This is a genomic window from Nocardia sp. NPDC059229, assembly GCF_042754165.1.
Taxonomy (GTDB): Bacteria; Actinomycetota; Actinomycetes; order Mycobacteriales; family Mycobacteriaceae; genus Nocardia.
In genome coordinates this window covers 1-55655 of record NZ_JBHZAK010000027.1, presented here as the reverse complement: position 1 = coordinate 55655, position 55655 = coordinate 1, and the positions used below count along the sequence as shown (strand labels likewise).

The window sequence follows — 55655 nt, the reverse complement described above, 5'->3', positions numbered from 1 at the left end:
GCCAATGATGCGATTGCGCCACGTGACGAAGGTTGAAGGCTTTCGCTCCTGGTCGGTGCTGGGCGTAGTCATGCGCTCAGCGTATGTCCGAATTGTCGGCGCGCCCAGGAGCGACGCGTTGGGGGCTCAGCGCTGGCGCGGTGGGGGCTCAGCGCTCGCGCGGTGGAGGCTCAGCGCTGGCGCGGGAACCTGCTCAGCGCTGGCGCAGGAACTTCAATGCCTCGTCGGCGTGCACGTTCGCGCGCATCTCGCTGTTGATGACCTTGGCGACGGTCCGGTCCGGATCGATGACGAAGGTCGTCCGCTTCACCGGCACCAGCGCGCCCAGCAGGCCGCGCTTCACGCCGAACTCGGCGGCCACCTTGGCTCCGGGATCGGACAGCACCGGATAGCTCAGTCCCTGCTTCTCCGCGAACCCGGACTGCACCTCGACGGAATCCGCGCTGATTCCCACGCAGGTCGCCCCGGCGGCCTTGAATTCCGTTGCCAGATCCCGGAAGTGGCAGGCCTCGGCCGTGCACACCGGCGTGTTCGCCGCGGGATAGAAGAACAACACCACCGGTCCGTCCGCGAGCAGCGACTCGAGCGACCGCACGGTCCCCGACTGGTCCGGAAGTTCGAAATTGGGTGCGAGCTGACCAACCTTCATACCCGCACCCTACCCCCAATTCATCGTGCACGAGCTATCAGAGCCCCGGATGAAATCCTTTGCTGGGCTTCGGGCTTGGCGCCTCGCGAACCGGGCCCTCCACCGGTCCTCTGCCTGGGGGCCCGGGGAACAGCCCCCGGAGCCCCAACCACCCCCGGCACCGGGTGCCGGTCCTACCTCACACGCCGATGAGGGCGGCGACCTCCGGGTTCTTGATATCCATGACGTCCAGGATCCCGTGGGCGCGCAGGAACGGCTTGAGTTCCCTGATGCGGTCGCTGTGCTCGGCGTACTCGTCCGGGAAGTTGCGCGGATCGAGCGCTTCCAGGGCCTTCACATACGTGACGAACGAGGCGATGGCGGAGTACTTCCCGCGCTGGTTCATATGCATCATCCGCGGCGGGTGGCCGGGCAGTCCGCCCGGAGCCAGCTGCGGAGCGGTGTGGCGTGGACCCTCCGGTGCCATCGGTTGCGAGGGGTACATCTGTGTTGAACTCCTCTCGAAAATGGGGATAACCGCGTGCGACCTCTCGATCTTGCTGCCGGAGCAGTGACGATCCACCGCGTGTGGAGACCGCCGCGCGTGTAGTGATGACCGCTTCAGGTATTCGCCGCAGCCGCTCGCTCGGCTGGGCGGGGAGCGCGATTTAGATCGCGCCGGGCGGGCCTGGAATGATGGGTGAATGCACGGCGCGCATGGTTTGCCTCTGAACGTGGCTATCGATACCACCACCTCCCGGGAGCAGTTCCGGGCGCTCGCGGCCGACCACCGGGTGGTCCCGGTGGTCCGAAAGGTGTTGGCGGACTCCGAGACTCCGCTCTCGACCTACCGCAAACTGGCCGCGGACCGGCCCGGCACCTTCCTGCTGGAATCGGCGGAGACCGGCCGCTCCTGGTCGCGATGGTCGTTCATCGGCGCGGGCAGTCCCAGCGCGCTGACCGTGATCGACGGCGCGGCGGCCTGGCTCGGCCAGACTCCCGCCGACGCGCCGGTGGGCGGCGATCCGCTCGCCGCGCTGCGCGAGTCGCTGCAGGTGCTGCGCACCGAGCGGCTGCCCGGTCTGCCGCCGCTGACCGGCGGCCTGGTCGGCTACCTCGGCTACGACACCGTGCGCCGCCTCGAACGCCTGCCCAGCATCGCCACCGATGACCTGCAGGTCCCCGAGATGGTCCTGATGCTGGCCACCGACCTGGCCGCCTTCGACCACCACGAGGGCGCGATCACCCTCATCGCCAATGCCGTCAACTGGAACGGCACCGACGAGCACGTGGACGCCGCCTACGACGACGCGATGGCCCGCCTGGACCGCATGACCGAGGCCCTGGCCGCCCCCGCCGACTCCACCGTCTCGGTCTTCGACCGCCCCGAGCCCGACTACCGCCGGCAGCGCACCTCCGAGGAATTCGGCGCGGGCGTGCGCCGGCTGGTCAAGGAGATCGAGGCCGGCGAGGCGTTCCAGGTGGTGCTCTCGCAGCGCTTCGAGATGGACTACAACGGCACCCCGCTGGACCTCTACCGCATGCTGCGGGCCTCGAACCCGAGCCCGTACATGTACCTCATGCACATCCCGGACGGCTCCGGCGGCACCGCGTTCTCCATCGTCGGCTCCAGCCCCGAATCGCTGGTGACGGTGAAGGACGGCGTGGCCACCACCCACCCGATCGCGGGCACCCGCTGGCGTGGCGTCACCGAGGAGGACGATCTCCTGCTCGAGAAGGGCCTGCTCGCCGACGAGAAGGAGAACGCCGAGCACCTCATGCTCGTCGATCTGGGCCGCAACGATCTGGGCCGGGTCTGCGAGCCCGGTACCGTGCGCGTCACCGAGTACCGCCACGTCGAGCGCTACTCGCACGTCATGCACCTGGTCTCCACGGTCTCCGGCCGCCTGCGCGCCGGCAAGATCGCCCTCGACGCGGTCCAGGCCTGCTTCCCCGCGGGCACCCTCTCCGGTGCGCCCAAGGTCCGCGCCATGGAGTTGATCGAGGAGCTCGAGCCCACCCGCCGCGGTGTCTACGCGGGTGTGGTCGGCTACCTGGACTTCGCCGGTGACGCCGACACCGCGATCGCCATCCGCACCGCCCTGCTCAAGGGCGGCACCGCCTATGTCCAGGCCGGCGCCGGCATCGTCGCCGACTCCGACGCGGACTACGAGGACGTCGAATCCCGCAACAAGGCCATGGCCGTCCTCAAGGCCATCGCCGCCGCCGAGACCGTGCGCGCCTACCGCCCGAACGGCGCGGATCAATGAGCGATCAGGACCCGGACAGGGGCCCGGAACGGAAAGCGACACCCGAGGGCAGCGCAACACCGGAGAACAGCGCGGAGCGGGAAAACGGAGCGGCGCAAGCCGATTCGAAGCCCGCCGGGGGGGACACCGGGAAAACCGGTGCCGCCGCTTCCGATCCACACGCCGAGACCGACGCCGCGCGCACTGCCGAACGCGCGCAGGCGGCGGACCTGGCCGAGGCCGAGGCGAATGCCGCTGCGGCGGAAGCCGACACGAACGCCGCGGGGGCGCGGAAGCGGTCGCGGCCGATCGCCGCGGTGGCGCTGCTGGCGGTCGCGGCGGCGCTACTCTGGGGGTCGTCCCGCATGACGTGGGCCCGGCTCGAGATCACCAGCGACTACGGCCTGCCGCGCCATCGAGATCTCAACGGCGGTGTGTGGTTCGGGGCCCTGACGCCACTGGCGCTGGTCTTCCTGGCCACCATCGCGGCGGTGTTCGCCACTCACGGCTGGTGGCGGCGCGGCGTCGGCGTGGTGGTCGCGGTCCTGGCCGCGGTGTCCGCGGTACCCGCGTACGCCCTGCTCATGCACAAGGGGACCGCCGATCGCGCCACCCGACTGGCCGAACTGCACGGGGGTGACCACGCGGGCGCCGTGACGACCTCGACGCTGCCGGCCGTGGTGTGCCTGGCCGGTGCGGTGGCCGCGTTCGTGGCCGGTCTGCTCCTGGTCCGGCAGTCGTCCGGGACCTCCCGGATGTCCGGTAGGTACGACAGTCCGGCGGCGCGGAAGCTGTCGGCGGCCGAGCAGGTTGCCGCACATCAGGCCCGGGTCCAGGACCACGAATCCGGGACCCCGGGCGCCACTGATAAGCAGTTGTCGGGTCGCGTGCTGTGGGATGCCCTCGACGAGGGCGTCGACCCGACCGACGATGAAACCAATCACCCTGCCGCGCACGATGATCCGGGTAACGGGGCAGCGCGTGACAACCGCCCCTGAGCTGGGTGGGGGACCGGCAGCGCCGCCGGTACCCGCCCCGCTGTCAAGCACGGGAGCATAGCCATTTACTCTTTATCAGCATCGGTGAGACAGCGCCTGGGGGGATTCTCAGGCAGCAAGTCCGTCTCCCCAGAAAGGATTCGAGCCAGATGACGGTACTCGACTCGATTCTCGACGGGGTCCGCGCGGATGTGGCCGCTCGGGAAGCCCTTCTGGATTTCCAGGCGGTGAAGGCAGCCGCCGCGCAGGCCAAATCCCCGCGTGACGCCAAGGCCGCCCTGCACGCGGAGGGGATCGGAGTGATCGCCGAGGTGAAGCGGGCCAGCCCCTCCAAGGGTGCGATCGCGGACATCCCGAACCCCGCCGACCTGGCCCGGGCCTACGAGGACGGCGGCGCGCGCATCATCAGCGTGCTGACCGAGCAGCGCCGCTTCGGCGGTTCGCTCGCGGATCTCGACGCGGTCCGCGCGGCGGTGGACATTCCGATCCTGCGCAAGGACTTCATCGTCGGCCCGTACCAGATCCACGAGGCCCGTGCCCACGGCGCGGACGTGATCCTGCTGATCGTGGCCGCCCTGGAACAGGACGTGCTGTCCGCGCTCATCGACCGCACCGAATCGCTCGGCATGACCGCGCTGGTCGAGGTGCACACCGAGGAGGAGGCCGACCGCGCCCTCGAGGCCGGCGCCAGCGTGATCGGCGTGAACGCCCGCAACCTCAAGACCCTCGAGGTGGACCGGGATGTGTTCGCGCGCATCGCCCCCGGCCTGCCCAGTGAAGTGATCCGGGTGGCCGAGTCCGGCATTCGCGGCACCGCCGACCTGCTGGCCTACGCCGGGGCGGGCGCGGACGCCGTACTCGTCGGCGAGGGCCTGGTGACCAGTGGCGACCCGCGCGCCGCGGTGGCCGAGCTGGTGACCGCCGGAACCCACCCCTCGTGCCCGAAGCCGGTTCGCCGGGGACGGTGAAAGAGCCGATGACGCAAACTCACGGAGTTTCTTCCGAAATGGCCTCCGGCAAGAACGTTCTCGGCCTCCCGCAGGCCAGTGACGGCATCACGCACAAGAGCCACGAACCCGATCTGGGCGGGCACTTCGGCGTGTACGGCGGGCGGCACGTGCCCGAGGCGCTGATGGCCGTGATCGAAGAGGTCACCGCCGAATACGACAAGGCCCGGGTCGATCCCAACTTCCTCGACGAGCTGGATCGCCTGCAGCGCGACTACACCGGGCGCCCGTCGCCGGTGTTCGAGTGCCGGAACCTGGCGCAGCACGCCGGCGGCGCGCGCATCCTGCTGAAGCGGGAAGACCTGAACCACACCGGTTCTCACAAAATCAACAATGTGCTCGGTCAGGTGCTGCTGGCCAAGCGCATGAACAAGACCCGCGTCATCGCCGAGACCGGCGCGGGCCAGCACGGCGTCGCGACCGCCACCGCGTGCGCGCTGCTCGGCATCGAGTGCGTCATCTACATGGGCGCGGTCGACACCGTGCGCCAGCAGCTGAACGTGGCCCGCATGCGGCTGCTCGGCGCCGAAGTCATCAGTGTGACAACGGGTTCGCAGACCCTCAAGGACGCCATCAACGAGGCGCTGCGCGACTGGGTCACCAATGCCGAGCAGACCTACTACTGCTTCGGCACCGCCGCGGGCCCGCATCCGTTCCCGCTCATGGTGCGCGACTTCCAGCGCATCATCGGCCTGGAGGCGCGCCAGCAGGTGCAGGCCCTGACCGGCCGCCTGCCCGACGCCGTAACCGCCTGTGTCGGTGGCGGTTCCAATGCCATCGGCATCTTCCACGCCTTCATCGACGATCCGGGCGTGCGTCTGATCGGCTATGAGGCCGCGGGCGATGGTGTCGAAACCGGCCGTCACGCAGCGACTTTCACCGGTGGCACCCCGGGTGCGTTCCAGGGCGCATACTCCTACCTGCTCCAGGACGAAGACGGCCAGACCATCGAATCCCATTCGATTTCGGCCGGTCTGGACTACCCGGGCGTCGGCCCGGAGCACGCCTACCTCAAGGACATCGGCCGCGCCGAGTACTACCCGATCACCGATACCGAGGCCATGGACGCGCTGCTGCTGCTGAGCCGTGCCGAGGGCATCATTCCGGCCATCGAGTCCGCGCACGCGGTCGCGGGCGCGGTGAAACTCGGCAGGGAGCTCGGCGAGGGCGCGATCATCGTGGTGAACCTGTCCGGTCGCGGTGACAAGGACATGGACACCGCCGCCGAGTGGTTCGGGCTGTTCGACAAGGCCGAAGAGAACGCAGGGGAGAAGCAGTGAGCCAGCAGTCCCGCCTCGCGAACACCTTCGCAGCCGCCCGCGAGGAGAACCGCGCCGCGCTCATCGGCTACCTGCCCGCCGGTTACCCGGACCTCCAGGGTTCCATCGACGTGTGCAAGGCCATGGTCGAATCCGGTTGCGACATCATCGAAGTCGGCGTCGCCTACTCCGATCCGGTGATGGACGGCCCGACCATCCAGCATGCCGCCGAACAGGCGCTGGCCGGCGGCGTCCGGGTGCGCGACGTGTTCAAGGTCGTGGAGGCCATCTCCCAGGCGGGCGGCAAGGCAGTCGTCATGACCTACTGGAACCCGGTGCTCAAGTACGGCGTCGACAGCTTCTCCCGCGATCTGGCGGCGGCGGGCGGCCTCGGCCTGATCACGCCCAACCTGATTCCGGAGGAGGCCGACGACTGGTTCGTGGCGTCCTCGACCCACAACCTGGATCGCATCTTCCTGGTCGCGCCGTCGTCCACCGAGGAGCGCCTGGTCAAGACCCTCGAAGCCAGCAAGGGTTTCGTGTACGCGGCCTCGACCATGGGTGTGACCGGTGCGCGCGACGCGGTGTCCTCCATGGCCCCGGCCCTGTGCGCGCGGGTGCGCAGCCACTCCGATATTCCGATCGGCGTCGGCCTGGGTGTGCGCAGTGGCGCGCAGGCGGCCGAAATCGCCTCCTACGCCGACGGCGTCATCGTGGGCTCGGCCCTGGTGACCGCGGCGGCGCAGGGTCTGGACGCGGTCCGGACGCTGACGGCGGAGCTGGCGCAGGGCGTCCGCTCGGCGGCGGTTTCCTCGTAACCAAGGCAATACCCAAGGGTGCGTACCGAATTCGGTACGCGCCCTGGTGCGTTGTCCGGCGGTGCGGGGATGCGCGCCGCTTCGTATATCCGTTGCGTTACCGGGTGCCGGTGCCACCCCTGGCGGCGAATCCCACGGCGCGCGCTGACCTGAGACAGCACGCCGCAGGCCTGTTGGGCTACGGTGGGGACTCGTGACCATACGAGCCCTTGCCGAGAGCACCGGCGCCGATGTCCTGGCCTACATTCCCAGCCCGCCGCGCGGGGTCTGGAACATTGGGCCGTTCCCGCTGCGGGCGTACGCCATCTGCATCATCCTCGGCATCATCGCGGCCATCTGGCTGGGTGAGAAGCGGTGGGTGGCGCGCGGCGGCCAGACCGGCATGGTGCTCGACGTGGCCATGTTCGCGGTCCCGTTCGGCCTGATCGGCGGACGGCTCTACCACGTGGCCACCGACTGGCAGAAGTACTTCGGCGCCGGCGGTCACCCCATCAACGCGCTCAAGATCTGGGAGGGCGGCCTCGGCATCTGGGGCGCGGTGCTGCTCGGCGGCATCGGCGCCTGGATCGGCTGCCGGGTGTACCGGATTCCGTTGCCCGCCTTCGGCGACGCCATCGCTCCGGGCATCCTGCTGGCCCAGGCCATCGGCCGGCTCGGCAACTACTTCAACCAGGAGCTCTACGGCCGCGAGACCAAGGTGCCGTGGGGCCTGGAGATCTTCCTGCGCTACGACCACAGCGGCCAGCTGGACATGATGAACGGCACCGCCGCGGGCCCGGCGGAGAAGATCGTGCAGCCGACCTTCCTCTACGAGCTGATCTGGAACCTGCTCGGCGTGGCCGTGCTGCTCTACGTGGATCGCAAGTTCCGCATCGGCCACGGCCGCCTGTTCGCGCTCTACGTGGCGGTCTACTGCTTCGGCCGCTTCTTCGTGGAGCTGCTGCGCGACGACGAGGCCACCCACATCCTCGGCCTTCGCATCAACACCTTCACCTCGGCGATCGTATTCGTCTGCGCCGTGGCCTATTTCCTGTTCGCCACCAAGGGGCGTGAGACCGCCGACCAGCTGCGCGCCGGCGTCGAACGGCCCTGGCCGTGGCAGATCGGTGCGCTGCGGGCGTTCGGGGCGGCGGGTGCGGCGGCCGGAACCGGATCGGCGGCAGGGGATCCGAAGGCTGCGGTTACCGAGGTCGACGAGCCGACCGCCGAAAAATCCGCGGGTGACACCGGAACGGAATCCCCGGCCGCCGGCAACGAATCCGAGACCGCGCGCGATATCTCTTCCGAAACCGGCGATTCCGAGCCGGAGGCGACGGAGTCCACCGCGGTCGACCAGGCGAAGACGGTCGAGTCCGGCAAGAATGGCTCCTGACCGCGATCAGGAGGACGTGAGTGACCGACCCATTCGACAAGCCGCCGATGCAGGACGGGCCGCAGTACGGCGTTCCCGGCACCGGCCCGCAGTACGGGCAGCCCTACGGCCAGCAGCCGTACCCGGGCCAGCAGTCGTACGGCCAGCCGGGTCAGCCGTACGACCAGCCAGGTCAGCCGTACGGCCAGCCGATGCCGTATCCGATCCCGGGCCCGGCCGGGCCCTACGGCGGTGACCCGGAAGCCCCGTTCGGCCGTGACCAATTCGGAGTTCCGTTCTCGGACAAGAGCAAGCTCACCGCGGGCCTGCTGCAGATCTTCATCGGGCACTTCGGTGTCGGCCGGTTCTACCTGGGCTACACCACGATCGGCGTGCTGCAGCTGATCACCTGCGGCGGCTGCGGGATCTGGTCGCTGATCGACGGCATTCTCATGCTCACCGGCAAGGTCCCCGACCTGCAGGGACGTCCGCTGCGCGACTGACGGCGATACTTCCGCGTCCAACGGCCGCCACCCGACCGGGTGGCGGCCGTTCGCGCTTATCATCGAGCGCGATTTCGCACCAGGGTTTCGCGCATCATGATGGTTGCCGTGCCGCCCGGTCGGTCCGCGGCGTACCCTTTGTCGGTTGTTTTGTCGCGTGGTCACCCACGCCCGAGGAGAGGTCCCCGTCGTGCGCCGTAAGCTCGCCGCCGTCATGCTCGCCGTTGTCGCCGCCGCAGGGCTCGTTGCATGCAGCTCCAGCAAGGACGACGCGAACACGCTCAAAGTCGGCACCGAGGGCAACTACTCCCCGTTCACCTACCAGGACAACGGCACCCTGACCGGCTACGACGTCGACGTCATCAAGGCCGTCGGCGACAAGATCGGCAAGAAGGTGGAATTCACCACCGCCCCCTGGGACTCGCTGTTCGCCGCACTGGAATCCAAGCGCGTGGACCTCATCGCCAACCAGGTCACCATCAAACCCGAACGCGAGCAGAAGTATTCGCTCTCCCAGCCCTACACCGTCTCCGAGGGCGTCATCGTCACCAAGACCGGCAACGACGGCGTCCACGCCCTGGCCGATCTGAACGGCAAGACCTGCGCCCAGTCCGAGACCTCCAACTGGGCCGACACCGCCAAGGGCGCCGGCTGCAAGGTCGAGGCCATCCCCGGCTTCGTGGAGGCGGTGCAGCTGCTCAAGACCGGCCGTGCCGACGCCACCGTCAACGACACCCTCGCGGTGAACGCCTACACCAAGCAGCAGGGCACCGGCACCATCCAGGTGGTCGGCAAGACCGGTGAGGTCTCCAAGCAGGCCTTCGCCGCCCGCAAGGACTCGCAGGCGCTGACCGATCAGGTCAACAAGGCGCTCGACGAACTGCGCGCCGACGGAACGCTCGCCAAGATCTCCGACAAGTACTTCGGCACCGACGTCAGCAAGTAAGCGACACAGGGCAATTCGACGATGGACGACGCCACCTGGGCGCTGGTACGGCACAACCTCTGGCCCATGCTGGAGGCCACGGTCACCAAGACGCTGCCGCTGACCGCCATCAGCTTCGTGATCGGCCTGGCGATAGCGCTGTTCGTGGCGCTGGCCCGGATGTCGAGCGTGTGGCCGCTGCACGCGGCCGCGCGCTTCTACATCTCGATCATTCGCGGGACGCCGCTGCTGGTGCAGCTGTTCATCATCTTCTTCGGTCTGCCCGCCTTCAATATCGTGCTGGAGCCGTTTCCGGCGGCCATCATCGCGTTCAGCCTGAATGTCGGCGGCTATGCGGCGGAAATCATTCGGGCCGCGATCCTTTCGGTGGCCCAGGGCCAGTGGGAGGCGTCCTACTCGGTCGGCATGAACTATGCGCAGGCGCTGCGGCTGGTCATCCTGCCGCAGGCCTCCCGCATCGCGGTGCCCCCGCTGTCCAACACCCTCATCTCCCTGGTGAAGGACACGTCGCTCGCTTCCACCATTCTGGTGACCGAGTTGCTGCGCACCGCGCAAATGGCCGCCGCGCCCACCTTCGACTTCTTCGCGCTCTATGGCGTCGCGGCAATCTACTACTGGGTAATATGCCTGGTCCTCGGCTTCGGTCAGACTCGATTGGAAACCCGTCTGGCCCGGCACGTTGCGCGTTGATCGTGAGATAGCTGAACGGCTGCTTACGAGATCTGTATATGTGTGTGCCGGGGTCGGCATGAGGGTTGTCACAGGTCTAGGGTTGAACGCGTGATGCGACGAACGAAGATTGTGTGCACCCTCGGACCAGCAGTGTCATCCGAGGACCGGATTCGTGAGCTCGTCGAAAGTGGCATGGACGTTGCGCGCCTGAACTTCAGCCACGGCGAGCACTCCGATCATGCCGAGAACTACAAGAAGGTGCGCGCTGCCAGCGATACGGCCGGCCGCGCTGTCGGTATCCTCGCCGACCTGCAGGGCCCGAAGATCCGGCTGGGCCGGTTCGAGGGCGACGGCAAGACCGTCTGGAACACCGGCGAGGAAGTCCGTATCACCGTCGACGACATCGTAGGAACTCACGACCGGGTTTCCACCACCTACAAACACCTCGCCAAGGACGCCAAGCCCGGCGACCGGCTGCTCGTGGACGACGGCAAGGTCGGGCTGACCGTGCTGCGTGTCGAGGACAACGACGTCATCTGCCGGGTCACCGAGGGCGGCCCCGTCTCCAACAACAAGGGCGTCTCGCTGCCCGGCATGGACGTGTCCGTGCCCGCGCTGTCCGAAAAGGACATCGACGACCTGGAATTCGCCCTGAACCTGGGCGTGGACTTCATCGCGCTGTCCTTCGTGCGCTCGCCCTCCGATGTGGAGCTGGTGCACGACATCATGGATCGCGTGGGCCGCCGGGTGCCGGTCATCGGCAAGCTCGAAAAGCCCGAAGCCATCGACAATCTGGAAGCCATCGTGCTGGCCTTCGACGCCATCATGGTCGCGCGCGGCGACCTCGGCGTGGAGCTGCCGCTCGAGCAGGTGCCGCTGGTGCAGAAGCGCGCGGTGCAGATGGCGCGCGAGAACGCCAAGCCGGTCATCGTGGCCACCCAGATGCTGGAGTCCATGATCACCAACTCCCGCCCGACCCGCGCCGAGGCCTCCGACGTGGCCAACGCCGTGCTCGACGGCGCGGATGCGGTCATGCTCTCCGGCGAGACCTCGGTCGGCGACTACCCGATCGAGGCTGTCCGCACCATGGCCCGCATCGTGCACGCCGTGGAATCCGAGTCCTCGACCCGGGTGCCGCCGCTGACCCACGTGCCGCGGACCAAGCGCGGCGTCATCTCCTACGCCGCCCGCGACATCGGCGAGCGGTTGAATGCCAAAGCGCTGGTTGCCTTCACGCAGTCCGGTGACACGGTGCGCCGCCTGGCCCGCCTGCACACCCCGCTGCCGCTGCTGGCCTTCACCCCGCAGGCCGCGATTCGCAGTCAGCTCGCCTTGACGTGGGGCGTGGAAACGTTCATCGTTCCTCCGGTGGGCACGACCGACGAGATGATCCACCAGGTGGACAACGCGTTACTCTCGATCGGCCGGTACAAGAAGGGTGACCTCGTGGTCATCGTGGCCGGCTCGCCGCCGGGTACTGTCGGGTCCACCAACCTGATCCACGTGCATCGCATCGGCGAGGAGGACCACTAATTTGAGTGCGTCGCTGGACGAGACGTCTTCGGACGTCGTCGCGGACCCCGAGGGGACCGGTCTGTCCGACGATCTGCGGGAGCTGCTGCGCCTGCTCGATCTGGAGGAGAACGGCCCCGATATCTTCCTCGGACACCATCCCGAGAAGGTGTGGAGCCGCACGTTCGGCGGCCAGCTGGTCTCGCAGGCGATCATCGCCGCGGGACGGACGGTGGGTCCGGAGCGTCCGATCCACGCGGTCAACGCGCACTTCGTCCGTGGCGGTGACCCGAAGCAGCCGATCGAATACCACGTCGACCGGCATCGGGACGGCCGCTCCATCGCCAACCGCACGGTCACGGCGTACCAGGGCGGGCAGGAGCTGTTCGTCATGCTCGCCGCCTTCCAGGACTGGGGCAAGGGGCTCGAGCACGGCGCGCCCCTGCCCGACGTCCCGGGGCCGGACGACCTTCCGCGCGTGGAGGAATCGTTCGCGGGTCTGGAGGACAAGCTCCAGATGTTCGTCGACGCACCGCATCCCATCGAGATGCGCTACACCAACGACCCGGCCTGGATCCTCAAGGGCAAGGGCGAGAGCCTCGGCCACAACCGGGTCTGGATGCGCACCGACGGGCAGCTGCCCGACGACCCGCTGATTCACGTTGCGGCGCTGGCATATTCGTCCGACACCACGGTGCTGGACTCCATCATCACCACGCACGGGCTGTCCTGGGGGTGGGACCGCATCATCGCGGCCACGGTGAACCACTCCATCTGGTTCCACCGGCCCTTCCGCTTCGACGACTGGTCGCTCTACGCGACCGAGTCCCCGGTGGCGGCGGGTTCCCGCGGCCTGGCCCGCGGCCACTTCTACGCCCGGAACGGCGACCTGCTCGCGACGACCGTGCAGGAAGGCGTGATCCGCCACTTCCCAGCGCGCCGCTGACACGCGATCGCCCGGAGACGACGCATACATGACCGGGCCGTGCCCTGCGGGGTGCGGCCCGACGTGTGTCTCGGGGGTCCGGGGGCGGAGCCCCCGAAATCTCGAGGGGGTTCGGGGGCGAAGCCCCTGAGAGCTCTGAGAGTCAGATCAACTCGCGGTTCTCTTCGAGTTCGAAGTTCTCGCGCTGCAGGGCGTGCACGATGTAGGGGATCGGTTCGTCGGCGGACAGTTCCAGCACGAGGCGCTGCTCGAGCTTGGCGATGCCCGCCTTGGTTAGTTGACGGGCCTCGCCCACCAGGCTGAGCGCGATCTCGTAGGTGCGGCGGGCGCCCGGCTCCACGCCGGGATTGTCCAGCCGCCACTGGGTTTCGAGCACAGTGTGGGTGGGTTCGTCGCACTCCACCGGCAGGGTGAAGCGCCACGCGAAGATATCTCGATCGGCGACGTATTCATCGACCACCCGGCACACCGTCTCGGTGACGCGGTGCAGGGTCTGAGGTGTCACGTAAACATGGAGCGAAACATCCGAAATTCGCTTCGGCATGTCCTTGGTCCTGTTCTTGTGTCGAACCACCGGCAGTGGCGTTCGGCGGAACGGATAAGTGTTCCGCGCGAGAGTGTAATCCCTTACCGGACCGACCAGGCAGCAAGGTGCATTGACACGCGACGGTCCAGGGCCCGGATGTCGGATTTGCCTGCTATCCGGCGGATTCCGCCGCGTGCCGGGTCGGTTCGACTGCCGGCCCGGAGTATTCGGTCGGCCGCGGGTGCGCGGCTCGCCTGCCCTGCTCGCCCCGGCCGCCGTCTATCACCAGCAGCGGCGGCTGCCCGTCCCCGGCGCTGCGCGGGCGCAGTGTGGCCTGCGGATGCTGATGGGCGTGCAGGGCGAGCAGCAGTGGCACCAGCGCCTCGGCGATGCGGTCGCCGACATCGCAAAACTGTTGCGGCGACAGGCCGACCGGATCGGAGATGTTCTCCCGGCCGACGTACGCGAGATCGTTGCGGGCGGCGTGCAGTCCGACCACGGTGCGAGCGCCGCTGACCTTGGCGATCCGGTACGCCTCGAGCAGCGTGAAGGTACGGGGGAGCGCCTCGGGCACGAGTTCGCGCACCTGGTCGCGAATCTTCTCGGTCATGGCCAGCACCAGGTCGGCGCGGTGCACCATCTCTGCCTTGAGGCGGCGGGCCTTGAAATTGTCGGCATTGCCACCGAGGCCCACAATCGTCTGTGCGGCAAGGGGTTCCACGGGGAATCCGACCAGTGCGCGTACGCCGGCACTCTCGGCGGACAGCTCCTGTAGTCCGTGGTCAGCGGCCACCGCCAGGGTGAGGCGCTCGGCAATGACGGATCGGCAAACATTTCCGCTGCACACGAACAACACATGCATGCGGATAACTTATGCCCGCCGTTGTCGCTTCGAAACTGTTCCGTGACCGAATCACACGTATCAACCGCGATGTTCATCGCGCGGTCGAATGTCGCTCACCTGACGTTGGTTCTCGTTTACCGGAGTGTCCGTTTGGCAACAGGTCAACGCCCCTGGAATGTGAGCATGCCCGTTCGCGTCCGGCAAATCAATAGCCCAACAGCTATTGGTGTCCGCCGTGTCGTACAACGCGGATTCCGTTATCACGGGCGCGATTTCGGGCACGGCCCGATCTGCGGCCTGGACCCTCTCGCCGACCCGGCCACGCGTCGAGAACAACCGCCCTCGAGCAGGGACGGTTCGTGCGAACCGGACCAGCCCGGTGGCCGTGGACATATCGTCGTACACGGAATCGATTCCACCCCTGGCGAAATAGGCTTCGTGCCAGAATCCGGTGCCGCCGGAATCCCGCAGGAATTGCTGCCACCACTGCCGGTGCGGGTCCGACCGCGTCCACCGTTCCAGGCTCTCCAGATCCCGCCAGTACTGCCGTGCACCCCAGTGCGGCGGCCACAGCGACCACACCACATCCTCGTGTGACAGGAGCCCGTCCGGCATGTCGTGATGTGACCGGTACAGCTTGGGGCCGACGCCCAGCAGCCGCAGGATTCCACGCGGCTTGCGCACGCGCATTCCGAGCAGGATCACGACCAGATCCGGATATTCGGACAGGTCCGCGGTCATTCTCTCCACCCGCATTCGTGACCTCCGCACGTTTCGCTGATCTGTGCGGGACTACGGCGCCGCTGTGCTCGCGGTTCGAAAACGCTCTTTCCTCGTCCTGCCCGAAGTCTAGTCTGCCGTGCGGTGCGCGGCCGGAACGTGGGTGCGGCCCGGCGCGCCCCGCTAGGTGCTCAGCCGCAGTACGGCCGAATTGCCCTGGACGGCAACGATCTTCACGGTCAGGCCGTTCAGGAAGATGGTGCCGCCGACCCCGGTCGACCCGGAGACCGGCAATCCGAACACCGTCGTCGACGCGGTGACCGAGCCCGGGCTGATCTGCCCGATCCGGACACTGTTGATCCGGGAGAATCCGGGAACCGGAATCGTGGTCGGCCCGTCGACCCGGACCTCGCAATTGCCGTTGGAGCAGGCGCCGAGATCGGTCCCGTTCGAGGCCGTCGGCAGCCCGTCCGACGGCTGGTTCGATGCTTTCGAAGACGTAGCTTTGGCCACGGTCGTCTCTCCCGCCGTCGATCCGGTCCCGGCTGGTACCGCCGACCCGCCCGTTTCAGTCCCGCAGCCAGCGCACAACGCCACAACCGCCACTGCCAGGCCGACCCCGGCCGGCCCCACTTTCGCCACCGTGGATATCGGGATTCGCATGCAACCTCCACCATGCTCTCGGACCTACGGACACCGATGATGCGCGACGCGGCGGCCCGCCGTAGTGAAATCCGACTGTTCGCCCCGATTTATCCCCCGTACTGCCCATCCGAGCCGGGCCCGGTCCCCCTATCGGCCCGCGACGTAGTCGCGCAGCCGCTCGACGACCTCATCCGGCCCGGGCATCCGAGCGATCTCCGCCGCGACCGCCTCGGCCGCCTCGCGATAAGAATTGCCCCGTCGCGGCAGCAACCGCGCCGCCCGATCGGCGATCGTGTCCGCGTCGACCTCGCCCGCCCCGAGCTGAATCGCCGCACCCACCGCCTGCAGCGCATCCGCGTTGGCGAACTGGTCGGCCCCCTGCGGCAGGACCAGTTGCGGCACTCCGAAATTCAACGCACCGAGCGTGGTACCGCTGCCCCCGTGATGCACGACGAGATCGGCGTGGGGGAGTAGGCGGGACTGCGGCACCCAGCCGTGAACACTGACATTGCCCGGTAGCGCACCGAGCTCATCCGGATCCAGCCGCCCCGCAGCGACGATGACCTGGGCGTCGAGCCGAGAGAGCCCGGACAAGGCCTGCGTGAGCAGTCCCCGTGTGCCGAACACGGTGCCCAGCGTCAGGTAGATCAGTGGCCGAGACGACGGTATGCCCGGCAACGCGCCGAGTTCCCCCGTCTCCGGGTAAGGAACCGGCCGCAACTCGATCCGTTCCTCTTTCAGAAATTCCTTGTCCTGCAGCGAGACCGGGCAAATATCGATATGCGGCACCCCTTCCACCCCGGCGATCCGCGTCGGCATCTCCAGCCCCATCCCCTCCGGAAACATCCGCCCGAACCCATGCCACACCGCCGGAATCCCCGCCCGCTGCGCCGCAATCGCCGCCCCCGGCACTCCCCACTCATGGATCACCAGATCCGGCCGCAACCGCTCCAAATCGCCCGCAATATCCTCTGCATACATCTCGGAAAAACAATCCCCCGGCCGAAACGCCCCCAACCCATGCCGCCCGATCACCCCGTGCATCCCCGGCCCCACTGCGAAATGCACCTCGCACCCCGCCTCCCGAGCCGCCACCGCCAGCGGCACCAGCGGATACGCATGCCCCACAGTCGCGAGGCTGGCAAACACAAGGCGCATCCCGTCACCCTAGCCCGTCAACCCAAGGTTGACCATCCCCGAAACCCCTGCTGGACACTACTTCTCACAACCTCCGCCCCGGAACATGCGGTCGTGCGTCACCGAAGCATGTTCCGTAGCGATGCCAGACGGCCTGTACCGCAGTCGATTTCGGTGGTCTTCACTTCGTCCTGGACCGCCGCGAGGCTGGCACCGACGCCGCAGGTGATCTCATGTAGGGACTGGCCTTCGGCAGTCACGCGAACTTCGTTGGATTTCTGCCGATCACTACAAGTGTCACCAATTGCATCGAATGCGAACTCGCGATGGTCCGCCTCGCTCGCTGAACGACGCGGCGAATTCGTTGTCCATCAGCCGGATTCGGCGGCACATTCGCTGCAGGGGGTGTAGTCCGTCGTCTGCGTGGCCGAGTGGACGCCCGAGTGGTCCGAAGAATCGACCGCAACCGGCGATGGTGGAATGCGCAACCTCACCAGTCCGGGGCCCCTTCGGAGGGTCGCGCGCTCGCGGGGGACCTTCGGCAACAGCCGCCCTGCGGTGGTCGGTTATGCGGAGGCCGCGGGGATGCTGCTGTGTTCTTTGTCCAGGAGAGCGGTGATGTGACGGTGCAGACCCTGGACGCTTTCGGCGCTGGCTTCGGCGACGAGGGCGCGCTGGGCGGGGGAGAACGGGGAGTCGGGGTGGTAGAGCGTGCGGCGGGTGAACGCGGTGGTGCCCTCGCCGTCCTCGGTGAGCGAGTACTGCAGGCCCGCACCGACGTTGTCGTCGACGATCAGGGAGGACTTGGCGTACTCCTGGTCGACTACGCGCCAGTAGAGATGTTGTTCGCTGCCGTCCTCGAGGCGGCCGTGTTCGTAGATCACATCGTCGACGCGGTAGGGGCGTTCGGTGACGCCGCCGACGTCGTGGCTGGCGACGTGCCATTCGGGCCAGAAGCGGGCCTGTGTGACCAGATCGAAGACGGCGTGGGCGGGGGCGTGGAAGGTGACGGTGTTGCTGTCGCCCACGGTCCAGTCGTCGTACTCGGTACCCATGTCGTAGACCTCCTTGGAAGAAATAGCGCTCTCAAAATGAGAGTACATGCGATATGCAGGTACACGCAAAGTGTAGGCTGCTTGCGCAGAAAGGAGTGTGGGAGTGATGGGTGACGAACGGCGGCCGGGACGTCGAGTGTCGGTCGGTGAGGTGCTCGCGCGTGCGGGCACCGTGCGGGAGGCCTTCGACACCATTGCCAACACCTGGTCGCTACTCATTCTGGTCGCGCTGCGGGACGGCACGCTCCGCTACAACGAGCTCAAGCGCACCGTGGGCGGCGTCAGCGAGCGCAGGTTGTCGCAGACTTTGAAGGTGCTCGAGCGTGACGGCGTGGTGGATCGGAAGCTGGTGCGTTCCATTCCATCTCACGTTGAATACAGCCTTACCCCGACAGGCGAGGCGGTCGTCGACTCACTCGGTGAACTGCTGTCCGCGATTATCGAATTCTCGCCACAGGTCGCAGCCGCACGGCAACGTTACGACGAGAAACATGCCGACGCCGCCCCGGAGGGCTGAATCCGGTTGACTCTCAACATTTCCCATCGGTACGGGCAATCAGCGACAGCAGGCGGGCCGGTGTCGGGCACTTTTCCACACGACGACTGGGTAAAGGTGAATCAGGCAGAAGGTATTGCGCCGCACAATCTTCGGATCATCGAAGTCCTGCCGCAACCGAACACTCCGCCGCATGTCAGATCGGGGGAGTGCCGGAAGATGATGATCCCTGGAGTCGGGATCGACCGTGGTGCCGAGTGTGGGACTCGAACCCACACGTCCTTTCGGACAACGGTTTTTGAGACCGTCGCGTCTGCCAGTTCCGCCAACCCGGCGCACCGGGAAGAAATGATAGCGGGTGGAGGGGAGAAGAGACTAATCGAGGGGGTCGGGGGACTGCCGGGTTGTGATACTGGTCGGTTTGCGCTGGGTACGTGGGTTGTGGGGGCGGGTGAACGGTACTCTTTGGGGTGACTCGATGCGTGCTGGTCCTGCGAGGGTGGCGCAAGGCGAGGTGGCATCGGGTATCGGTATTCGGAAGCGACAGGGGTTCATCTATGGGAACGACAGCAGGGGGCGGTTCGAAGAAGGACGCTGCAGCGTCCGCCCCCAAGCGGGTGGTGGTTGCCGAGGACGAGGCGCTCATCCGGATGGACCTGGTGGAGATGCTCTCGGAGGAGGGCTATCACGTGGTGGGTGAGGCGGGAGACGGTCAGCAGGCCGTGGATCTCGCCGAGGAGCTGCGGCCGGATCTGGTGATCATGGACGTGAAGATGCCGCGTCGGGACGGCATCGACGCGGCGGCCGAGATCGCGTCGAAACGCGTTGCGCCGGTGGTCATCCTGACCGCCTTCAGCCAGCGTGATCTGGTGGAGCGGGCGCGCGACGCGGGCGCGATGGCGTACCTGGTGAAGCCGTTCACCAAGTCGGATCTGGTGCCGGCCATCGAATTGGCCGCATCGCGATTCCACGAGATCGCGGCGCTCGAGAGCGAGGTCGCGAATCTGACCGACCGGCTCGAGACCCGCAAGCTGGTCGAGCGTGCCAAGGGTGTGCTGATGCAGACCCAGGGGCTCTCCGAGCCGCAGGCGTTCAAGTGGATTCAGCGCACGGCCATGGATCGTCGCACCACCATGAAGGCGGTCGCGGAAGTGGTGCTGGAGAACCTCGCGCCGAAGTAAGCCGCATTTGCCGCGTCGTCGCCCTGCTGTTGCCGCTAATGCACTGGAAGAATTAACAGTGCGGTAACAGCAGGGCCTTCTGCTTTTGTTGCGATGTCACATGGATGATTCGAATGTGATGCGGAGCTAACGTGGCGGGGCTATGTTCTGGACGGGCCGATCGATGGGGCGGCCCTCCTCGGTCACCCCGGGGGAGCACAGAACATGAGGTGAATCGTGCTTGGTTCATTGACGCGCACGTCGTCCCTGCGACGCAGTCGCACGGCGCGAGCGGTGGTCATCGGAGCGGCGGCCGTACTCGCGCTGGCGTCGGCGGGATGCAGTAGCAAATCAACGGATAATTCGGGCGGCGGCTCGAATCTGACCATTCAGCCTCTCGTGCAGGTGGATGGCCAGGGCAAGGAAGTTCCGGCGAAGGACACCAGCGCGGCCGCGGATCCGGCCGGCGACGGCAAGGGGAAGTGCGCACCCCAGACGATCGCGATGGCGGGCCCGCTCACCGGTGACAACGCCAACCTCGGCCTGAACATCATCCGCGGCGTGAAACTGGCGCTGGACCAGCACAACAAGGCCAACCCGGGCTGCCAGGTGACGGTCAAGGAATTCGACACCGAGGGCGACCCGCAGAAGGCCACCCAGGTCATCCCGACCATCGTCAGCGATCCGTCGATCGTGGCCCTGATCGGCCCGACGTTCTCCGGCGAGACCAAGGCGACCGGCGCGATCCTCAACCAGGCCAATCTGCTGTCGCTGACGCCGTCGGCCACCAACGTCACCCTCACCACCAACGGATGGAACAACTTCTTCCGTGGCCTGGGTAACGATGGCATCCAGGGTCCGGCCGTGGGCGGATACCTCAAGGGCACCGGCAAGTTCAAGAAGATCTGCGTCATCGCCGACGACTCGGACTACGGCACCGGCCTGGCCAAGACCGTCACCGAGGGCCTGGGCTCGATCGCCGACCCGAGCTGCGCGGCCAACGTGAAGCAGAAGGACAAGGACTTCTCCGCGACGGTGTCCAAGATGGCCTCGGCCAAGCCGGACGGCATCTTCTACGCCGGCTACTACGCCGAGGCGTCCCCGCTGGTCAGCCAGCTGCGCAATGGCGGCGTGACCGCGACCTTCATCTCCGACGACGGCACCAAGGACGTCGAATTCGTCAAGCAGGCGGGCAATGCCTCCAAGGACGCGCTGCTGTCGTGCCCGTGTGGTCCGGCGACGGACAAGTTCACCACCGCTTACAAGGCATTCAACAACTATGACCCGGGCACCTATTCGACCGAGGGCTACGACCTGACCACCATCGTGCTCAAGGGCATCGAGGCCGGTAAGGTCACCCGCCCCGATCTGGTCGATTACGTGCGCAACTACGACGGCCAGGGCCTGGCCCGCGAATACAAGTGGAGCCCCACCGGTGAATTGGCGAACGCTTTGATCTGGATGTACCAGGTCAAGTAGCACTCACTATTCGGAACAGCGTGTGCCGAATCGTTTTCGGCGCACGCTGTTTTCCTCGGACGGCGAAAGTAACGAATGTCTGCACCCGCTCTGGCCGATGTAACCCTCCTCGCGAGCAGTTCCATCGAATTCAATGTCTCCGGCGTAGTCGACCAATTCTGGCGGCTGACCGTCGAAGGTTTGACCTACGGTTCGATCTACGCCCTGGTCGCGGTCGGATACACACTGGTCTACGGTGTGTTGCGCCTGATCAATTTCGCCCATTCGGAAGTTTTCATGCTGGGCATGTTCGGCCAGCTGGTCGGGCTGATGGTCTTCGGATTCGCCGCCAGTGGCGACGTGTATTCCCAGGGCGTCGTCTCGACCGTCATCTATCTCGGCGCCGCCATGGTCTTCGGCATGCTGGTCTCCGGCGCGGCCGCGGTGGGCCTTGAGCGGGTCGCGTACCGCCCGCTGCGCAAACGCGGCGCGAAACCGCTGATCTTCCTGATCACCGCGATCGGAATGTCCTTCGTACTGCAGGAATTCGTGCACTACGTGCTGCCGAAGTTGACCGGCAACAAGCTCGGCGGCACCAATGCGCAGCAGCCGATCGTGCTGGTGAAGCCCACCGAGCAGTTCCAGATCTTCGGCGCCTCGGTCACCAATATCTCGCTGGTGATCGTGCTGGCGGCGATCGCGCTGGCGCTCACCACCGAATTGCTCATCAATAAAACGAAATTCGGCCGCAGCATTCGCGCGGTGGCGCAGGATCCCGATACCGCCACGCTGATGGGCGTCTCCCGGGAGCGGGTCATCATGCTGACCTTCCTCATCGGCGGCGTGCTCGCGGGTGCGGCCGCGCTGCTGTACACGCTCAAGATCCCCAACGGCATCATCTACAACGGCGGATTCATTCTGGGCATCAAGGCGTTCAGCGCCGCGGTACTGGGCGGCATCGGCAACCTGCGCGGCGCGCTGCTCGGCGGCCTGCTGCTGGGTCTGGCCGAGGATTACGGGCAGATTTTGTTCGGCACGCAGTGGCGTGACGTGGTGGCCTTCGTGGTGCTGGTCGGCGTGCTGATGATTCGCCCGACCGGCATTCTGGGCGAGAGCCTGGGGAGGGCACGGGCATGACGACGACGAAACCGGCCCCCGTGCCACAGCATTCGCCCGCCGGACGGGGCGTCGGCGACGCCCTCCGCAACTGGTGGGGCGGGCTGTCCCGTCCCGCGCAGTGGGCGTTCGGCGTACCGGCGGTCATCGTGCTGGCCGTGCTGCCGCTGTTCAAGCTGCCGCTGCTGGACACCCCCGGCACCAGTTTCGGCGGGGTGATGGCGCAGTTCGCCATGTACGCCCTCATCGCCATCGGCCTGAATGTGGTTGTGGGGCAGGCGGGTCTGCTCGACCTGGGATATGTCGGCTTCTACGCCGTCGGCGCGTATTCGGTGGGTCTGCTCACCAGCCCGAACAGCCCGTGGAATCAGACCAACGGCGGCTTCCTCGACCCCAAGTGGGCGTGGCTGGCGTGTGTGCCGATCGCGATCCTGCTGACGGCCATCTCCGGCCTCATCCTGGGTACGCCCACCCTGCGCCTGCGTGGCGACTACCTCGCCATCGTGACCCTCGGCTTCGGTGAGATCGTGCGGCTGCTGGCCGACAATCTGCCCGAGATCACCAATGGCAGCCTCGGGCTGTCGCGGATCCAGTATCCGAAGCTCGGTGAGTCGGACACTCACCCCGGCGGTTACTTCTCCTCCGGCAACCTGGGCGACACGAGCAGCTGGAATCCGTTGGACCGGGCCAACTCCGGCACCTGGTGGTACTGGCTCGGCATCGTGCTGGTGGTCGGCGTGCTGATGCTGGTCGGCAATCTCGAGCGCAGCCGTGTCGGCCGCGCCTGGGTCGCCATCCGCGAGGACGAGGACGCCGCCGAGATCATGGGCGTGCCCACCTTCAAGTTCAAACTGTGGGCCTTCACCATCGGCGCGGCCATCGGCGGCCTGTCCGGCGCGCTGTATGCGGGCCAGGTGCAGTTCATCAACCCGGCCGGATTCAATGTCATCAACTCGATGCTGTTCCTGTGCGCGGTGGTGCTGGGCGGCCAGGGCAACAAGCTCGGCGTGATCGTCGGCGCGTTCCTGATCGTGTACCTGCCCAACCGATTCATGTCGGTGAATGTGGGCGGGCAGTCGCTGGGCGACTACAAGTATCTGTTCTTCGGACTCACGCTGGTGGTGGTGATGATCTTCCGGCCGCAGGGTCTGTTCCCGGCTCGGCAGAAACTGCTCGCCTACGGGCGGCAGGTGTATCGGGCGGTGCGACGGCCGGTGGCGGCCGCGCAGGCGACGGGAGCGGGGCAATGACGGGGCCGGGCGACGCGCTCTTCGACAACGAGGACATGGCGGCCGGGTACGCGGCGCCGGACGTCGAACCCAGCGCGGGCACGCTGGACGTGACCGAGGTGCTGCCGGTCTACAAGGACCACGATGTGGTCGCGGAAGTCGTTGCGCCGCACCGGGAGATCGAGACCGCGATCGGCGCGCCGCTGCTGCGCACCGACGGGCTGACGGTGAAGTTCGGTGGGCTCACCGCGCTGGACGCCGTGAGCTTCGAGATCCGGCGCGGCGAGATCCTCGGGCTCATCGGACCCAATGGCGCGGGCAAGACGACCTGCTTCAACGCCATCTCCGGCGTGTACCGGCCGTCGGGCGGCACCGTCTACTTCGACGGCAAGCCGCTCACCAAGACCAAGCGCAACGAGATCACCCGCCTGGGTATCGCGCGCACCTTCCAGAACATCCGGCTCTTCGGCGAGATGACCGCGCTGGAGAACGTGGTGGTGGGCGCGGACGCCCGGCACCGGACCTCGGTCCCGGGCGCCATCTTCCGCACCGCCCGGCACCGGAGCGAGGAGCGCGACTCGCTCGAAAGAGGCATGGCGCTCCTGGAATTCGTCGGCATCGCCGCACACGCGGTGGAGAAGGCGCGCAATCTGTCCTACGGCGATCAGCGCCGCCTGGAGATCGCCCGCGCGCTGGCGACGGAACCGAAACTGCTGTGCCTGGACGAGCCGGCCGCCGGCTTCAACCCGAGCGAGAAGTCGGCGCTCATGGATCTGATCCGCAAGATCCGCGACGACGGCTACACCGTGCTGCTCATCGAGCACGACATGCGGCTGGTCATGGGCGTGACCGACCGTATCGTGGTGCTCGAGTTCGGCCGCAAGATCGCCGACGGGCTGCCGGACCAGATCCGCCAGGACCCGGCGGTGATCAATGCGTATCTGGGCGTGCCCGACGAGGCGGAGGCCGCGGACAGTGGCGCCGAGCAGACCTCGGCCGCGCCGGACGCCCGCGCGGAGGTGGACCCGGGCAAGCCTGGCGCACAACCGATTCCGGACCTGAGCAAGCCCATCCCGGTGCCGGACGTACCGGAAACCCCGTCCGATCAGCCCCTGCTGACGGTCGAGGACATGGTGGTCAACTACGGCAGAATCCAAGCCCTGCACGGCATCTCGCTGTCGGTCGGCCAGGGCGAGCTGGTGACCCTGCTGGGCGCCAATGGCGCGGGCAAGACCACCACCATGCGTGCCCTGTCCGGCCTGCTGCCGCTCTCCCGCGGCCGCATCATGTTCCAGGGCCGCGACATCACCCGCATGAAGGCCCACGAACGCGTCGTGGCCGGTCTGATCCAGGCCCCCGAGGGCCGCGGCGTCTTCCCCGGCATGACGGTCCAGGAAAACCTCGACATGGGTTGCCACGCACGACCGTTCAAGGCCAAGGCCGACTACACCCACACCCTGGACTGGGTCTACGAGCTGTTCCCGCGACTGCTCGAACGCCGACGCCAGGTGGGCGGCACCCTCTCCGGCGGCGAGCAGCAGATGCTGGCCATCGGCCGCGCCCTCATGGCCCGCCCCCAGCTGCTGCTGCTGGACGAGCCGTCAATGGGCTTGGCCCCCATGGTGATCCAGCAGATCTTCCGCATCATCGCCGACATCAACACCCAGGGCACCACGGTCCTGCTGGTCGAGCAGAACGCCCAGCAGGCGCTGACCCGCAGCGACCGCGCCTACATCCTGGAAACCGGCGAGGTCACCAAAACCGGCGGCGGCCGGGCGCTCCTGCACGACCCCGCCGTCAAGTCCGCCTACCTCGGCGTCGGCTGACGCCCGGGCCCCGAAAAGCATTCGGGCCGGTCACCTTCCGGTGACCGGCCCGAAGCCTTCTGCAGGGGCGACAGGAATCGAACCTGCAACCTGCCGCTTTGGAGACGGCTGCTCTGCCAATTGAGCTACACCCCTTGGCGAGGGCATACGCTACCAGGTAGCCCGGCCGCGATGAAATCGGTTTTGCTGACCTGCGGCGACGGGCCGAGTATGCCCGCTGCCCACGGATGTCGGAGGGGATACCTAGACTCTGTCGGGTGACCCCTGCCTCTACTGATCAGCGTCCTGGTGTTGTGCCCGCATCTGCGTCCGGGGAGCAGCCGACCCTGCTGCTGCTGGATGGGCATTCGCTGGCCTATCGCGCGTTCTACGCGCTGCCGGCGGAGAACTTCAAGACGCAGAGCGGGCAGACCACCAATGCCGTGTACGGGTTCACGGCGATGCTGATCAATCTGCTGCGGGACGAGAAGCCCACGCATGTGGCGGCGGCGTTCGACGTGAGCCGGAAGACCTTCCGGACCGAGGCGTTCCCCGAGTACAAGGCGAACCGGATCAGCACGCCCGACGAGTTCCGGGGCCAGGTGGAGACCACCCAGGAAGTGCTGGGGGCACTGGGGATTCCGGTGATGGCCATCGAGGGATACGAGGCGGACGATCTGATCGCCACCCTCACCACGCAGGCCGTGCCCGAGGGTTTCCGGGTGCTCATCGTGACCGGTGACCGCGATTCGCTGCAGCTGGTCAATGACAACGTCACCGTCCTCTACCCGAAGAAGGGCGTCTCCGAGCTGACCCGGTTCACCCCGGCGGCGGTGGAGGAGAAGTACGGGCTCACCCCGCAGCAGTATCCGGACTTCGCGGCGCTGCGCGGCGACCCGAGCGACAACCTGCCCGGCATCCCGGGCGTGGGGGAGAAGACCGCCGCCAAGTGGGTGCGCGAATACGGTGATCTGGCCACGCTGGTCGACCAGGTGGACAAGGTCAAGGGCAAGGTCGGAGACGCGTTGCGCGCCAACCTGTCCAGCGTCGTGCTCAACCGTCAGCTCACCGAGATGGTGAAGGACGTGCCGCTGCCCTACACCCCGGAGCAGCTGGCCGTGCAGCCGTGGGACCGGGAGAAGATCCACCGTCTGTTCGACGAGCTGGAGTTCCGCGTCCTGCGCGATCGCCTCTTCGACACCCTGGCCCCGGTGGAACCCGAGGCCGAGGCGGGTTTCGAGATCAGCGGCAGCGCCCTCGCGGCCGGTACGGTCGCGGACTGGCTGGCCGAGCACGCCGGAACCGGTGTGCGGCACGGTGTTTCCGTGGTCGGCATCGGTTCGCCGATCAACGGCGACACCCAGGCCATCGCGCTGGCCGCCGCCGACGGCGAGGGCGCCTACATCGACGTGCACACGCTCACCCCGGAGGACGAGAAGGCGCTGGGCGCCTGGCTCGCCGACGCCGAGATCCCGAAGGCGTTGCACGAGGCCAAGACCGCCATGCACGCGCTGCGCGGCCGCGGCTGGCAGCTGGGCGGGCTCACCAGCGACACCGCGCTGGCCGCCTACCTGATCCTGCCCGGCCAGCGCACCTTCAACCTGGAGGACCTGTCGCTGCGCTACCTGAGCCGGGAGTTGCGCGTCGACAATGTCGGCGAGAGCCAGCTGTCGCTGCTCGACGACGAGGAGCAGGTCGACGCCGAGGTCGCCAATGCCCAGATGCTGCGCGCCCGTGCGGTTTCCGACCTCGCCGACGCCTTCGACACCGAACTCGAGCGCATCGAGTCCACCGCCCTGCTGCGCGATATGGAACTCCCGCTGCTGAGCGTGCTGGCCGATCTGGAGGCCGCGGGCATCGCCGTCGACACGGCCCAGCTGGAAGAGCTGCAGCGAGACTTCGCCGACCGCGTCGCCGACGCCGCGAACGCCGCCTACGGTGAAATCGGCAGGCAGATCAACCTGGGCTCGCCCAAGCAGCTGCAGGTGGTGCTGTTCGACGAGCTCGACATGCCGAAGACCAAGCGCACCAAGACCGGCTACACCACCGACGCCGACGCGCTCGAGGGTCTCTACGAGAAGACCCAGCACCCGTTCCTGCAGCACCTGCTCGAGCACCGCGACGCCACCCGGCTGAAGGTGACCGTGGACGGCCTGCTCAAATCGGTCGCCGACGACGGGCGCATCCACACCACCTTCAATCAGACGGTCGCGGCGACGGGCCGGCTCTCCTCGACCGAGCCCAACCTGCAGAACATCCCGATCCGCACCGATACGGGCCGCCGCATCCGCGACACCTTCGTGGTGGGCACCGGGCGCTCCGACGGTGTCACCGCCTTCGAGTCGCTGATGACCGCCGACTACAGCCAGATCGAAATGCGAATCATGGCCCATCTCTCCAAGGACGAGGGCCTGATCGAGGCCTTCAACTCCGGCGAGGACCTGCACAACTTCGTCGCCTCCAAGGCCTTCGACATCCCCATCTCCGAGGTGGATCCGGAACTGCGCCGCCGCATCAAGGCCATGTCGTACGGCCTGGCCTACGGCCTGTCCGCCTACGGCCTGTCCCAGCAGTTGAAGATCAGCGCCGACGAGGCCAAGGTCCAGATGGACATCTACTTCAACCGTTTCGGCGCCATCCGCGACTATCTGCGCGACGCCGTCGAGCAGGCCCGCAAGATCGGCTACACCGAGACCCTCTTCGGCCGCCGCCGCTATCTGCCGGATCTGGATTCCAGCAACCGGCAGCGCCGCGAGGCCGCCGAGCGGATGGCCCTCAACGCCCCCATCCAGGGCACGGCCGCCGACATCATCAAGGTCGCCATGATCGACACCCAGCAGGCGATCCGGGCGGCCGGGCTGAAGTCCCGGATGCTCTTGCAGATTCACGACGAACTCGTCTTCGAGGTCGCTCCCGGCGAGCGCGAGCAACTGGAATCGCTTGCGCGCGAGCACATGTCCAATGCCATCGAACTCTCGGTGCCGCTCGAGGTCTCGGTGGGCGTGGGCCGCAGCTGGGATTCGGCCGCGCACTAGAGAACTCGACACGCACCTGCGAGTTGCGCGACACGCGGACTGCCCGCACCGGACTTCGGTGCGGGCAGTTCTCATTCGTGGGTCCGATCCGGCACTGCGATTTCCGTGCGCGCCACCGCGTGTACGCCTTGTCGGAATTGCCGTGAGCTGGGCATGTTCACCTATCGGATGTCTGCGGGCCCTATGGCGTTTGCTCGCACTCTTTCGCGGGCCCGTGTGGCGCCCGTCGCATATCCGGTGACCTGCGGTGAAGTTACTCGTGGGTCGATTGCGAATATGGTTGCCATTGCGAGGATGCCCCCCTATGCTCGACCTCGTGCCGAATCCCGCCTACAGCCGCAGCGCAGCGCTCGAAGTCGCCGACCGCGACCGCGCCGCGCTCATTTCGCTCACCGCGAGTGTGGCTGGCGCGCGCGTACTCGTAGTTCTCCGCCGTAGCGGGGTCTGAATCGGACCGGCCCCTCGCTGCGGCCGAATGAACTTTTCTTGCTGGTCCCCTCTGTCACTTTCTTCGGAAGAAGTCGGGAAGACCTAGTTCAATGACCATCACCATTGATACCGCCACGTTCATCGCCGCTGCCCCCGCGAGTCTGCGGACCGAGTGCATCGGCCTGACCCCCGCCGAGTTCCACGACCGGTACTGCGCCCCGACGGGCCCGGTCAAGCTCAGCGACTGGACCCCGATCGGTCACCGCGCCGGCACCGCCACCCTGGAGATCGCCGATCACCTGCGCACCGTCGTGGCGACGGGCAGCCCGGTGGCGGCGCTGACCTCGGCCCTCTACGACGAGGGCTACCCGGTGGAGATCCTCGCGTTCCACCAGCGCCGCACCGCGGACGGCATGGCCACCTTCATCCAGTGCGAGTTCAACGGCCGTCGCGGCTGGGGCGCCGCCCTCGCCGACGATCCGGCCGAATCCACCATCCGCGCCATGATCGCCGGCATCAACCGGCTCGGTTCGCACTTCTGAGCGAAGCAGGAACCCGGCCCCGCTGCTGAGGCAGCGGGGCCGGGTTGCGTGAGATGCCGACCGAAAAGCCGTGAGGTGTCGGCTGAAAAGCCAAGCGCCGCAACTCCTTCCGGGGTTGCGGCGCTGAGTTCGCGGGGTGCGCGGCCTACTTCGACTCTTGCTCGGCGATCTGCTTGCGGACCTCGTCCATGTCGAGGGCCTTCACCTGGGTGACGAGGTCCTCGAGGGCGGCCGGGGGCAGCGCGCCGGGCTGGGCGAAGACGAGCACGCCCTCGCGGAAGGCCATGATGGTCGGGATCGAGCGGATATTGGCGGCGGCGGCCAGGCCCTGCTGGTCTTCGGTGTCCACCTTGCCGTGCACCACGTCGGGGTGCGTCTCCGACGACTTCTCGAAGGTCGGGGCGAAGCTGCGGCACGGGCCGCACCACGATGCCCAGAAGTCGACGAGAACGACGTCGTTGCCGGTGACTACCTCGTCGAAGTTCTGCTCGGTCAGGGTCTGGGTGGCCATGGTTTCCTCTCGTATCGATGTCCCCCGGTCCAACACGGGGCCCACTGGTTATCTTCCCTGGGTGATCGGCCGATCGGTCGTTCAGAGTCGTTCGGTTCCGGAAATGGGCCACTCGTCACGCTGGTCACCGTCCCATCGCCGGATGCCCTCTACGGTAGCCCGGAAGTCCTTGTCCCAGGCCACCGCGTCGACCGCCGCCTCGAGTTGTCCCGGCCGCAGCCGCCGCGCGAGCGTGACGTGCGGCGTCCAGATGTCCGGGCGCACGTTGGCGGGAATGCCCGGGCACTCCTCGATGACGCGGAACAGCCTGTGCTGCAGGGCGATCAGTGGTGCGGAGGGCACCACGGCCCGGACCAGAATGGGCGTGCGTGCGCCGAACACCAGCAGTCCGCCCAGCCGGATCGGAAAGGGCCGAAACTCCTGGCGCGCCAAGACTTTATCGAGTCGCGGCCAGATTTCGGAGGCGACCGCGAGGGTGATGTGCGGCCGGTGCTCGGGCCCGGGCGCGTGCAATCCGATTTCGCGCAGCAGCGCCCACTGCCGCCGCACCTCGGCCTCGGCCGTGACGTCGAGCACCAGTTCCACCGATTGCACCATGGTGTCCCGAACCTACGCCGAGATCTCGAAACATGCGCGGCCGTGTGCCGGAGCGTCGCCGCCGCGGGGGTTGCGCGAGGATGGCTCCCATGAGCGACAGCGACACTCGAGTACGCCTGGGCCTGTTGGAGGGCGACGGCATCGGCCCGGAAATCGTGCGCGCCACCCGGGATGTGGTCGACGACGCCTTCGGGGCCACGGGTCTGCCGCCGGTGGAATGGGTGACGCTGCCGCTGGGACACGCGGCGATCGAGCAGTACGGCAACCCGGTACCCGCGCAGACCCTCGATGGGCTGGCCGAACTCGACGCCTGGATCATGGGCCCGCACGACAGCGCCTCCTACGCGCCCGAGCACCGCACCGGCCTGCCGCCGGCGGGCGCGGTGCGGAAACGCTTCGGGCTCTACGCCAATATCCGCCCGGCCCGCACCCTCGAGGGCGTGCGCTCGGTCGCCCCGGAGATGGATCTGCTGATCCTGCGTGAGAACACCGAGGGTCTCTACGCCGACCGCAATATGGCCGCGGGCTCCGGCGAATTCCAGCCGTCGCCGGATGTGGCGCTGGCCGTCGGCGTGTTCACCCGCCCGGCGATCGAGCGCATCGCGCACCTGAGTTTCGAGATCGCGAGTGAGCGCTCCAAGAAGGTGACCATCGTGCACAAGGCGAACGTGCTGCCCATGACCATGGGCATGTTCCGCGACGTCTGCTACGAGGTGGCTGCGCGGTATCCCGACATCGAGGTCGGCGACGAGCACGTCGACGCGACGGCCGCGCACCTGGTCCGCGCGCCCCAGGACTACGACGTGATCGTCACCGAAAACCTCTTCGGCGATATCCTTTCCGATCTGGCGGGGGAGTTGAGCGGTTCGCTCGGCATGGCGGCGTCGGTGAACTGTTCGGACACGCAGATCATGGCGCAGGCCGTGCACGGCGCGGCCCCCACGCTGGCCGGGCGCAATCGCGCGAATCCGGTGGCGCTGTTCAACTCCGCCGCGGGCATGTTGCGCTGGATGAGCCGGACCCCGCGCTACAGCGCCCTGCGGCGGGTGGGCGACCGGGTGGAACACGCGGTTGCGGATACGTTGCGAGCCGGTGTTGCGACGTCTGATTTGGGTGGGCTAGCCTCTACCTCCGAATTCACCGAGCAGGTGCGCGCCCGGCTGCACCGCTGGTGAGCGCGCACTTCCGGGACCGGGCGTGTTCGGCCACGCGATGGCGTGTCGCCGATTAATGTTCGGTTACCGACCGACACGGACGGTGTCACTCGCTTACATTTCAAACGGCGGGCGACACCCGGATGTCGCGCACCCGAACTGTGGAGGACTGCTGTGTCTGTTCGTAACTCTCTTCGCGGGCGTGTCCTGCGGGCCGCTGTCGTCGTCGCCGGTGGCGCTCTAGCACTGACCGCGTGTACCAGCAATTCCGAGTCCAGCGGCCCCGAAGTGGCCAAGGTCGATGTGACCAAGGTCGACACCATCGCCGCCAAGGTGCCCGCCGACATCAAGTCCTCCGGCAAGCTGATCGTCGGTGTGAACGTGCCCTATCAGCCCAACGAGTACCGGGATCCGAGCAGCGGCAAGATCGTCGGCTTCGACGTCGATCTGATGGACGCGGTCGCCAAGGTGCTGGGCCTGTCGGCCGACTACAAGGAAGCCGACTTCGAGAAGATCATCCCCTCCATCGAGGCGGGCACCTTCAATCTCGGCATGTCCTCCTTCACCGACAACAAGGAGCGCGAGGCTACCGCCGACTTCGTCGACTACTTCTCCGCGGGCAGCCAGTGGGCCCAGCAGAAGGGCAAGCCGGTCGACCCGAACAATGCCTGCGGCAAGCGAGTCGCGGTGCAGCGCACCACCGTTCAGGACACCGACGAGATCCCGGCCAAGTCCAAGGCCTGCACCGACGCGGGCAAGCCGGAGATCCAGAAGGTCGCCTACGACGAGCAGTCCGCCGCCGCCAACGCGCTGGTGCAGGGGCAGGTCGACGCCATGTCCGCCGACTCCCCGGTGACCGCGTATGCCATCAAGCAGGCCGGCGACAAGATCGAGGCGGCCGGCAAGATCTTCGACTCCGCGCCCTACGGCTGGCCGGTCAAGAAGAGCTCGCCGCTCGCGCCGGTGCTGCAGGAAGCCGTGCAGTACCTGATGGACAACGGGCAGTACAAGAAGATCGCCGAGAACTGGGGTGTCCAGGAGGGCGCGATCACCAAGTCGGGCATCAACGGGGCGACGAGCTAAAGAATTATGTCGCAGGACGAGACCAATTCCGCAGCCTCGGCTGCGTCGGCGGTCGCGAGCACCGAGCCCGAGCCGATCAAAGCGATTCCGCTGCGACGGCCGGGCCGGTGGATCGCCGCCGCGATCATTCTGATTGCCCTGGCCCTGTTCGTGTGGGGCGCCAAGACCAACGAGGCGTACCACTGGGACACCTACTTCAAGTACCTGGGTGACAAGCGAATCGCCAAGGGCGCGTTGGTCACTCTGGAACTGACGGTATTCGCCATGGTGATCGGCGTGGTGCTGGGCGTGGTGCTGGCGGTCATGCGGCTGTCGCCCAATCCGGTGCTGCGCTCGGTGGCGTGGGCGTACCTGTGGATCTTCCGCGGGACGCCGGTCTATGTGCAGCTGGTGTTCTGGGGTCTGTTCCCGTCGCTGTACAAGACCGTGACCGTGGGCGTGCCGTTCGGGCCGTCGCTGACGCACTTCGATGTGCAGCACTGGTCCGCGCCGTTCTTCTTCGCCATGATCGGCCTGGGTCTCAACGAGGCGGCCTACATGGCCGAAATCGTGCGCGCCGGGATCAATTCCGTGGGCGAGGGGCAGCGCGAGGCGTCGGTGGCGCTGGGCATGTCGTGGTCGCAGACCATGACCCGCACGGTGCTGCCGCAGGCCATGCGGGTGATCATCCCGCCCACCGGCAACGAGCTGATCTCCATGCTGAAGACCACCTCGCTGGTGACGGCCATCCCGCTCACCACCGACCTCTACGGCCGGGCCCGCGACATCTACAGCATCAACTTCCAGCCGATTCCGCTGCTGCTGGTGGCCGCCACCTGGTACCTGCTCATCACGAGCGTGCTCATGATCGGCCAGTACTACCTGGAGCGGTACTACTCGCGGGGTTCGTCGCGGCAGTTGACGGCAAAGCAGTTGCGCGCCTTGGCTCAGGCGCAAGTCGCCGGCGGAACGGGATAGGTGAACGCTGATATGTCCGAGGACTCGATGTCGTTCTCCAAGGATCCGATTCCGCTCGTCGAGGACGCGCTGCCGCCTTCGAGCGTGCCGATGGTGCGCGCCGACCGGGTCGCCAAGAACTTCGGCGCACTGAAGGTGCTCAAGGGCATCACGCTGGAGGTGAAGCGCGGCGAAGTGCTCTGCCTGATCGGTCCCTCCGGCTCCGGCAAGTCCACCTTCCTGCGCTGCATCAACCATCTCGAGCAGATCAATGCCGGACGGCTCTATGTGGACGGCGATCTGGTCGGCTACCGCGAGAAGAGCGGCAAGCTCTACGAGCTGCACCCGCGCGATGCCGCCAAGCAGCGCCGCGACATCGGCATGGTCTTCCAGCACTTCAACCTGTTCCCGCACCGCACGGCGCTGGAGAACATCATCGAAGCGCCGACCCAGGTCAAGAAGCTCAAGCGGCCCGCCGCGGTCGCCAGGGCCCGGGAGCTGCTGGACCGAGTCGGGTTGGCGGACAAGGCCGATGCCTACCCCGCCCAGCTCTCCGGCGGTCAGCAGCAGCGCGTGGCCATCGCGCGTGCCCTGGCCATGGACCCCAAGCTCATGCTCTTCGACGAGCCCACCTCGGCGCTGGACCCTGAGCTCGTGGGCGAGGTCCTCGGCGTCATGCGAGAACTCGCGGCATCCGGCATGACCATGATCGTGGTGACCCACGAGATGGGCTTCGCCCGTGAGGTGGCCGATCAGCTGGTCTTCATGGACGGCGGTGTCGTCGTCGAGGCCGGCAACCCGCGCGAGGTGCTCGCCAACCCCCAGCACGACCGGACCAAGGCGTTCCTGTCGCGCATTCTGTAGGCGCACAACACGATCAGGGAGCTGTCCCCGGCGGAATTCACCCGAATTCCCCCGGTGACAGCTCCCCGATCGTGTTATTTCCGGAGGAACTCCTCGATGGGGGCGGTCTGGCCGAGGATGGCGTGGCCGACGCCGGGGAGGACCAGGGTGGTCGCGTCCGCGATGGATTGCGTTGTGCGGCGTGCGGTGTCGGCCGACTTGAACATGACGTCGTCTTCGCCGACGATCACCAGGACCGGCATCGTGAGGCTGCGCAGCTGGTCGTCGGTGAAGATCGGCAGCTTGCCCGTGCGCGGAGTGAAGTGAGTGAACGTGAGGGTCACATCGTCCAGGATCTCCGCGTGGTCGGTCAGGTTCAGGCCGGTGACAATGGCCGCGGAGCGGCGCAGGTCGTGATTGCTGAACAGGTGGTCGACCAGGTTCTTGAAGATCCAGCCGAAGCGCTGCTTGCCGATGCCGCCGGGGCACAGCAGGACCAGCTTCGTGACGCGGTCGGGCCGGCGGACGGCGTAGTCCAGCGCGATCCAGCCGCCCAGTGACATGCCGACGAAGCTCGCGGACGAAAGCTGAAGGCCCGCAAGAACATCATCGAGCCACTGGGCGAGCGCCTCGGAGCCGAGGGCCGGCCGCGATTCGGTGCTGCCGCCGGGTTCCCCGGGCAGGTCGACCGCGTAGACCCGGAAGTCCCGTGCCCAGGAGGCGATATCGCCGCGCCAGGCGGAGTTGTTGGAACCGGAGCCGTGCAGCAGGATCACCGGCGGGGCGTCCTGCGGGCCGGACGCGAGCACGAAGGTGTCGCCCTCGCGGGTCGCCAGGTGCAGCTGCTCGGCGGGAACCGGCCACTGCCGCAGGACATCCCGGTAGCGGGCCTGAATGGCGGCGCGGCCGGCCTCGGATTTGTAGATCGCGTTCACGACGCGAGGACTCCTTCCATGTATTCGAGCAGCCGGGCGGTATCGCCCAGGCCGCCGACGAGAATGACCTTCAGGCGGGCGCGTTCGCGGTCGTGGAAGGTCTGGATCCGCAGGGGCTGCCCGTCCGGTCCCCGGGTCGCCGCCGCGCCGGTCAGCAGGGTGCTGACCCGGTCGGCGGTGCCGGGATCCACGGCGTCGATCTCGATGATGGTCGACGCTTCCGAATGCCGGTGCCGGGCAACCGATTCGCGCGGGCTGCCGGGCTCGGGCAGGCCGGTGAAGGCCGCCAGATCGGTGGCGGCGATGCGGTACTGCTTGCCGATGCGGGTGGCGGGTAGCTTCCCGTCGCGCACGTAGCCGCGGACGGTGCGGACATGCAGGCCGAGGCGTTCGGCTACCTCGTCGACGGAGTACAGACGATCTGTCACGAAAACTACCTTAAACATCCCTATCAGTGACTGCAATAGGGAAGTTTAGGTAATTGTGTGATGGTGGATTCGTGGTCGGGGCGTGACGAACGGCTAGGGCTTGACGCGCATCGGCGCCGGATCCTTCCAGCGCGTCAACGCGATGCGGAGCTGTCCGAGTAGGATTTTCGCGGCCGGGCTCAGTGGCCGTTCGGTACTCCAGGCCAGGACCAAACGGCCCCGCATCTCCGGATCGATCTCCAGGGTGCGCACCCCCAGTTGGGCCGCCTCGTCGGCGGGGACGCGCGGGATGACGGCCACGCCCAGCTCGTGCGCCGCCAGCCGGATGAGCAGTGGGGGAGCGGCGGCTTCGAACGCCACATCTGGGACAAGATCTGCTGCGGCGCAGGCATTTTCGAGCAGTCCGCGCAGGCCGGTGCCGCTCGGCAGGCAGATCAGGGGATGGGTGCACAGCTCGGCCAGCGTGATTCGTTCGCCGAAGCCCTCGGCCCCGGCCGCCACCGCCGCGACAATGGCGCTGTCGTAGACGGTTTCGGTGCCGATGCCCGGATCCAGGTCGCCGGAAACGCTGAGTACCCCGATATCCAGGTCACCACGGCGGACCGCTGCGTGCATGGATTCGGAGGTGTCCTCGGTCAGGGAGATGACGATCTGCGGGTGGTCGCGATGGAAGTCGGCCAGCACCTGGGCGATGTCGATCTCCTCGCCGGCCGCGCCGGAGATCAGCCCGACCCGCACGTGCCCCCGCAGCAGCCCGGTGAATTCGTCCACCGTGTGAGTGATGCGCTCGACCTGATCCAGGGCCGCCCGGGCCAGCGGCAGCACCGCCTCCCCGACCGGGGTGAGCGTGACCGAGCGGCTGGAACGGTCCAGGAGCGGTTGTCCCAGTTCGCGTTCCAGCTGGCGGATCTGCGCGCTGAGCCCCGGCTGCGCCAGGTGCAGACGGGCGGCCGCCCGGGTGAAGTTGGCCTCCTCGGCGACCGTCACGAAGTACCGCAGCTGGCGCAGTTCCATAACTGTTGATTCTAGCTACGAGAAAAACTATCTGTTGGAGTTCTTGATCGGAGCCGAGCAGAGTTGGTGACATGACGAAGACAGCGATCACCGAACTGCCCGCCACCACCGGCCCCGTCTTCCAGCCCGGCGACACCGGCTACGACGCCGAGATCGCCGGATTCCAAACCGCTTACAGCCACCACCCTGCCGTGGTCGTCGGCGCGGCCCACGCCGAGGACGTCCGTGCCGCCGTGGAATACGCGGCGCGCCACGGCCTTCCGGTCGCCGTGCAGAACACCGGCCACGGCCTGTCGGTCGCCACCGACGGCGGCGTGCTCATCACCACCCGCCGCATGACCGACATCCGCATCGACGCCGACGCCCGGACCGCCCGGGTGGCGGCGGGCGTCCAGGCCGGAGCTCTGATCGAGGCGGCCGCCGCGCACGGCCTCGCGCCGCTGAACGGCTCGTCGCTCTCGGTCGGCGTGGTCGGCTACACCCTCGGAGGCGGCATCGGCATCCTGGCCCGCGAATTCGGTTATGCCGCAGAGCATGTGCGCGGCATCGAGATCGTCACCGCCGACGGCCGGCTGCGCCGGCTGGAGCCCGGCGACGAGATGTTCGGCGCGGTGCTCGGCACCGGCGGCAATTTCGGGGTGGTCACCGCACTGGAGCTGGCACTGCTGCCGATCACCACGGTGTACGGCGGCCAGCTGCAATTCGACACCCCGCTGGTCGCACCCGCGCTGGAAGCGTGGCGACTGTGGACCCGGGACGTGCCCGAGCAGATGACCTCGGCCATCACCATGATGGCCTTCCCCGACATTCCGGCATTCCCGCCACACCTGCGCGGCCGGTACGTCGCGACCATCAATATCGCGTTCACCGGTTCCGCCGAAGAGGGCGAGCGCCTGGTCGCCCCGCTGCGCGCGGTCGGCGCGCGGATGGCCGACGACCTGCGGGCCATGCCGTACACGGAAAGCCATGCCATCTACCGGGATCCGGAACACCCGCACCCCTACCTGGCCACCAACGCGCTGCTGTCCGACCTGCCCGCCGACGCCACCGACGCCTTCCTGGAGGCCACCGGCCCCGAGTCGCCGGTGCCGGTGATCGCCGGTCTGCGCCACCTGGGCGGCGCGCTGGGCCGCCCAGGGCCGAACGGCATCGCCATGGACCACCGCGACGCCGAGTACATAGCCCGCATCCTGACCATGCCGAACCCGGACAACGCGGACCAGATCGACGACCGGCTGTCGCTCGTGCTGAAGACGCTGCAGCCCTGGACGCTCGGTCAGAACCTGAACTTCCTCTACGGCGGCGGCGATCAGGCCGATGAGGAGCAGACCCGGGCGGGATACAGCGCCGCCACCTACGACCGGCTGTCGGGTCTGAAGGCGAAGTACGACCCGGCAAACCTGCTCCGCAACAACCGCAATATTCGTCCCCACTGACCGCGTCGGATCCGCGCGCGCTCGCCCCGCCACACCTGTCCGTGGCGGGGCGAGCCGCGTTTCCGGGCTTGGCTCGGGCCTGCTTGCGCGCTATCGTCGTGATATCACTTCGATACTAGGAGAGTGTCATGGAGTTGCGTCGAGCCTTCCGGCTGAACGGATTCCTCATGCTGGGGGTCCTGATACTGCTGATCATCGCGATCGCCGTCGAGGCGCACACGCTGAACACCAGGGGCAGCGATGGCGGTTCGTCGGCCGTCCTGGGTGTGGCGCTGGCCGTCACGCTCCTGGCCGCGGTGCTGGCGGCGAGCGGGTTCATCGTGGTGAATCCCAACCAGGCCAAGGTGATCCAGTTCTTCGGTCAGTACATCGGCTCGGTCAGCGAATCCGGTTTCCACTGGGTCACCCCGCTGTCCAGCCGCCGCGGCATCTCGCTGCGGGTCCGGAACTTCGAGACCCAGAAGCTGAAGGTCAACGATCTGGACGGCAACCCGGTCGAGATCGCGTCCGTGGTCGTCTACCAGGTGGTCGACAGCTACAAGGCCGCCTTCGCCGTCGACGACTACGAGGACTTCGTCCGCACCCAGTCCGAGACCGCGGTCCGGCACCTGGCCACCACTCACCCGTACCAGTCCGACGACGCGAACACCGCCAGCCTGCGGGACGGGTCCGAGGTGGCCGGCGAGCTCACCACCGAACTGCGCGCCCGCACCGAGCTGGCCGGCATCGAGATCATCGAGGCCCGCATCACCCACCTCGCCTACGCGCCGGAGATCGCCCAGGCCATGCTGGTCCGCCAGCAGGCCGCCCAGGTGGTCGCCGCCCGCAGCCGCATCGTCGAGGGCGCGGTCGGTATGGTCGGCATGGCCCTGGACCGACTGGCCGACCAGGGCGTGGTCGAACTCGATGAGGAGCGCAAGGCGGCGATGGTGTCCAACCTGCTGGTGGTCCTGTGCGGCGACCGCTCCGCCGCACCGGTCGTCAACGCCGGAACCCTCTACTCCTGATGGTCAAGCGCGAGCCGAAAAAGGTGCTGCTCCGGCTCGATCCGGCGGTCCACGAAGCCATCGCCAAGTGGGCCGCCGACGATCTCCGCAGCATCAACGCCCAAATCGAATTCGCGCTGCGCCTCGCCCTGAAACAGGTTGGGCGCGAACCGAAATAGTCACGACACCACGTTCGAACCGTCGATCAGATAGCCCCCGCCGAGCGGGACCAGTTGCGCCCGCCGCAGCTCGGTCCCGCTCCGGCCGTCGGGATAGCGCACGGTGAGGCGGTAGGTCACCGTCAGCTGCGCCGGATCCGCGGAGACGTCCCAGACCGCGACGGAATCGACTGTGCCCCAGAAGCTCCGGGTCAGGCATTCGTAGAGCACACAGGCCAGCGAGTAGACATCGGCCCGGGCGTCGTAGCCGCCGTGCTCGAGCCGCTCGGGCGCCATATAGGCGAAGGTCCCGACCGCCGCGCCGGCGCTGGTGAGCTCGGTGTCATCGCCGCCGCGCGCGATACCGAAGTCGATGAGGTAGGCGAAATCGTCCGCGGTGGTGAGGATGTTGGACGGCTTCACATCCCGATGCACCAGCCCGGCCCGATGCGCCGCATCCAGCGCGGCCGCGATCTGTGTCGTGCAGGACACCGCCAGCTCCGGGGACAGCGCCCCTTCGGCCGTGAGCCGGGACCCCAGATCCACACCCTCGACCAGCCGCATGGTCCAGGAACAGCCGCCCGTCGATCTCCCCGTAGTCGTGAATGGGAATGACATGCGGTTCGTTCAGCCGCGCCGCCGCCTGCGCCTCCCGGCGGAACCGCGCCCTGTACACCGGATCGTGCGCCAGGCCCGGCGGCAGCACCTCGAGCGCCACGACGCGGTTCGTCCCGGTGTCGTAGGCCCGGAACACCTGCCCCACCCCGCCTGCGCCGAGCAATTCGAGCAGCCGATAGCGGCCGAACGGGCTCTCCTCCACGCCATACCCCCTACTTAGGACAAGGGTACGGCGCACCGCCCTCGGGCGCGCTTCCGGCCAGTGGAAACGGCGGGGCGGGACGCGTTCGCGCCGCGACCGTCAGCGCGGCTTCTCGGTGACGAAAATGGCTGTGCCGGGGAAGATCTCGCCGCGGAGTGGGCTCCACTGGCCCCACTCGCGGTCGAGCCACTCGGGCCAGTCGGGTTCGATGATGTCGGTGAGGATCAGGCCGGCGGCGACGATTTCGCGGACGCGGTCGCCGATGGTGCGGTGGTGTTCGACGTAGGTGGGTTCGCCATCGGAATCGAGTTCGACGTACGGGGTGCGGTCGAAATAGGGGATGGTGGCGCGCAGGCCGTCGGGGCCCGGGTCGTCGGGGAAGATCCAGCGCATGGGGTGGTTCACCGAGAAGACCCAGCGGCCACCCGGTTTGAGGACACGGTGGACCTCCCGCATCACCTGAGCGGAGTCCGCGACGAAGGGCACCGCGCCGAAAGCGGAGCAGGCCAGATCGAAGGACTCGTCGGCGAAGGGTAATTCCTCGGCGCCCGCCTGGATGAGCGGGACGCGGGAGCCGCCCGCGGCCATGGCGGCGAGACCGCGGTCGAGCATGGCGCGGGAGATGTCGAGCCCGACCGGGTGCGCGCCGTGCGAAGCGAGCCAGCGCGAGCAGGGGGCCGAGCCGCAGCCGATCTCCAGGATCCGCTTTCCGGCGATGTCCCCCAGCAGATGCCAGTCACCCTCGTGCAATCCCTCCGGGCACCACACGAATTCGCCGGCGGGGGAGTCCACACCGAGGAAGTCGGCGTGGGTCTCGTGGTAGGCCGCGGCGTCGGCGTCCCACCACTTGCGGCTGGCGCGCTGACTGGACTGCGAGTCGACCTTGGTCCGGGTCACTCCCACCGTCCCGAGCAGGGTGTTGGCTTCGGCGTGCCGGGTATCGTCGGTGGTGACGGAGTGATCTTCGGACATGGGCTCACCCTATCGACCCGCGCGCCGGGACCCATGTTTGCTTGGTACAACACCTGTCGCGTACGCTGTTTTCCGCGAGTGTCTTCTGTACACGGTTTCTCGAGACCGCGTAGAGCAGATAATCGTGCTGTGAGTCCGCATGCTTTTCAGGGCAGCGTTGTGCAGCGTCGCAGCGGTGTGCTGTGCATGACCAACGTTAGTTCCAACGCCTGCTGTTCGCAGCAATACCGAAAGTCCACATGTCCACTACCGACCACAATCCGTCCGGAGCCTCCCAACACATGCCCACCACTGTCACCTCGCCGCAGGTTGCCGTCAACGACATCGGCACTGCCGAGGACTTCCTCGCCGCCATCGACAAGACCATCAAGTACTTCAACGACGGCGACATCGTCGAAGGAACCATCGTCAAGGTCGATCGCGATGAGGTCCTTCTCGACATCGGTTACAAGACCGAAGGCGTGATCCCGTCTCGCGAACTGTCCATCAAGCACGATGTCGACCCGGCCGAGGTCGTTTCCGTGGGCGATGAGGTCGAGGCCCTCGTTCTCACCAAGGAGGACAAGGAAGGCCGCCTGATCCTGTCGAAGAAGCGCGCTCAGTACGAGCGGGCCTGGGGCACGATCGAGGAGCTCAAGGAGAAGGACGAGGCCGTCAAGGGCACCGTCATCGAGGTCGTCAAGGGCGGCCTGATCCTGGACATCGGTCTGCGCGGCTTCCTCCCGGCATCGCTGGTCGAGATGCGTCGCGTGCGCGACCTCCAGCCGTACGTCGGCAAGGAGATCGAGGCCAAGATCATCGAGCTCGACAAGAACCGCAACAACGTGGTCCTGTCGCGTCGCGCCTGGCTCGAGCAGACCCAGTCCGAGGTCCGCAGCGAGTTCCTGCACCAGCTGCAGAAGGGCCAGGTCCGCAAGGGTGTGGTCTCCTCCATCGTCAACTTCGGTGCCTTCGTGGACCTGGGTGGCGTGGACGGTCTGGTGCACGTCTCCGAGCTGTCCTGGAAGCACATCGACCACCCGTCCGAGGTTGTCGAGGTCGGCAACGAGGTCACCGTCGAGGTTCTCGACGTCGACCTGGACCGCGAGCGTGTCTCCCTGTCGCTCAAGGCGACCCAGGAAGACCCGTGGCGTCAGTTCGCCCGCACCCACGCGATCGGCCAGATCGTGCCGGGCAAGGTCACCAAGCTGGTTCCGTTCGGTGCGTTCGTGCGCGTCGAAGAGGGCATCGAGGGCCTGGTGCACATCTCCGAGCTGGCCGAGCGCCACGTCGAGGTCCCGGACCAGGTTGTGGCCGTCGGCGACGACGCCATGGTCAAGGTCATCGACATCGACCTCGAGCGTCGCCGGATCTCGCTGTCGCTGAAGCAGGCCAACGAGGACTACACCGCCGAGTTCGACCCGTCGAAGTACGGCATGGCCGACAGCTACGACGACCAGGGCAACTACATCTTCCCCGAGGGCTTCGACTCCGAGACCAACGAATGGCTCGAGGGCTTCGAGAAGCAGCGTGAGGAGTGGGAAACCCGGTACGCCGAGGCCGAGCGTCGCCACAAGATGCACACCGCTCAGATGGAGAAGATGGCCGCCGACGCCGCCGCCGAGGCTGCCAACGGTGGTCCGTCGAACTACTCCTCGGAGTCGGGTTCGCAGGCTGCGGCTTCGTCCTCCGAGCCGGCCGGTGGCTCGCTCGCGAGCGACGCCCAGCTGGCTGCTCTGCGCGAGAAGCTGTCGGGCAACGCCTGATTCGCTGACACGCGATAAGTGATAGTCGAAGGTCCCCGAGCCGATGGCTCGGGGACCTTCGCTATTCTCGGAAGCGACATGTCCGAATCCGCCATTGAGTCGACCCTGTCGCTCTGGGAGCGCCGCAAGATCGAGGCCATGGGCCGTATCCAGCGGGTAGCGCTGGAGCTGTTCGACGAGCACGGCTATCGGGAGGTCACCGTCGAGCGGGTGGCGGGCGCCGCGGGTGTGTCACCGAGTTCGATCTACCGGTATTTCGCGACCAAGGAGAACCTGGTCCTCTACGACGAGACCGATCCGAAGCTCCTGGAAATCGTGCGGACGGTCGGCGGCGGCGAAACCCGTTCTCCCCTCGACCTTTTGGCGGCCGCGCGGCCGCTCATCCCCGTACTCATCGACGAGATCGTGACCGATGAGGTCGAGTACCGGACCCGGCTGCGCATGGGCTATGTCCGGACCATTCCCGAGGTGAAGCTCGGACAGGCGCAGCAGATGCGGGAACTCGAGGACCAGTTCCGGATACTGCTCGCCGACCGTACCGGCCGCGACCGCAACGACGTGCAGATGCGGCTGGCGGCCGCGATCGCCATCTGGGGTTCCATGGCGGCGCTGGACCATTGGGCCGGAACGGGTTTCGCCGCGCGGCTGCGCGACGTCTACCGCGAAGTCGTCGAATCCATCGTGGTCGCGCTGGAGGCCATGTTCCGCTGACGGCGCGGAGCCGGCAGCCACCAGTTCCAGCGGCCCAGCAGCCGCATGCAGGCCGGGACCAGGATCAGGCGGACGATCACCGCGTCGATGGCGACCGCGACCGCCAGGGCGAAGCCGATCTCCTTCAGCTCCATGACATCCGCGCTCAGGAAACTGGCGAACACCGCGACCATGATGGCGGCCGCCGCGGTGATGGGCCGGGCGGTGCGCTGCAGGCCCTCGGCGACGGCGGTGGCATTGTCGTGGGTGCGCTCCCAGGCCTCCTTCATGCGCCGGATGAGGAAAACCTCGTAGTCCATGGACAATCCGAACAGGACGGCGAAGACCAGCATGGGCAGGAAGACCTGGAGGAAGCCGGCGCTGTGGAAACCCAGCACGGCCTGGCCGACACCGCGCTGGAAGACGGTGACCGTAATGCCCAGGGCCGCGCCGGTGGCCAGCAGATTCAGCAGGATTGCCTCGAGCGCCAGCACGATCGAGCGGAAGGTCACTGTCAGGAACACCAGCGAGGCGGTCAGGACCAGAGTGATGACCCAGGGGAAGCCACGTGAGATCAGCTGCGACACATCGGTGAACATCGCCGGCGTTCCACCCACCAGGACCTCGGCGGACTCGACAGTCGCTGCGCGGGAACGGATATCGGCGATCGGCAGTGCCGCCACGACCAGCAGCGCGATTCCGAGCGCGCCGAACACCACCGGTCTGCCCATCACCAGGTGCGCCCAGCGCGCCCAGGCGCTCGACGCCGCCGTCGATCGGGTCTCGGCCGGGCGCAACCGCGCGGGCAGCGCACCCCGATTGACGGCCGGGCCCAATACGGACAGCAGGGCGGGTAGCAGCGTGAAGGCGGCGGCCAGGGTGCCCGTCACCGCGGTCACCACGCCCAGCGCCACACCATCGAGCATGGGCAGGCCGACCACCGTCAGCGAGCACAGCGAGATCATGACGATGAGCCCGGAGGCCAGGATGGTGCGGCCGGTGGTGTCGAAGGTCGCGCCGACGGCGGCTCGAATCTCCCGGCGAGCCTTGCGATCCCGCACCCCGCGCCGGGTCAGTTCCTCGTTGAATCGGCTCACCAGGAACATGGCGTAGTCGATGGCGGTGCCGGTGCCGATCATGGTCGCCACCGACAGCACGAAGGAGTCGAAGGTCAGCAGACCGGCCAGCCCGAACAGCACGCCCACGGCGAGTGCGATCCCGGCGGCGATGACCGAGATGGGGAGGGTGGCGGCGACGGCCGCGCCGAGCGCCAGCACCAGCACGACCGCCGCGATCGGCAGGCCGATGGCCTCACCGCGCGTAATGTCGGCGGTCTCCATCCGGATCAGTTCGCCCTCGCGGGCGGATCGGCGAGCGCCGGACGGGTCATGGAGGCTCCCACGGTCGATACCTGAAAGTCACTCTCAGGTATGGCCGCCAGCTTAGGCCGACCCGGCAATGGGGTGCAAGTCACTGTCAGGAATCCACGACTGGACTCACTGCGGTTACGAATGGTTCGCTGAGCCGTCACCATTCGAAGGTTGGATGTGAACTGGACGGGCGACCGGGTGCGTTCGCCGCGTTCAATTCCTTTCACTCCTAGCGGGAAGGCACTACCGGAGCATGGGCGTGTTCGCCGGAATCAACAGGCGCGACTTTCTGGCGAAAGCCATGGCCACGGGCGGTGCGGCCTCGCTCGCCGCACTGGCCGGACCGATCATCGAGCGGGCCTACGCCGCGGATCCGGCCGGCATGGGCGGGCTCGGCGACATCGAGCACATCGTGCTGCTCATGCAGGAGAACCGGTCCTTCGACCACTACTTCGGCACCATGTCCGGCGTGCGCGGCTTCGACGACCCGTCCCCGGCCTGGAACCAGTACGGGTACGCGCCCGGCGTCGGCCCGACCGCGGACGGCTTCATCAACCCCTTCCGCCTCGACACCACCCGCGGCGCGACCCTCGACGGCGAATGCATCAACGACCCCGACCACGGCTGGGTCGGCATGCACAAGGCGTGGAACAACGGCCGCAACGACGGCTGGATGCCCATGTCGATCGCCTCGGTCGGCGCCGGAAACGGCCCTGCCGCAATGGGTTACTACACCCAGGGCGACATTCCGGTGCACTGGGATCTGGCCGATGCCTTCACCGTGTGCGACAGCTACCACTGCTCGGTGCTCGGCCCGACCGACCCCAACCGCCTGTACTGGGTCTCGGCGACCATCGACCCGGACGGACTCAATGGCGGACCGCTGCTCGAAACCCCGACGCTGATCCCGCAGAACGTCTACAGCTGGCGGACCATGCCGGAGAATCTCTCCGAGGCCGGGGTCAGCTGGAAGATCTACAACAACCGCGATATCGGCCCACTGTCCTCGGTCCTGCTGGACGGCATGATGGGCTGCTTCAAGCAGGCGGCCGACCCGAATTCCGAACTGGCACGTCGCGGTAAGGCCCCGGCCTACCCGCAGGACTTCGCCGCCGACGTCGCCGCCAACCAGCTGCCGTCCGTGTCCTGGGTGATTCCGCCGCTGCTCAACTGCGAGCACCCGGCACTGCCCCCGGCCTTCGGCGCGGTCGGCATCATGCAGGTGCTCGACATCCTCACCTCGAATCCGGCGGTGTGGGAGAAGACCGCGCTGATCATCAGCTACGACGAGAACGGCGGTTTCTTCGACCACGTCACCCCGCCGACCCCGCCCGCCGGCACGCCCGGTGAGTTCATCACCGTGCCGACCGACAAGAAGTTCGAGGGCGTCACCGGTCCGATCGGCCTCGGCTATCGCGTTCCCTGCCTGGTGGTTTCGCCCTACAGCCGCGGCGGCCTGGTGGCCTCGGAGACCTTCGACCACACCTCTCAGCTGCGCCTGATCGAGCGCCGCTTCGGGGTCGACGTGCCCAACCTGACCGCGTGGCGACGCGGCGTGACCGGCGATATGACCTCGGCCTTCGACTTCGCCTCGGCCCCGGACGCCACGAAACCCGCGTTCGCACCGGCGAATCGGAAGGTCGACGCCGCCGTGGCGCAGTGCGGGCCGAATATCGCCCTGGGCACCGCGACCGTCGGCGCGCCCTATCCGGTGCCGCCGAACTCCATGCCCAAGCAGGATCCCGGCACACGGCGTCGGCCCAGCGGAATCGTGTAGGAGTTCCGGTGCCGCTGGGCGAACGGCCCAGCGGCACCGTGTGGCACGCGCACAGCGGCACCGTGTGACACGCACGCAAAAGGGTGGCTCGGTCCGAATCGGACCGGGCCACTGTGTGTTTCGGGGGAGCGGATCAACTCGGGCGGCGGATCAGCCGGCCGCGCCGGATCAGCCGGCGGTGGCGGGTACCCAGCGCCGCACGACGCGAGACTCGGGCGACCGTTTTCGCTGGGCCGCGACGCTGTGCCGGGCCGGGTTGAGCAGTGTGCTCAGCCAGGAGCGACGGTGCTCGACGAGAGCGGCTGCGACGGCGGGGATCTCGATGCAATGCACGGTGCCCGCCAGGCCCAGACGGTGGCGACCCGTCTGGAGTTTTTTGGTGCCCACTGATGTTCCTTCTCTTGCGTGTTACCGGCCTAAGATCGCCTGCGGCGAACCATAGCCGAACAAAAGTGTGCGTCACCGAATATTGCGCGACATTCACCCCGGCGTGTCGGAATCTTGCCGACAAACGGTCCGTATTCTCCGAAAAAGTTGCGAAACGGTCTCGTGGGTGTCACGGAATGGCCAAGTACTGCACTTGCAGGTGAAACCGCAGACCGGAGGGGGTAACCCTGATGGGCGCGATGACCGGCGCTGATGCGAGACTGAACGAATGTTGCGAATCGGTCTCACCGGAGGCATGGGCGCGGGCAAATCCACCGTGGCCCGTATTCTCACCGAGCGCGGAGCCGTGCTGGTGGACAGTGACGTCATCGCCCGCGAGGTGGTCGCGCCCGGCACCGAGGGGCTGGCGGCGCTGGTCGCGGCCTTCGGTGCGGACATCCTTGCCGCCGACGGCAGCCTCGACCGACCGGCCCTGGCCGCCAAGGCCTTCGCCTCGGACGAGGCCCGCGCCACCCTCAATGGCATCACCCACCCGCTGGTCGGCCGGCGCACCGCCGCGCTCATCGCCGCCGCCCCCGCGGACGGCATTGTGGTGCAGGACATTCCGCTGCTGGTCGAGAACGGCCTCGCGCCCTTCATGAACCTGGTGGTCATCGTGGACGCCGCCGAGGAGACCCGGCTGCGCCGCCTGGTGGAGTTCCGCGGCATCGACGAGGCCGACGCTCGCGCCCGCATCGCCGCCCAGGCCACCGACGCCCAGCGCCGGGCCGTGGCCGACGTGCTGCTCGACAACAATGGCGCGACCGGCGTCATCGATGCCGAGGTGCACCGGCTGTGGGACGAGCGCCTGGTTCCCTTCGAACGCAACCTGCGCACCCGCACGCCCGCCGCCCGGCCGGAACTGCCCGTGGCGGAGGCGAATCCGGAGTGGCCGGCGCAGGCTCGGCGGGTGATCGCGCGGCTCGCCGTGGCGTGCGGCGCGGACGCGCGGAGCATCGAACACGTCGGGCCGACCGCGGTGGCGGGCAAACCGGCCGCGGATGTCCTCGACATCCGGATCACGGTCGCCGATGGCGCCGCCGTGGACGGTCTGCGGGATCGCCTGGCGGACATCGGTTTCCCGCCGGTCGCCGCGGGGGACGCGCTGCTCGCCGCGTCGGGCGTGGATCTTGCGGCGGGGGAGCGGCTGCATGCGAACACCGACCCGGGCCGCCCGGTCAATCTGATCCTCGGCGTCTGACCCGGCCGCCGGAGCCGCCTCGACGGTAGAGGGGCCGTCTGCACCCCTCGGTGCGGACGGCCCCGCTGTCTCCGGGCCTACATCCAGGTCAGCGTAATGCCCTTGGATGCCAGCCAGGCCTCGAAACTGTGGCCGTGCGCGGCGATTCCGTCGATGGTCGAGGTGGCCGACTCGATGGCCTGCTGAGCCTCGGACAGGGTGACGTAGCCGGCGGCGTGCGCGGCCAGCAGCTCGTCCACATCGAGCAGCTCGACCTCGCGGCCCTGGCGGACCACCAGATCCAGGTAGTGGTCGACGGACTTCCACTGCTTCGGGCCGACCTGCGCGAACTCACCGATATCGATGTAGTAGTCCTGGTCGCGCCGGTGCGCGGGGGTGAAGTGGAACACGGTGGCGCGGATGGACACCGTTGGCAGCAGCCAGGATTCGATGTAGTGGAACTCGGGATGGTCGGAGGTGCGGGCCATGTACATCCCCCATGGCTCGACCTGGTACCGCTCCACCTGCCGCACGAAACCCTTGGGATCGATATTGGTGAGCTCGTCGATATTGAAGTACTCCACCTTGGGTCGGTGCAGATCTACCGCGGGTGCCCGAGTCATGCCATTCAGCATCGCGTGTCGGGCGGCGGTCGTCCAGGGGAGCGGATGTCGCGTCGCCGACAGATTGCTGGAATCCGGCGCCGACCGGCACGAATTTTCCGAAAACACAATCTGAAGCGGTGATGTTTCGCTAATGTGCGGCTGCGCCGTTTCGTCGCGCACGACACTCGCCGCGCCTGGGCGGGTGCCTCAACCCAAGGGAAGTACTGCATGAACGCACACACAACCCGTGCTCGCCGGGTCGGCATGGGATTGACGACCTTCGGCGCGGTGGCCGGGACCGTCGTCCTGGTCGCTCCGCAGGCCGGTGCCTGGCCGTCCAATCTGGAGGTCTCGGGCTCCACCCACAATGTCGGCTGCTCCTACACGCTCACCGCGAGCGTCGAGGTCGACCGCCTGACCTCGGTGTCGTTCACCGACAATGGCGTCGAGCTGACGGGCAGCCCGGTGTCGCCCTCGTTGCTGAGCAACAAGGTCACCATCAACTGGACCCCGAGCACCGCCGGTTCGCACGAGCTGAAGGCCACTCAGACCCTCATCTCGAAGTCGATCACCGTGCAGGTGGATCCGGCCAGCAGCTTCGGTAGCTTCGGCTGCGGCCTCAACGGACTGCTGCCGAGCCTGTCCGGCTAGTCGGAGGACGGACAGACCCGTTCGAACCCGCCCGGTCCGTGCCGCACGGACCGGGCGGGCTTGTCTCTACAGCCAGCTGAGCGTGACGCCCTGGCCGGCCAGCCAGCGGTCGACATCGTGACCGCAGCCGGCGATGCCGTCCACCACGGCGGTGGCCCGCTCGATGGCGAGATGGGTGCGCGCGGTGTCGAAATGCCCTGCGGCATGGGCGCTCAGCAGTTGGTCGATGCCGACCAGCTCGGGCGCCTGGCCCCGGCGCGCCACGACGTGCAGATAGTGGCTCTCGGCCCGCCACTTCTTGGCCTCGCACGGGCCGTACTCGCCGATGTCGAGGTAGTAGGTCTGGCTGCGATCGTGGCCGGGCCGCAGATGGTAGACCGTGGCGCGCAGCGTGAGCTCGGGCAGCAGCCAGGACTCGATGTAGTGGAAGCGTGGATTGTCCACTGTCCGTTCGACATACAGACCGAACGGTTCTGCATGTAAACGCTCCACGGGGTGGAGAAACCCGCGATAATCGGTCCACGACAGATCCGCGAGATTGAAGTATTCGAGTCTTGGGCGATGCGGAGACACCGGAGGGGTGTTGCCGATCGTGCCGTTGGGGTGTGCGCCATTGGTGGAATTCCGCTGTGGCGTATGCAGACCGGTCATCGCCCTGCCTCTTCTCGAATCGTGCGACCAGCGAGCTCAGAGTACACCCGGGAACCGCGATTCAAACCGTCGTGAACCGACTGAGATCTACGCGACACCGGCGGCGCGAAAACCCTTGGGGTAACGGGCAATTCGGACATTGGAAGTCCTTTACCGAATTGTTTGCGGGACTAGAGACTTCGTGCCGCGGGTGGGATTCGGGAATGCGGCGTTGAGGTGGGAGCCACCGCTCCGCGAAGGCGTCGCCCGGCCCCGGGCGGCTTCGCAGGTCCGCCCAGGGCGAACGCGGCAGCGCTCGCGGCTTACTTGTCGGTGGCGGGTCCTAGGCTGGGGACATGGCGTTTGCAACCGAGATCCCGGACGACCTGCCGCTGGCTCATTCCGAGCACCGGCCCATCGGCGACGTCGAGCGCGTCGACGGGCAGTTCCAGGTCGTCAGCGAGCATCGGCCGGCCGGTGACCAGCCCGCCGCCATCGAGGAACTCGAGCGGCGCATCCGGGGCGGCGAGAAGGATGTGGTGCTGCTGGGCGCCACCGGTACCGGTAAGTCCGCCACCACGGCCTGGCTGATCGAGCGGTTGCAGCGGCCCACGCTGGTCATGGCGCCGAACAAGACCCTGGCCGCGCAGCTGGCCAACGAGCTGCGCGAGATGCTGCCGAACAATGCGGTCGAGTACTTCGTCTCGTACTACGACTACTACCAGCCCGAGGCCTACATCGCGCAGACCGACACCTATATCGAGAAGGACAGCTCGATCAACGACGATGTCGAGCGGCTGCGGCACTCGGCCACGTCGAGCCTGCTCTCGCGGCGGGATGTGGTGGTGGTGGCGTCGGTGTCGTGCATCTACGGCCTCGGCACGCCGCAGTCGTACCTGGATCGGTCGGTGCAGCTGGAGGTCGGCACCGAGATCGATCGCGATCGGTTGCTGCGCCTGCTCGTGGATGTGCAATACACCCGCAATGACATGTCGTTCACCCGCGGTAGTTTCCGGGTGCGCGGCGACACCGTCGAAATCATCCCCTCCTACGAGGAATTGGCGGTGCGCATCGAATTCTTCGGTGACGAGATCGAGGCGCTCTATTATCTGCACCCGCTCACCGGTGATGTGGTGCGTCAGGTGGATATGGTCCGGATTTTCCCGGCCACCCACTATGTGGCGGGCCCGGAACGCATGGAGCGGGCCGTGCGGGATATCGAAGCGGAGCTCGACGAGCGGCTCGCGGATTTGGAGAAGCAGGGTAAATTGCTGGAGGCGCAACGACTTCGGATGCGCACCCAATACGACCTGGAGATGATCAAGCAGGTCGGTTTCTGCTCGGGTATCGAGAATTATTCGCGGCATATCGACGGCCGTGCCGCCGGAACCGCGCCGGCCACGCTGCTGGATTACTTCCCCGAGGATTTCCTGCTCGTCATCGACGAATCGCATGTGACCGTGCCGCAGATCGGCGGCATGTACGAGGGCGATATGTCGCGCAAGCGAAACCTGGTGGAGTACGGCTTCCGGCTGCCGTCGGCGGTGGACAACCGGCCGCTCACCTGGGAGGAGTTCGCCGATCGGATCGGGCAGGCGGTGTACCTGTCGGCCACGCCCGGCCCGTACGAATTGGGCCAGACCGGCGGCGAATTCGTCGAGCAGGTCATTCGGCCCACCGGCCTGGTGGATCCGCAGGTGGTGGTCAAGCCGACCAAGGGGCAGATCGACGATCTGGTGCACGAGATCCGGCTGCGCACCGAGCGCGACGAGCGCGTGCTGGTCACCACGCTGACCAAGAAGATGGCCGAGGACCTCACGGACTATCTGCTGGGACTCGGTGTGCGCGTGCGCTATCTGCACTCGGAGATCGACACCCTGCGCCGCGTCGAATTGCTGCGGCAGCTGCGGCTGGGCGAATACGACGTACTGGTCGGCATCAACCTGCTGCGTGAGGGACTGGACCTCCCCGAGGTCTCACTGGTGGCGATTCTCGATGCCGACAAGGAAGGCTTCCTGCGTTCGTCCACCAGCCTCATCCAGACCATCGGCCGTGCGGCGCGCAATGTCTCGGGCGAGGTCCACATGTACGCGGACAAGATCACCGACTCCATGCGCCACGCCATCGACGAGACCGAACGCCGCCGGGCCAAGCAGATCGCCTACAACGAAGAGCGCGGCATCGACCCGAAACCGTTGCGCAAGAAGATCGCCGACATTCTCGACCAGGTGTATCGCGAGGCCGAGGAGACCGAGGTCGAGGTGGGCGGCTCGGGCCGCAATGTCAGCCGCGGCCGCCGTGCCCAGGGCGAGCCCGGCCGGGCGGTGAGCGCCGGTGTCTACGAGGGCCGTGATGTGAAGAACATGCCGCGCGCCGAACTGGCCGACCTGATCAAGGACATGACCGCGCAGATGATGAACGCGGCCCGTGAGCTGCAGTTCGAGCTGGCCGGCCGCCTCCGCGACGAGATCGCCGATCTGAAGAAGGAACTACGCGGCATGGACGCCGCCGGCCTGTCGTGAGAGAAAGCCTGCGGCGCAAGGACCTTCGGCGGGCAGATGACGGGCCGGCCGCGCGACCGACGGCAATGCCCCTTGTCATGACCACATGCTCTTGGCCGGGATTCACGGCAAATCGGTTGGATCCCAGCCGAACGCATGCGCGGATGACGGACAAGGCTCCGCGCCCGGCAGATGGTCCACCGGGCGCGGGAGTCGCTTTGTCAGGCCTGCTGGGCCATCCACTCGTTTACCCGGCGTTCGGCCTCCTCCCGGGAGACGTCCTCGACCCGCGTCATGACGATCCAGCGGTGGCCGAACGGATCCATGACCCGGCCGAAGCGGTCGCCGGTGACGAAGGTGGCGGGTTCGGCGACGAAGCGGGCGCCGTTCTCGGAGGCCAGCTTCGAGACGGCGTCCACATCCGGGCAGTAGTGGACGACGCTGGTGTGGACCCAGTCGTCGGCGGGGGCGCGCAGGCCCTCGTCGGGGATGGGCATGCCGACCTGGATGGTGGAGTCGCCGATGAGGAGTTCGGCGTGCGCGGCCTGGCCGTCGGGAAGATCGTTGCGGCTCAGCACCTTCGCGCCGAAGACGGTGGAGTAGAACTCGATGGCCGCATTGGCGTCCGGGACGGCCAGGAAGCAGGTGATGGAGTGGTAGCCCTCGGGGATCGGATTCACTGCGTTGCTCATGCGCACCACTCTCGCCGCCGCGGCGGCGATGGTCTTGTAAGAAAGCGACAGGCGCGATGAACAGCGGAAACACTGCCGGGGGAGTCGGTGGAAGCACTGCCGGAGCCCGGTTTTCGCCGCAGCCGGTGCCGCCGCCGGAGACCGCCAAGGGCATTCTGCGGCCCCGTCAGCAGAACCAGGCCAACAACCACTCCCGGCTGCCCGCGAGCCCACGGGTGTCTCGCTATGTCGAGTGGTACTGGGCGGTGCGCTGGGATCGCCGGGGCCAGCCGCCCTTCCAGGCCGAGGTGCTGTCGTACCCCTGCGTGAACCTCACCTTCGAGCGCACCCACGAACGCACCGGCGCCTTCGTCACCGGCGTGTGGACCACCAAGTACGTGCGTGAATTGGCCGGGGAGGGCGAGACTTTCGGGGTCAAGTTCCGGGCCGGCGGCTTCGGCGCGTTCACGGGCCTGGACGTCGGGGCACTCAGTGATACCTCGGTCCCGGCAACCGATATCTTCCCAGCGACCGACGCCCTCTCCGAGGCCGTGCTCGCGACCGCCGATGCCGAACGCCGCCGGGACCTGATCGAGGATTTCCTGGTCGAGGTCCGGCGCGAGGAGGCCGGTGGGGGCGACGAGACCGCCTACCGCCAGGTGCTGGCGATCATCGAGGCCATGGAGCATGATCGCGATCTGACCCGGGTCGACCAGGTCACCGAGCGTTTCGGCATTCCCGTCCGGACCCTGCAGCGGCTGTTCCGCCGTTATGTCGGTGCGGGCCCGAAGTGGGTGCTGCGCCGCTATCGCCTCCAGGACGGCGCACATCTGCTGGCCGAGGGCCGCACCTCGGACCTGGCCGCGCTGGCCGTCGAGCTCGGCTACTTCGATCAGGCGCACTTCTCCAACGAGTTCGCCAAGGAGATCGGACTGCCTCCGCTCGAATACGCCCGCATCTCGCTACCATCCTGATAACTGCTGGTCCGGGAATAATGTCAGTACCCACGAAGTTGGTTGCCATGTCACCCAATGGCATATCGATCATCGAAGGAGCGGGCTATGGACGTGCTGGTATTGATCGGGCGGATCCTGTTCGCACTGCTGTTCCTCGGCTCGGGCTTCGGGCATTTCGCGCAGCGGAAGACGATGGTGCAGTACGCGCAGTTCAAGGGCGTGCCCATGGCCGAGTTGGCGGTGCCCGCATCGGGTGTGCTGCTGCTGGCCGGTGGGCTGAGCGTGCTGCTGGGCGTCTGGGCCGACCTGGGCACGCTGCTGCTGCTCGTCTTCCTGGTGCCGACCGCCCTCCTCATGCACCCCTTCTGGAAGGAGACCGACGCGGAGGCCAAGCAGACCGAGATGGTGCACTTCAACAAGGACATCGCGCTCGCGGGCGCCGCGCTCATGCTGTTCGCCTTCTTCGCCCACACCGGCGAGGATCTCGGATTGACGCTCACCGGACCGCTTTTCAGCCTCTGATCCGAACCGGGCGCGTTAGTATTGCGCGTCATTGATCGGCCGGAGGGAAGAGGATCGCATGTCCATCCTCAGCGCGATTCTCGGCTGGTTGTGGGCCGAATATCGCGAGCTGTGAGGTAAGGCCAAGTCACTGTTTCGCGGGCCGTTCGTTGTGCGATGTCACAACGAACGGCCCGCGGCCGGTCCGGGGGATATCGGGCTTGTGACGAATCTCCCAGGGAGGCAACACCGTTGGCATATTGTGGGCCACGTCGCGGCGCTTGGGAAATTCGCTGGTAGCCGAGGCCGTCTTCGCGGCGGGAACCGGAATGTGTCCGGACCCGATCACGCCACGGAAGTGTGATGTGTTGCGATATCGAATATTTCCGCCGGTTATGCCGCTATTGTCAGGCGAAGTTGCCGCGGTGAAAACCCCACTGTCGAGGATTCCGCGGCCCCGACCCTTGTACTTGGAGGAGAAATGACCGCCTACCGGACGATCGTCGTCGGTACCGATGGCTCGGACTCGTCGTACGTCGCCGTCGAGCGGGCCGCGGCTCTGGCCGGCGACGAGGGCGCCACGCTGTACATCGCCTGCGCGTATTTCCCGACCGACGACCGCGATGTGGCCGCGGCCGCGGACGTGCTGAAGGACGAGGCCTACCAGGTGCGCGGCTCCGCGCCGACCAGCGAGATCCTGCGCGTCGCGCGGGACAAGGCCGTCGCCGTCGGCGCGGTGAACGTGGTGGAGAAGGCCGTCGTCGGCGAGCCCGTCGAGTCTCTGCTGGACCTGGTGAAGGAGGTGGAGGCCGACCTGCTCGTCGTCGGTAACCGTGGCCTCAACACCCTGGCCGGTCGCCTGCTCGGCTCGGTGCCGTCCGACGTGGCGCGCAAGTCCCGCTGCGATGTGCTGATCGTGCACACCGTGCGCTGAGCGAACCTCCGTTCCGAGAGAGCGGACTCCTGTTTCAGCGAAGCGGCCGAGCCCATGTG

The 55655-nt window shown here is 67.2% G+C and carries 55 protein-coding genes, 2 tRNA genes and 3 pseudogenes (1 of these 60 running past the window's edge); 37 read left to right on the top strand and 23 right to left on the bottom strand.

The window, feature by feature from the left end; genetic code table 11:
- The 3 genes from ACFXHE_RS38630 to ACFXHE_RS38620 form a co-directional block, all read right to left on the bottom strand.
- Nucleotides 1–72, bottom strand: the 5' end (the start) of a protein-coding gene (locus ACFXHE_RS38630; protein ID WP_379389816.1) for a permease. Its footprint begins 522 nt before the window's first position; the window shows 72 of its 594 coding nt (coding positions 1–72); it begins with the start codon at nucleotides 70–72; its stop codon lies off the left edge, out of view.
- 121 nt (nucleotides 73–193) lie between these two features.
- A complete protein-coding gene (locus ACFXHE_RS38625; protein WP_379389814.1) occupies nucleotides 194–649 on the bottom strand; it encodes a peroxiredoxin in 456 nt (151 codons plus the stop codon).
- Between the two features lie 178 nt (nucleotides 650–827).
- Nucleotides 828–1133: a hypothetical protein gene (locus ACFXHE_RS38620; protein WP_379389812.1), complete on the bottom strand. Its 306-nt coding sequence runs from the start codon at nucleotides 1131–1133 to the stop codon at nucleotides 828–830.
- Between the two features lie 229 nt (nucleotides 1134–1362).
- Here ACFXHE_RS38620 and ACFXHE_RS38615 point away from each other — a divergent pair, with 229 nt between their 5' ends.
- From ACFXHE_RS38615 to ACFXHE_RS38565, 11 genes are all read left to right on the top strand, one after another.
- Complete coding sequence (locus ACFXHE_RS38615; RefSeq protein WP_379389810.1) at nucleotides 1363–2898, top strand: anthranilate synthase component I; 1536 nt, start codon at nucleotides 1363–1365, stop codon at nucleotides 2896–2898.
- On the top strand, nucleotides 2895–3875 hold the full coding sequence (locus ACFXHE_RS38610; RefSeq protein WP_379389808.1) for a TIGR02234 family membrane protein: 981 nt from the start codon (nucleotides 2895–2897) through the stop codon (nucleotides 3873–3875). Before ACFXHE_RS38615 ends, ACFXHE_RS38610 begins: the two co-directional genes overlap by 4 nt.
- Before the next feature lie 149 nt (nucleotides 3876–4024).
- Entirely contained in the window at nucleotides 4025–4843 is an 819-nt protein-coding gene (gene trpC, locus ACFXHE_RS38605) for an indole-3-glycerol phosphate synthase TrpC (protein WP_379389806.1), read from the top strand.
- A 38-nt stretch (nucleotides 4844–4881) separates the two neighbouring features.
- Entirely contained in the window at nucleotides 4882–6162 is a 1281-nt protein-coding gene (gene trpB, locus ACFXHE_RS38600; protein WP_379389804.1) for a tryptophan synthase subunit beta, read from the top strand.
- Entirely contained in the window at nucleotides 6159–6959 is an 801-nt protein-coding gene (gene trpA / locus ACFXHE_RS38595; protein ID WP_379389802.1) for a tryptophan synthase subunit alpha, read from the top strand. The genes trpB and trpA overlap by 4 nt, the downstream gene beginning before the upstream one ends.
- Before the next feature lie 193 nt (nucleotides 6960–7152).
- Entirely contained in the window at nucleotides 7153–8331 is a 1179-nt protein-coding gene (gene lgt / locus ACFXHE_RS38590) for a prolipoprotein diacylglyceryl transferase (protein ID WP_379389800.1), read from the top strand.
- A 20-nt stretch (nucleotides 8332–8351) separates the two neighbouring features.
- Nucleotides 8352–8813 (top strand): NINE protein, encoded by a 462-nt coding sequence (locus ACFXHE_RS38585; RefSeq protein ID WP_379389798.1) that lies wholly within the window; start codon nucleotides 8352–8354, stop codon nucleotides 8811–8813.
- 190 nt (nucleotides 8814–9003) lie between these two features.
- Complete coding sequence (locus ACFXHE_RS38580) at nucleotides 9004–9759, top strand: transporter substrate-binding domain-containing protein (protein WP_379389796.1); 756 nt, start codon at nucleotides 9004–9006, stop codon at nucleotides 9757–9759.
- Nucleotides 9760–9780: 21 nt separating this feature from the next.
- On the top strand, nucleotides 9781–10449 hold the full coding sequence (locus tag ACFXHE_RS38575) for an amino acid ABC transporter permease (protein WP_354846064.1): 669 nt from the start codon (nucleotides 9781–9783) through the stop codon (nucleotides 10447–10449).
- Between the two features lie 90 nt (nucleotides 10450–10539).
- Nucleotides 10540–11964, top strand: coding sequence for a pyruvate kinase (gene pyk, locus ACFXHE_RS38570; protein ID WP_364619557.1), 1425 nt, complete (start codon nucleotides 10540–10542; stop codon nucleotides 11962–11964).
- Nucleotides 11965–12025: 61 nt separating this feature from the next.
- Nucleotides 12026–12889: an acyl-CoA thioesterase gene (locus ACFXHE_RS38565; protein ID WP_379389888.1), complete on the top strand. Its 864-nt coding sequence runs from the start codon at nucleotides 12026–12028 to the stop codon at nucleotides 12887–12889.
- Between the two features lie 142 nt (nucleotides 12890–13031).
- Here ACFXHE_RS38565 and ACFXHE_RS38560 read toward each other — a convergent pair whose 3' ends face one another.
- The 6 genes from ACFXHE_RS38560 to ACFXHE_RS38535 form a co-directional block, all read right to left on the bottom strand.
- Nucleotides 13032–13394: a hypothetical protein gene (locus ACFXHE_RS38560; protein ID WP_357002989.1), complete on the bottom strand. Its 363-nt coding sequence runs from the start codon at nucleotides 13392–13394 to the stop codon at nucleotides 13032–13034.
- 193 nt (nucleotides 13395–13587) lie between these two features.
- Nucleotides 13588–14277, bottom strand: a complete 690-nt coding sequence (locus ACFXHE_RS38555) for a low molecular weight phosphatase family protein (protein ID WP_379389794.1) — start codon at nucleotides 14275–14277, stop codon at nucleotides 13588–13590.
- 60 nt (nucleotides 14278–14337) lie between these two features.
- Nucleotides 14338–15015, bottom strand: coding sequence for a monooxygenase family protein (locus ACFXHE_RS38550; RefSeq protein WP_379389792.1), 678 nt, complete (start codon nucleotides 15013–15015; stop codon nucleotides 14338–14340).
- A gap of 147 nt (nucleotides 15016–15162) precedes the next feature.
- On the bottom strand, nucleotides 15163–15492 hold the full coding sequence (locus ACFXHE_RS38545) for a hypothetical protein (protein WP_379389790.1): 330 nt from the start codon (nucleotides 15490–15492) through the stop codon (nucleotides 15163–15165).
- A 279-nt stretch (nucleotides 15493–15771) separates the two neighbouring features.
- The gene (locus tag ACFXHE_RS38540; RefSeq protein WP_379389788.1) at nucleotides 15772–16782 is read right to left on the bottom strand and encodes a glycosyltransferase; all 1011 of its coding nucleotides are present in this window, start codon (nucleotides 16780–16782) and stop codon (nucleotides 15772–15774) included.
- Between the two features lie 545 nt (nucleotides 16783–17327).
- On the bottom strand, nucleotides 17328–17816 hold the full coding sequence (locus tag ACFXHE_RS38535; protein WP_379389786.1) for an SRPBCC family protein: 489 nt from the start codon (nucleotides 17814–17816) through the stop codon (nucleotides 17328–17330).
- Between the two features lie 106 nt (nucleotides 17817–17922).
- Here ACFXHE_RS38535 and ACFXHE_RS38530 point away from each other — a divergent pair, with 106 nt between their 5' ends.
- Nucleotides 17923–18333 (top strand): winged helix-turn-helix transcriptional regulator, encoded by a 411-nt coding sequence (locus tag ACFXHE_RS38530; protein ID WP_379389784.1) that lies wholly within the window; start codon nucleotides 17923–17925, stop codon nucleotides 18331–18333.
- Between the two features lie 227 nt (nucleotides 18334–18560).
- Here the strand turns inward: ACFXHE_RS38530 and ACFXHE_RS38525 are convergent.
- Nucleotides 18561–18647, bottom strand: a tRNA-Leu gene (locus tag ACFXHE_RS38525).
- A 222-nt stretch (nucleotides 18648–18869) separates the two neighbouring features.
- On the opposite strand from ACFXHE_RS38525, the gene ACFXHE_RS38520 reads away from it, so the two are divergent.
- The 6 genes and pseudogenes from ACFXHE_RS38520 (at nucleotide 18870) to ACFXHE_RS38495 (ending at nucleotide 25101) form a co-directional block, all read left to right on the top strand.
- Nucleotides 18870–19493 (top strand): ANTAR domain-containing response regulator, encoded by a 624-nt coding sequence (locus tag ACFXHE_RS38520; protein WP_213560578.1) that lies wholly within the window; start codon nucleotides 18870–18872, stop codon nucleotides 19491–19493.
- Between the two features lie 246 nt (nucleotides 19494–19739).
- Nucleotides 19740–20951, top strand: a complete 1212-nt coding sequence (locus ACFXHE_RS38515) for a branched-chain amino acid ABC transporter substrate-binding protein (protein ID WP_379389886.1) — start codon at nucleotides 19740–19742, stop codon at nucleotides 20949–20951.
- A 75-nt stretch (nucleotides 20952–21026) separates the two neighbouring features.
- Complete coding sequence (locus tag ACFXHE_RS38510; RefSeq protein WP_354846087.1) at nucleotides 21027–22067, top strand: branched-chain amino acid ABC transporter permease; 1041 nt, start codon at nucleotides 21027–21029, stop codon at nucleotides 22065–22067.
- Entirely contained in the window at nucleotides 22064–23296 is a 1233-nt protein-coding gene (locus tag ACFXHE_RS38505; RefSeq protein ID WP_379389782.1) for a branched-chain amino acid ABC transporter permease, read from the top strand. The genes ACFXHE_RS38510 and ACFXHE_RS38505 overlap by 4 nt, the downstream gene beginning before the upstream one ends.
- Nucleotides 23293–24294, top strand: a pseudogene (locus ACFXHE_RS38500) (ABC transporter ATP-binding protein); the annotation flags it as partial. The gene ACFXHE_RS38505 and the pseudogene ACFXHE_RS38500, both read left to right, overlap by 4 nt.
- Before the next feature lie 111 nt (nucleotides 24295–24405).
- Complete coding sequence (locus ACFXHE_RS38495) at nucleotides 24406–25101, top strand: ABC transporter ATP-binding protein (protein ID WP_379389884.1); 696 nt, start codon at nucleotides 24406–24408, stop codon at nucleotides 25099–25101.
- A gap of 62 nt (nucleotides 25102–25163) precedes the next feature.
- On the opposite strand, the gene ACFXHE_RS38490 is transcribed toward ACFXHE_RS38495, so the two are convergent.
- Nucleotides 25164–25236 (bottom strand) — tRNA-Trp (locus ACFXHE_RS38490).
- A 122-nt stretch (nucleotides 25237–25358) separates the two neighbouring features.
- Here ACFXHE_RS38490 and polA point away from each other — a divergent pair.
- The 3 genes from polA (at nucleotide 25359) to ACFXHE_RS38475 (ending at nucleotide 29086) form a co-directional block, all read left to right on the top strand.
- Nucleotides 25359–28115 carry a DNA polymerase I gene (gene polA / locus ACFXHE_RS38485; protein WP_379389780.1) on the top strand — a complete coding sequence of 919 codons (2757 nt, stop codon included), beginning with the start codon at nucleotides 25359–25361 and terminating at the stop codon, nucleotides 28113–28115.
- Nucleotides 28116–28419: 304 nt separating this feature from the next.
- Nucleotides 28420–28563 carry a hypothetical protein gene (locus ACFXHE_RS38480; RefSeq protein WP_354846095.1) on the top strand — a complete coding sequence of 48 codons (144 nt, stop codon included), beginning with the start codon at nucleotides 28420–28422 and terminating at the stop codon, nucleotides 28561–28563.
- A 91-nt stretch (nucleotides 28564–28654) separates the two neighbouring features.
- Nucleotides 28655–29086 carry a 2-keto-3-deoxygluconate kinase gene (locus tag ACFXHE_RS38475; RefSeq protein ID WP_379389778.1) on the top strand — a complete coding sequence of 144 codons (432 nt, stop codon included), beginning with the start codon at nucleotides 28655–28657 and terminating at the stop codon, nucleotides 29084–29086.
- Between the two features lie 145 nt (nucleotides 29087–29231).
- Here the strand turns inward: ACFXHE_RS38475 and trxA are convergent, their stop codons facing one another.
- Nucleotides 29232–29597: a thioredoxin gene (trxA, locus tag ACFXHE_RS38470; RefSeq protein ID WP_120739276.1), complete on the bottom strand. Its 366-nt coding sequence runs from the start codon at nucleotides 29595–29597 to the stop codon at nucleotides 29232–29234.
- Nucleotides 29598–29678: 81 nt separating this feature from the next.
- On the bottom strand, nucleotides 29679–30194 hold the full coding sequence (locus ACFXHE_RS38465) for a 2'-5' RNA ligase family protein (protein WP_379389776.1): 516 nt from the start codon (nucleotides 30192–30194) through the stop codon (nucleotides 29679–29681).
- A gap of 89 nt (nucleotides 30195–30283) precedes the next feature.
- Here ACFXHE_RS38465 and ACFXHE_RS38460 point away from each other — a divergent pair, with 89 nt between their 5' ends.
- The 4 genes from ACFXHE_RS38460 (at nucleotide 30284) to ACFXHE_RS38445 (ending at nucleotide 34231) form a co-directional block, all read left to right on the top strand.
- The gene (locus tag ACFXHE_RS38460; protein ID WP_379389775.1) at nucleotides 30284–31369 is read left to right on the top strand and encodes an isocitrate/isopropylmalate dehydrogenase family protein; all 1086 of its coding nucleotides are present in this window, start codon (nucleotides 30284–30286) and stop codon (nucleotides 31367–31369) included.
- 153 nt (nucleotides 31370–31522) lie between these two features.
- Nucleotides 31523–32431: an ABC transporter substrate-binding protein gene (locus ACFXHE_RS38455; RefSeq protein WP_379389773.1), complete on the top strand. Its 909-nt coding sequence runs from the start codon at nucleotides 31523–31525 to the stop codon at nucleotides 32429–32431.
- A gap of 6 nt (nucleotides 32432–32437) precedes the next feature.
- Nucleotides 32438–33388 (top strand): amino acid ABC transporter permease, encoded by a 951-nt coding sequence (locus ACFXHE_RS38450; RefSeq protein ID WP_379389771.1) that lies wholly within the window; start codon nucleotides 32438–32440, stop codon nucleotides 33386–33388.
- 90 nt (nucleotides 33389–33478) lie between these two features.
- Nucleotides 33479–34231 (top strand): amino acid ABC transporter ATP-binding protein, encoded by a 753-nt coding sequence (locus ACFXHE_RS38445; protein ID WP_379389882.1) that lies wholly within the window; start codon nucleotides 33479–33481, stop codon nucleotides 34229–34231.
- Between the two features lie 74 nt (nucleotides 34232–34305).
- Here the strand turns inward: ACFXHE_RS38445 and ACFXHE_RS38440 are convergent, their stop codons facing one another.
- The 3 genes from ACFXHE_RS38440 to ACFXHE_RS38430 all read right to left on the bottom strand — a co-directional run bounded on the left by ACFXHE_RS38440 (nucleotide 34306) and on the right by ACFXHE_RS38430 (nucleotide 36587).
- Nucleotides 34306–35145 (bottom strand): alpha/beta fold hydrolase, encoded by an 840-nt coding sequence (locus tag ACFXHE_RS38440; RefSeq protein ID WP_379389769.1) that lies wholly within the window; start codon nucleotides 35143–35145, stop codon nucleotides 34306–34308.
- Nucleotides 35142–35573 (bottom strand): helix-turn-helix domain-containing protein, encoded by a 432-nt coding sequence (locus ACFXHE_RS38435; protein ID WP_379389768.1) that lies wholly within the window; start codon nucleotides 35571–35573, stop codon nucleotides 35142–35144. The genes ACFXHE_RS38440 and ACFXHE_RS38435 overlap by 4 nt, the downstream gene beginning before the upstream one ends.
- Before the next feature lie 93 nt (nucleotides 35574–35666).
- Nucleotides 35667–36587, bottom strand: a complete 921-nt coding sequence (locus tag ACFXHE_RS38430) for a LysR family transcriptional regulator (RefSeq protein WP_379389766.1) — start codon at nucleotides 36585–36587, stop codon at nucleotides 35667–35669.
- A 71-nt stretch (nucleotides 36588–36658) separates the two neighbouring features.
- Here ACFXHE_RS38430 and ACFXHE_RS38425 point away from each other — a divergent pair, with 71 nt between their 5' ends.
- From ACFXHE_RS38425 to ACFXHE_RS38415, 3 genes are all read left to right on the top strand, one after another.
- Entirely contained in the window at nucleotides 36659–38023 is a 1365-nt protein-coding gene (locus tag ACFXHE_RS38425; RefSeq protein WP_379389764.1) for an FAD-binding oxidoreductase, read from the top strand.
- 128 nt (nucleotides 38024–38151) lie between these two features.
- On the top strand, nucleotides 38152–39030 hold the full coding sequence (locus tag ACFXHE_RS38420; protein WP_379389762.1) for an SPFH domain-containing protein: 879 nt from the start codon (nucleotides 38152–38154) through the stop codon (nucleotides 39028–39030).
- Nucleotides 39030–39188, top strand: coding sequence for a hypothetical protein (locus ACFXHE_RS38415; protein WP_196054659.1), 159 nt, complete (start codon nucleotides 39030–39032; stop codon nucleotides 39186–39188). Before ACFXHE_RS38420 ends, ACFXHE_RS38415 begins: the two co-directional genes overlap by 1 nt.
- Nucleotides 39189–39377: 189 nt before the next feature.
- Here ACFXHE_RS38415 and ACFXHE_RS38410 read toward each other — a convergent pair.
- Nucleotides 39378–39987, bottom strand: a pseudogene (locus ACFXHE_RS38410) (serine/threonine-protein kinase); the annotation flags it as partial.
- Between the two features lie 99 nt (nucleotides 39988–40086).
- Nucleotides 40087–40959, bottom strand: coding sequence for a class I SAM-dependent methyltransferase (locus ACFXHE_RS38405; protein WP_379389760.1), 873 nt, complete (start codon nucleotides 40957–40959; stop codon nucleotides 40087–40089).
- A gap of 281 nt (nucleotides 40960–41240) precedes the next feature.
- Between ACFXHE_RS38405 and rpsA the strand changes: the two genes are divergently transcribed.
- Complete coding sequence (rpsA, locus tag ACFXHE_RS38400; protein ID WP_040856871.1) at nucleotides 41241–42704, top strand: 30S ribosomal protein S1; 1464 nt, start codon at nucleotides 41241–41243, stop codon at nucleotides 42702–42704.
- A 78-nt stretch (nucleotides 42705–42782) separates the two neighbouring features.
- A complete protein-coding gene (locus ACFXHE_RS38395; RefSeq protein WP_379389758.1) occupies nucleotides 42783–43415 on the top strand; it encodes a TetR/AcrR family transcriptional regulator in 633 nt (210 codons plus the stop codon).
- On the opposite strand, the gene ACFXHE_RS38390 is transcribed toward ACFXHE_RS38395, so the two are convergent.
- A complete protein-coding gene (locus tag ACFXHE_RS38390) occupies nucleotides 43361–44734 on the bottom strand; it encodes an MMPL family transporter (RefSeq protein ID WP_379389757.1) in 1374 nt (457 codons plus the stop codon). The genes ACFXHE_RS38395 and ACFXHE_RS38390 overlap by 55 nt on opposite strands.
- A gap of 283 nt (nucleotides 44735–45017) precedes the next feature.
- Between ACFXHE_RS38390 and ACFXHE_RS38385 the strand changes: the two genes are divergently transcribed.
- A complete protein-coding gene (locus tag ACFXHE_RS38385; protein ID WP_379389755.1) occupies nucleotides 45018–46541 on the top strand; it encodes a phospholipase C in 1524 nt (507 codons plus the stop codon).
- Nucleotides 46542–46709: 168 nt separating this feature from the next.
- Here ACFXHE_RS38385 and ACFXHE_RS38380 read toward each other — a convergent pair whose 3' ends face one another.
- Nucleotides 46710–46928: a hypothetical protein gene (locus ACFXHE_RS38380; protein ID WP_379389753.1), complete on the bottom strand. Its 219-nt coding sequence runs from the start codon at nucleotides 46926–46928 to the stop codon at nucleotides 46710–46712.
- A 268-nt stretch (nucleotides 46929–47196) separates the two neighbouring features.
- Here ACFXHE_RS38380 and coaE point away from each other — a divergent pair.
- A pseudogene (gene coaE / locus ACFXHE_RS38375) lies at nucleotides 47197–48147 on the top strand (dephospho-CoA kinase); the annotation flags it as partial.
- Nucleotides 48148–48245: 98 nt separating this feature from the next.
- Here the strand turns inward: coaE and ACFXHE_RS38370 are convergent.
- A complete protein-coding gene (locus ACFXHE_RS38370; protein WP_354846143.1) occupies nucleotides 48246–48770 on the bottom strand; it encodes a DUF402 domain-containing protein in 525 nt (174 codons plus the stop codon).
- Nucleotides 48771–48980: 210 nt separating this feature from the next.
- Between ACFXHE_RS38370 and ACFXHE_RS38365 the strand changes: the two genes are divergently transcribed.
- On the top strand, nucleotides 48981–49403 hold the full coding sequence (locus ACFXHE_RS38365) for a hypothetical protein (protein WP_354846146.1): 423 nt from the start codon (nucleotides 48981–48983) through the stop codon (nucleotides 49401–49403).
- Nucleotides 49404–49469: 66 nt separating this feature from the next.
- Here ACFXHE_RS38365 and ACFXHE_RS38360 read toward each other — a convergent pair whose 3' ends face one another.
- Nucleotides 49470–49847: a DUF402 domain-containing protein gene (locus ACFXHE_RS38360; RefSeq protein WP_379389751.1), complete on the bottom strand. Its 378-nt coding sequence runs from the start codon at nucleotides 49845–49847 to the stop codon at nucleotides 49470–49472.
- Between the two features lie 542 nt (nucleotides 49848–50389).
- On the opposite strand from ACFXHE_RS38360, the gene uvrB reads away from it, so the two are divergent.
- Nucleotides 50390–52555, top strand: coding sequence for an excinuclease ABC subunit UvrB (gene uvrB / locus ACFXHE_RS38355; protein ID WP_379389749.1), 2166 nt, complete (start codon nucleotides 50390–50392; stop codon nucleotides 52553–52555).
- Between the two features lie 200 nt (nucleotides 52556–52755).
- On the opposite strand, the gene ACFXHE_RS38350 is transcribed toward uvrB, so the two are convergent.
- Complete coding sequence (locus tag ACFXHE_RS38350; RefSeq protein ID WP_379389747.1) at nucleotides 52756–53226, bottom strand: VOC family protein; 471 nt, start codon at nucleotides 53224–53226, stop codon at nucleotides 52756–52758.
- 56 nt (nucleotides 53227–53282) lie between these two features.
- Here ACFXHE_RS38350 and ACFXHE_RS38345 point away from each other — a divergent pair, with 56 nt between their 5' ends.
- The 3 genes from ACFXHE_RS38345 (at nucleotide 53283) to ACFXHE_RS38335 (ending at nucleotide 55596) form a co-directional block, all read left to right on the top strand.
- Nucleotides 53283–54179, top strand: a complete 897-nt coding sequence (locus ACFXHE_RS38345; protein WP_379389745.1) for a DUF6597 domain-containing transcriptional factor — start codon at nucleotides 53283–53285, stop codon at nucleotides 54177–54179.
- Between the two features lie 87 nt (nucleotides 54180–54266).
- Nucleotides 54267–54683 carry a DoxX family protein gene (locus tag ACFXHE_RS38340; protein ID WP_379389743.1) on the top strand — a complete coding sequence of 139 codons (417 nt, stop codon included), beginning with the start codon at nucleotides 54267–54269 and terminating at the stop codon, nucleotides 54681–54683.
- Nucleotides 54684–55143: 460 nt separating this feature from the next.
- Nucleotides 55144–55596, top strand: a complete 453-nt coding sequence (locus ACFXHE_RS38335; protein ID WP_354846161.1) for a universal stress protein — start codon at nucleotides 55144–55146, stop codon at nucleotides 55594–55596.
- The last annotated feature ends 59 nt before the right edge of the window (nucleotides 55597–55655 follow it).

What these genes read in the sequence shown, in the direction of transcription:
- ACFXHE_RS38340 (WP_379389743.1), top strand. Translation starts at nt 54,267, where the DNA reads ATGGACGTGCTGGTATTGATCGGGCGGATCCTGTTCGCACTGCTGTTC.
- rpsA (WP_040856871.1), top strand. Translation starts at nt 41,241, where the DNA reads ATGCCCACCACTGTCACCTCGCCGCAGGTTGCCGTCAACGACATCGGC.
- ACFXHE_RS38350 (WP_379389747.1), bottom strand. Translation starts at nt 53,226, where the DNA reads ATGAGCAACGCAGTGAATCCGATCCCCGAGGGCTACCACTCCATCACC.
- trpC (WP_379389806.1), top strand. Translation starts at nt 4,025, where the DNA reads ATGACGGTACTCGACTCGATTCTCGACGGGGTCCGCGCGGATGTGGCC.
- ACFXHE_RS38345 (WP_379389745.1), top strand. Translation starts at nt 53,283, where the DNA reads ATGAACAGCGGAAACACTGCCGGGGGAGTCGGTGGAAGCACTGCCGGA.
- ACFXHE_RS38430 (WP_379389766.1), bottom strand. Translation starts at nt 36,587, where the DNA reads ATGGAACTGCGCCAGCTGCGGTACTTCGTGACGGTCGCCGAGGAGGCC.
- uvrB (WP_379389749.1), top strand. Translation starts at nt 50,390, where the DNA reads ATGGCGTTTGCAACCGAGATCCCGGACGACCTGCCGCTGGCTCATTCC.
- trxA (WP_120739276.1), bottom strand. Translation starts at nt 29,597, where the DNA reads ATGGCCACCCAGACCCTGACCGAGCAGAACTTCGACGAGGTAGTCACC.
- ACFXHE_RS38510 (WP_354846087.1), top strand. Translation starts at nt 21,027, where the DNA reads ATGTCTGCACCCGCTCTGGCCGATGTAACCCTCCTCGCGAGCAGTTCC.
- ACFXHE_RS38395 (WP_379389758.1), top strand. Translation starts at nt 42,783, where the DNA reads ATGTCCGAATCCGCCATTGAGTCGACCCTGTCGCTCTGGGAGCGCCGC.
- ACFXHE_RS38365 (WP_354846146.1), top strand. Translation starts at nt 48,981, where the DNA reads ATGAACGCACACACAACCCGTGCTCGCCGGGTCGGCATGGGATTGACG.
- ACFXHE_RS38540 (WP_379389788.1), bottom strand. Translation starts at nt 16,782, where the DNA reads ATGCGCCTTGTGTTTGCCAGCCTCGCGACTGTGGGGCATGCGTATCCG.
- ACFXHE_RS38450 (WP_379389771.1), top strand. Translation starts at nt 32,438, where the DNA reads ATGTCGCAGGACGAGACCAATTCCGCAGCCTCGGCTGCGTCGGCGGTC.
- ACFXHE_RS38625 (WP_379389814.1), bottom strand. Translation starts at nt 649, where the DNA reads ATGAAGGTTGGTCAGCTCGCACCCAATTTCGAACTTCCGGACCAGTCG.
- ACFXHE_RS38425 (WP_379389764.1), top strand. Translation starts at nt 36,659, where the DNA reads ATGACGAAGACAGCGATCACCGAACTGCCCGCCACCACCGGCCCCGTC.
- ACFXHE_RS38370 (WP_354846143.1), bottom strand. Translation starts at nt 48,770, where the DNA reads ATGACTCGGGCACCCGCGGTAGATCTGCACCGACCCAAGGTGGAGTAC.
- ACFXHE_RS38475 (WP_379389778.1), top strand. Translation starts at nt 28,655, where the DNA reads ATGACCATCACCATTGATACCGCCACGTTCATCGCCGCTGCCCCCGCG.
- ACFXHE_RS38495 (WP_379389884.1), top strand. Translation starts at nt 24,406, where the DNA reads ATGGTGGTCAACTACGGCAGAATCCAAGCCCTGCACGGCATCTCGCTG.
- ACFXHE_RS38610 (WP_379389808.1), top strand. Translation starts at nt 2,895, where the DNA reads ATGAGCGATCAGGACCCGGACAGGGGCCCGGAACGGAAAGCGACACCC.
- ACFXHE_RS38445 (WP_379389882.1), top strand. Translation starts at nt 33,479, where the DNA reads ATGGTGCGCGCCGACCGGGTCGCCAAGAACTTCGGCGCACTGAAGGTG.
- ACFXHE_RS38460 (WP_379389775.1), top strand. Translation starts at nt 30,284, where the DNA reads ATGAGCGACAGCGACACTCGAGTACGCCTGGGCCTGTTGGAGGGCGAC.
- ACFXHE_RS38620 (WP_379389812.1), bottom strand. Translation starts at nt 1,133, where the DNA reads ATGTACCCCTCGCAACCGATGGCACCGGAGGGTCCACGCCACACCGCT.
- ACFXHE_RS38505 (WP_379389782.1), top strand. Translation starts at nt 22,064, where the DNA reads ATGACGACGACGAAACCGGCCCCCGTGCCACAGCATTCGCCCGCCGGA.
- ACFXHE_RS38575 (WP_354846064.1), top strand. Translation starts at nt 9,781, where the DNA reads ATGGACGACGCCACCTGGGCGCTGGTACGGCACAACCTCTGGCCCATG.
- ACFXHE_RS38405 (WP_379389760.1), bottom strand. Translation starts at nt 40,959, where the DNA reads ATGTCCGAAGATCACTCCGTCACCACCGACGATACCCGGCACGCCGAA.
- ACFXHE_RS38520 (WP_213560578.1), top strand. Translation starts at nt 18,870, where the DNA reads ATGGGAACGACAGCAGGGGGCGGTTCGAAGAAGGACGCTGCAGCGTCC.
- ACFXHE_RS38415 (WP_196054659.1), top strand. Translation starts at nt 39,030, where the DNA reads ATGGTCAAGCGCGAGCCGAAAAAGGTGCTGCTCCGGCTCGATCCGGCG.
- ACFXHE_RS38480 (WP_354846095.1), top strand. Translation starts at nt 28,420, where the DNA reads ATGCTCGACCTCGTGCCGAATCCCGCCTACAGCCGCAGCGCAGCGCTC.
- trpB (WP_379389804.1), top strand. Translation starts at nt 4,882, where the DNA reads ATGGCCTCCGGCAAGAACGTTCTCGGCCTCCCGCAGGCCAGTGACGGC.
- ACFXHE_RS38535 (WP_379389786.1), bottom strand. Translation starts at nt 17,816, where the DNA reads ATGGGTACCGAGTACGACGACTGGACCGTGGGCGACAGCAACACCGTC.
- ACFXHE_RS38420 (WP_379389762.1), top strand. Translation starts at nt 38,152, where the DNA reads ATGGAGTTGCGTCGAGCCTTCCGGCTGAACGGATTCCTCATGCTGGGG.
- ACFXHE_RS38390 (WP_379389757.1), bottom strand. Translation starts at nt 44,734, where the DNA reads ATGGAGACCGCCGACATTACGCGCGGTGAGGCCATCGGCCTGCCGATC.
- ACFXHE_RS38335 (WP_354846161.1), top strand. Translation starts at nt 55,144, where the DNA reads ATGACCGCCTACCGGACGATCGTCGTCGGTACCGATGGCTCGGACTCG.
- ACFXHE_RS38530 (WP_379389784.1), top strand. Translation starts at nt 17,923, where the DNA reads ATGGGTGACGAACGGCGGCCGGGACGTCGAGTGTCGGTCGGTGAGGTG.
- ACFXHE_RS38385 (WP_379389755.1), top strand. Translation starts at nt 45,018, where the DNA reads ATGGGCGTGTTCGCCGGAATCAACAGGCGCGACTTTCTGGCGAAAGCC.
- ACFXHE_RS38550 (WP_379389792.1), bottom strand. Translation starts at nt 15,015, where the DNA reads ATGCGGGTGGAGAGAATGACCGCGGACCTGTCCGAATATCCGGATCTG.
- ACFXHE_RS38465 (WP_379389776.1), bottom strand. Translation starts at nt 30,194, where the DNA reads ATGGTGCAATCGGTGGAACTGGTGCTCGACGTCACGGCCGAGGCCGAG.
- ACFXHE_RS38555 (WP_379389794.1), bottom strand. Translation starts at nt 14,277, where the DNA reads ATGCATGTGTTGTTCGTGTGCAGCGGAAATGTTTGCCGATCCGTCATT.